Below are 54,848 nucleotides of genomic sequence, written 5' to 3'. Positions count from 1 at the left end.
CCTTAGTATCTCGGCATGAGCGATGCGCCGGAACCCCACACCGTGGGCAGTCCCGTCGGTCACCACGGCCTCGGTCCCCACGTCGTCGGCCAGCGGGTCGTGGTGCGCCACCTCCTGCCCGACGGCCGCGCCACCGACGTGCTCGGGGTGTGTACGGCGTGGGGCGACGGCGTCACGTCGATCGACTCGCTCCGCGGGCCCGTCACCATCGCCATCGCCGACATCGTGTCGGGCAAGCCGGTGCCGCCGCGGGCGTCGGTGCGCCACCGCGTCTCCGCGCACGACGTGGAGCTGCACGTCGCGTCGCTGTGGCCCACCATGACCGCCGAGCCGCTCGGCACCTGGCTGCTGCGCGCGTCCCCGCCCCTGGGTGGTCGACTGCGGCGCCGGGGCAACTCGGCCCTGGCGATGGCCGATCCGGACCTCCCCCTGGCCGACGCCGTCGACCGCGTCCGCTCGTTCTACGACGCCCTCGGCCAGGACCCGCTGATCCAGGTCCGGGCGGACTCACCCCTCGAGGCAGCCCTCGCTCCGTTCGGGTTCACACCGCTCGGCGACGGCGACGCACACTGCCAGCTCGCGCCCGTGTCCCGCGCCCTGCGAGCCGCCGGGCGCGGACGCGACGACGCGCGCCTGACGGAATCCGGGGCCACCTGCGTCGTCGAGTACGGCGACCAGCCGGTCGTCGCACGCGGCGAGGCGGTCCTCGACGGCGACTGGCTGGGCCTGCACGACCTCGAGGTCGACCCCTCCCACCGACGTCAGGGCCTCGGCACCCGGGTCCTGGCCGAGCTCCTCGACTGGGGCGCGTCCCAGGGCGCGACCACCGCGTGGTTGCACGTCGAGACCGACAACCACGCCGGCCTGGCGACGTACGAACGACTTGGGTTCGTCACCCACCACACCAACCGCTATCTGTCCGGTTGAGGCTGCCGCGTGGAGGTCAGGCGCCGACGCGCACGACCGGGAGCCGGGCTGAGGCGAGCCGGTCCATCAACGGCCCCTCCTCGAAGGCGAGCAGCAGCTCCTGCTCCGCCGCAGGCACGTCGTCGAGCGTCGCCCGGGCGAAGTCGGGCGGTGCCGGGAAGTACTCGATGCCGAGCTGCACCAGGCGCGCCACGTCCTCGCCCGCGATGAGCGCGGCCAGGAAGAGGCCTGCGTCGATGCTGGCGGAGACGCCCGCGCCGGTCACGATCGACCCGTCGCGGTGGACCCGCTCGGGGACGACCTCGACGCCGTAGGACGCCACCCGGTCGCGCCAGCCCCAGTTCGTCGTGACGCTGACCCCGTCGAGCACGCCGGCCGCTGCCAGGAGCGCGACGCCGTTGCAGACACCGAGCGTCCAGGTCGCGGTCGCCTGGACCCGGGCGATCCAGCCGAGCAGCCTCGCGTCCGCGATCCCGGCCACCACCCCCGGACCACCCGGGACGTAGAGGACGTCGGTCGAGGTCACGTCGTCCAGCCCTCGATGGGCCAGCATCCCGAGGCGACGAGTGTCCGCCGCGACCACACCGGGTGCGTGCGAGACGAACTCGACCTCGACTCCCGGCACGTTGGCCAGCACCTCATAGCCACCGACCGCGTCGAGGGCGGTGAAGCCGTCAATGAGCAGGATCGTCACGCGCATCTGGATCTCCTTGGTTTCGACCAGCCGATGCTGGCCCTCCCATGCTCGGCGACGGAGAAGCCGACGGGGAGTGGCGCGATTGCCACGTTGCGGGCTATTTTCGCCACATGGTGCAGACGGTGACCAAGGTGGGGGTCCTGCTCTACGACGACTGCCTCGCCTCCGAGGCCCTCGGGCTCGTCGACGTGCTGGCGGTCGCCAACAGGGTCGCGGCCTTCACGGGGCATCCCGCACCCTTCCGACCGACCATCCACGCCGCTCGTCCGGGCGTGGTGTGCGCCGCCAACGGTGTCGAGGTCAGGGCCCGCCGGATCGACCACACCATCGACCTGCTCGTGGTCCCGGGCTTCGACCTGAGCCCGGAGCAGGACATCGAACGGCGACTGCCGAAGCTGTCCGCCGAGGTCGCCCTCCTGCGCCGGTCGGCCGCCCGGGGCATCCCCACCGCGAGCATCTGCGGCGGCGCGTTCCTCCTCGGCGCGGCGGGACTGCTGGACGGCCGGCGCGCGACCACTGCCTGGCTCTTCGCCGACGAGCTCGCCCGGCGTCATCCGTCGTCGTCGATCGATCCCCGGGCCCTGCTCGTCGAGGACGGCCCGATCACGACGACCGGTGCCTTCAGCGCATCGCTGGACCTGGCGATGCACCTGGTCCGGGTGCACGCCGGCGAGTCGATCGCCCGGACCACCTCGAACATCACCCTCACCCGGCTCGGCCGCTCGTCACAGTCGCCGTTCGTCGACGACACCCTTCGACAGCGGGTCAGGCAGGCCTTCTCCACCGGTGTACGGCGCCACCTCCTCGACCACCTGGACCAGCCCTACGACCTGACGGCGCTGGCGCTTGCGCACCACACGAGCACACGCACCCTGTTGAGACGGTTCCGCGCCGAGACCGGCCAGACGCCCCTGGACTTCCTGCAGGGCGCCCGTGTCGCACGAGCCAGGCACCTGCTCGAGACCACCAACCTGAGCGTGGCCGAGATCGCCCGGAGCGTGGGCTACGAGGACACCAGCAGCTTCCGTCGACTGTTCTCCGGCGTCGTCTCGATGACGCCGTCGCACTACCGGCGCACGTTCGTGGGCTGACCACGCCCGGAGAGCGCCCTGCGTCCTTGGACCTGAGTCCTCTCGAGACTCAGGTCCAAGGAACGGGTCAGTGCGCGCCCTCGAGCTGGCCTCGGACGGCGCCGCCGGGGAACTCGCCGTTGTGGACGTTGACGTAGAACGACGACGGGTTGGCGAGGATCTCCTGCACCTCGCCCGGGTCGAGGCCCTTGCCGGCCTCGCCCTCGGTGAGGCAGTCGGCGGCCTGGCCGTCCTGCGGCCAGGCGAGGGTGACCTCGACGGGACCGTTGGCGCCCGCCGCTCCCTCGTGGATGTGCGCCGCGCGGGGAGCGCCGGGGGCGAGCTCGAGCTCGGCGATCTTGGAGACCTCGAGGACGTAGCAGAGCGTGGTGGGGTCGCCGTCGATGCCGAAGACGTAGACGCTGCCGCGACCGTTCGGGTCGCCGGCGATGGCGCGCGAGCCGTCGGGGGCGACCTCCTGGCGACCGTCGAGGTCACCTTCCAGGAGCGCGTTGGTGTGCCCTGCCTGGGCGGCAAGGGGCGCCAGAACCGTGCCGATGCCGATGCCCGCCGCGGCTGCGATCGCGACCGCGACGGTGTTCATGGACCTGTTCTTCATCTGGATTCTCCTGATGACGTCGGGTGACAGGGAGTCCTGCCGCCTGCAGTTCGACGCCGCGGGGACATCCGGATTGGCCGACAACCGACTTGCCTCGCGGGCATGCCTGACCCCACCATGGGAACCGACGACCCCGGGGACTGACAACCCCCGCTTGAGGGGTCTTCCGCGCGTCCGGCGTCATCGACGAGAGGCCGGGTGGATCTCACCCGGCGAAGGTGTGGTGGCACCGCGACCTTGCCCCCGCCCACACCTCCAGGGCCACGCCAACTGGAGGTACTCATGAGATCGCTCTGTTCATCGCTGCCCACGGCCGAGCCCGGTTCCACCGTCACCCTCGAGGGCTGGGTGCATCGCCGTCGCGAGCTCGCCCGCGTCACCTTCCTCGTCGTGCGCGACCGCAGCGGCCTGGCCCAGGTCGTGCTGCCCGCCGGCACCGCGGTGCCGCCGGAGGAGACGACCGTCCGGGTGGTGGGTACGGCGACCGCCAACCCGCAGGCACCGGGTGGCGTCGAGGTCACCGACGCCACCATCGAGGCGCTCACCGAACCCGCCGCGACACCGCCTGCCGAGCTGTGGCGACCCGCGCTCGACGTGTCGCTGCCGACGCTGCTCGACAACGCACCGGTGCTGTGGCGCCACCCCGCGCAGCGCGCGAAGTGGGAGATCGCCGCGGCCTCGCTGCGCGGCTTCCGGGCCACGCTCGACGAGCTGGGGTTCACCGAGATCGCGACGCCGAAGTTCGTCGAGTCGGCCACCGAGTCGGGCGCCAACGTGTTCGCCGTGGACTACTTCGGGCGACCGGCCTATCTCGCCCAGAGCCCGCAGTTCTACAAGCAGCAGCTGGTCGGGGTCTTCGAGCGGGTCTACGAGGTCGGCCCGGTGTTCCGGGCCGAGCCGCACGACACGGTCCGCCATCTCGCGGAATACCGCTCGCTCGACGTCGAGCTCGGCTTCATCCGCGACCACCGCGACGTGCTCGCGGTGCTGCGCGAGGTGCTCGCGGGCATGGTGTCCGCCGTGCACGAGCTCGCCGGCGGGGCGGTGCAGCGCACCCTCGCTGCGGTCGCGGTCGTGCCCGACGAGATCCCGGTGATCCACTTCGCGGACGCGCTGGCCCTGGTCGGCGCGCCTGCTGACGAGCCCGACCTGGCGCCCGAGCACGAGCGCGCGCTCGGCGCCTGGGCCCTGGCCGAGCACGGCTCGGACTTCCTCGCCGTCGAGGGCTACCCGATGCGGAAGCGGCCGTTCTACACGCACCCTTGGTCTCGTGACGGCGCTGGCGCCCCTCCTCGACCACCGGGGTCTGCGGAGGGGTCGAACAGCTTCGACCTGCTCTTCCGCGGGCTCGAGCTGGTCACCGGCGGGCAGCGGCTGCACCGGCCCAGCGACTACGACGCAGCGATCCGCGCCCGCGGCGAGGACCCGGCCGACTACGCGGCGTACCTCCAGGCGTTCGAGCACGGCATGCCGCCGCACGGCGGCTTCGCCATCGGGCTCGAGCGCTGGGTGGCCCGGCTGGTCGAGGCAGCGAACGTCCGTGAGGTCACGCTGTTCCCGCGCGACCTGCACCGCCTGACGCCGTAGCGATCCTCGGTTTCGACACGGCGCTGGCGCGCCTGCTCAACCAGCGGCCATGTCCCGCTGGTTGAGCAGCGAGGCCGCCCGCGGCCGAGCGTGTCGAAACCGAGGACCTCGGTTTCGACACGGCGCTGGCGCGCCTGCTCAACCAGCGGTCCGGGATCAGCTGACGTTGTCCTCGGCGTTCGGGTGGGTGCAGATGACCGTGTCGGAGGGCGTGTAGGTCGTGTGGAACGTCTCGGGTGAGCGGGTCTCGTTGTTCGCACCGACCGGCTCGAAGTAGCGCATGACGTCGATGTCGAAGCCGCCGTAGCCCTCGTTGGCGTGGCACTTCTTGGTGTCGACCTTGCGCTCCTTCGCCTTGGTGATGTTGTAGCGCTCGGACTCCGAGGTGGTGATGTTCCAGTGCTTCGTGGAGTACATCGAGACCGTCACGACGCCGCTCGTCGACGGCGTCGACGGGGTGACGTTGGCGCTGACCAGCACGCCGTAGGGGGTGTCGTTGCGGAACTTCAGGTCGATCGCGCCCCAGGCGACGGTGGCCTCGCGACCGATCGGGTAGCGGTCGATGTAGAACGAGTGCGGCTTGTGCTCGACGTCCTCGAGGCCGGCGAAGAACATCGCGTTGAAGGTCGTGGTCGCCATCTGCGAGACGCCGCCGCCGAGGTCGGTCACGAGGATGCCGTCCTGGATGATGTAGCCCTCGGTGAAGCCGTTGGCGACGGTCCGCTCGCCGACCGTGTCGTTGAGGCTGAAGGTCTCGCCCGGCTTGAGCACCGTGCCGTCGACCAGCTCGGCGGCCCGCCCGATGTTGATGTTGCGGTACTCGGCGTACGGGTAGTAGGTCGTGAAGGTCGAGACGCGTTCCTTGATGCCCAGCGCACGGGCGTCCTTCGTCGTGAACTCGGGCTTGGCGACCTTGGCGTCGACGCTCAGCGTCCGTTCACCGTCGGGCGCGGCGACGAGGGCGAGGAAGCCGGCGTCGATCTGCTGCTGGTCGTAGGTGACGCCCGGCTTGGCCGGGATCACCTGGGGGACGCCGCCCACGAGCGCGACGGTGGCATCGACCGGGGCGCCGTCGGCGACCACGTTGGCGGCGACGACCTCGGCCAGCTTGGCGGTGTCGAGCTGGGGCACGAGCTTGCCGTCGACCGGCTTCAGGCTCAGCGCGGTGGTGTAGTCCTCGGGGAAGATCTTGATGGTCGCCTGGTCGAAGCTCAGCGTCACCGAGCCCGACACGGCACGGTTGGCGAAGGCCTGGCGGGCCTCGGCGAGGTCGGCCTCGTCGATGGTCGGCTCGGCCTGCGCCAGCTCGAGTGCGGGCTTGTCGGCCTCCTCGCTGAGGTAGGCCGACACGAGGGTGTCGCGAGTGGAGACGGGGTCGAGCGCCTGCCCGACGCGCGGCTTGACCGTCGTGATCGACGCGCCGTCGAAGCCGAGCGCGCCCTCGCGCGGGGCGGTGCCGTGCTGCTCGTCCAGGCCGGCCACCGTCTGGGCGAAGGCGGCCTCGTCGACGGTCACCTCGGCCTCGAAGTCCTCGCCGCCGGTGAAGTAGTTCCACAGCCGGACCGGGTCCCAGCTGCGCTCGCCGCCTGCCTCGGCCACGGAGGCGTCGTAGTCCACGGAGATGCCGGCAGCGGCCGGGTCGATGCTGACCGGCTTGCCCTCGATGGTGACCTCGATCGGGCCGGAGACCCGCTCGGCCAGGCCGGCCTGCAACCGCTCGGCGGCCTCGGCCTGCGGGTGTCCACCGATGCTGACACCGGAGACCGTGGTGCCGCGCGCGACCTTGTCGGCAGCGGCGTAGTGGGCCGCGACGTAGGCGCCGCCGATCAGCAGTCCGAGGCCGAGCAGCAGCCACAGGACGACACGGCCGCCGGACTTGTCGGCGGCCGGGCCATCGGTGAGCTCATCGCTTTGAGGAAGGATCGACACGGTCCGATCCTAGGTTCACCCCGGCGAAACGCCCGGATCGTCGTTCCCACGGCGCTGTCGTCCCCGGGCCGCGGTCCCGGGTCGTGGCGACGTCGCGAGGGCGACGAGCAGGAGCAGGAACGAGCCGCCCAGCACCGTATATCCGGCTGCGCTGCCGGGGAGGAGGTAGTCGCCCTCGGACCGCGGCAGCACGGCGTAGACGATCGCGCCGAACCAGCCCACGACGAACGCGAGACGCCACCCGCCGGCGGGCAGAGCGAGCGTGGTCAGCGCTCCCGCGGCCAGGCCGAGGACCAGGCCCCACCACCACGCGTGCACCAGGACTGCGGCGAGTCCCCCTGCGAGGCCGACGCCGAGCAGCGCAAGCGCCGCCAGCGCCCGGACCAGCAGCACGGTGGGCTCAGAGACCCGCGAAGAGGTCGGCCTCGAAGCCGTTGTCGGCGACCGGCCCGCGCACGCCCTTGGCCAGGACGTAGAACTCCTCGCCCCAGAACGCGTGCCCCGACTCGGCGCCGGAGAAGAACGGTCCGTCCGGGTCGACCTGGGTGCGGTGCAGCTTGAGCGCCTCCATCTTCGTGTGCACGAAGTCGGTGCCGTCGACGCACGCCGAGATCAGCTCGTCCGGCGTCACGAACGGGCCCATCTCGCCGTCGGGGTCCATCCCCTCGAAGCTCTGCGTGTCGCCCGCCTCGCGCAGCGCCCGCAGGCTCGCGCGCATCTTGGACTCGCTCATCGCGCACCAGTAGATCTTCGCGATGTCGTGCGGGGTCCCCAGCTGCAGCTTGTACGTCGGTGCGGCGGCCAGCACAGCGGCGTACATCGCGACACGGTGTGCCTGGATGTGGTCGGGGTGGCCGTAGCCCCCGAACTGGTCGTAGGTGACCAGGACCTGCGGCTGGAGGTCGCGGATGACCTCGACGAGCTGGTCGGCCGCGTCGGTGAGGTCGGCGTTCCAGAAGGCGTTGTCGGGGACGAACTCGCCCGCGACGGCGTGGCCGTCCGCGTGCCAGGCCATGCCCGAGTCGTGGAAGCGGCCGAAGCCGCCGAGCCACCGCTGGTCAGTGACGCCGAGCCGGGCCATCGCCGCCGCGATCTCCTGCTTGCGGCGCTCGCCGAGGCGCCCCTCCTTGTCGAAGGCGAGGTGGCCCAGGTCGGGGACGAGCACCTCGCCCATCTCGCCGGCGGTGCAGGTCACGACCGTGACGCCGCGCCCCTCGGCGACATACTTCGCCATCGTCGCGCCGTTGTTGATCGTCTCGTCGTCCGGGTGGGCGTGCACGAAGAGGGCGCGCAGGTCGGCAGTCATGACACCAGCCTAGGGGCGGCACTGCGCGTGCCGAGAGCGACGCCGACGACCGCGACCACCAGCCCGAGGAGCTCGAGCGGGCCGAGGGTCTCGCCGAGCACCAGCCATGCCAGCACCGCCGTCACGGGCGGCGACAGGAAGAACAGGCTGGAGCCTGCGCCGGCACCCCCGCGCCGTACGAGCGCACCGAGCAGGAGCAGGCCGACGATCGAGTTGACGATCGCGAGGAAGGCGACCGCGACGCCCCCGCGGACGGGGTCCGTGATGGCGTGCGTGCCCTCCAGGGTCAGGGCGAGCACGGCGAGCGGCGGGGCCGACACGGCGAACTGGATCGCCGCCGACCAGATGGGGTCGGGACCGTGCCCGATCCAGCGCTGGCCGAGCGTGCCCAGGCTGAGGGTGACCGCGCTGAACACCGCGAGCCCGATGCCCAACGGACCGCCGGCCGACTCGATGTCGGGGCCGAGCACGATCAGCACCCCGGCGACCCCGATGACGAGGCCGAGCAGCTGGCGTCGCGACAACGCCTCCCGGAGGAAGACCGCGGCCAGCACCGCGGTCAGGACCGGCGTGAGGGCGTGCAGCAACGAGGCCAGGGTCGCGCCGAGCCCGGCGTCGAAGGCGAGGTACATCGCGCCGAACTGCACCGCGTTCATCACGACGCCGGTCAGCGCGACCCGCCCGGCGGTCCGGCGATCGATCCGCAGCGGTCCGCGCAGCAGGCGGGCCAGCAGCAGCGCGAGCACCGCCGCCACGCCGAAGCGCAGCGCCAGCAAGGTGAACGGCGCGACGTGCTGCACCCCGTAGGGACCGGAGATGTAGCCCGAGGACCAGACCAGCACGAACGCGGCCGCCGGGACGAGTGGCATGGCGCCGACCGCACTGACCGGCCGCGCCCGGACGTCAGTCAAGGGGCTTCTTGATCCGCTTCGGCGCCGTCGGCAGCACGAGCGGCGGGCCGCTCGGGGCCGCTGTCTCGGGGTCCAGCCAGCCGTCGAAGTCCTCGACCAGCACCTCGACCATGAAGTCGGGCGCGTCGGTGACGACCGCCCAGGGGTGGCCCTCGTCGTCGTCCTCGCCGGCCAGTCGCTCACGCTCGGCGCTCGCCTCGAAGCCGTTGGCGACCAGGCGACGGACGACCTGTCGCGCGTCGTCCTCCTCGAAGAAGATGGCTCTCACGTGCCCATCCTCTCCCGCAGGGCAGTGAGGAACGGACGGTCGGGGTCGAGCCAGTCGACGTCGTTGAGCTCGTCGGCGGTGACCCAGCGGACCAGGTCGTGCTCGGTCGGCGTCGGCTCGCCGTCGGTGAGCACGCCGCAGGCGACCCGCAGCTCGTGGGTGGCACCGATCAGGGCAGTGCCCGGGAGCCAGCCGGTCAGCTCGATCCGGCAGCCGAGCTCCTCGCCGATCTCGCGCACGAGGGCGTCCTCGGGCGACTCCCCCGGCTCCACCTTGCCGCCGGGGAACTCCCACCTGCCGGCGGCCTCGACCGGCGCGGTCCGGCGGGCGGCGAGGACGGTGCCGTCACGCAGGATCGCCGCACCGACGACGGCAGTGCGCAGCGGTGGGGTCACGCAGCGAGATTACGGTGTGGTCATGCTTGTCCAAGGTGTCCACCTGCAGCGGACCGACGAGAACGTCCGCGAGATCGCCGCCCTGGCGGCGGTCCTGGGCGAACCGGCCGGGCTCGACGGGCTGCTCGACGACCTGAAGTACCAGGCCCGTCGCAGCCGGGTCCCCGCCCGTCTGCTGGGCCGCGCGGTCAGCGACGCCTACACGTGGGACGCCCACGACCGGAAGGACCCGCTCTGGTACCCGCAGGGCATCTCCACCAGCGCCGACGCCTCGGACACCGAGGACATCGCGGGTCGCAAGGTGCTCGTGACGACGTGGTACTCCACCGGCCGGGACGGCGTGAAGCGCGGCTCGCGCGTCACCTTCATCGACCTCGAGACGCTGAAGTACCGCCACGTCCTGCTCGTCAACCCGGTCTTCGACCAGGAGGGCGCCCTCCAGCTGCGGCCGATGAACATCCACGCCGGCGGCGTCGTCTGGGCCGGCGGCTACCTCCACATCGCGGCCACGCGCCGCGGCTTCGTCACCGCTCGGGTCGACGACATCATGCGGGTCCTCGGCGACGACGACCACCCGGACGAGCTCGGCTTCGACGGCGAGCGCGTGTCGTCGTACGGGCATCGCTACGTGCTGCCGGTCCGCTTCACCTACAAGGCCTTCACCGACGACGGGCACGAGAAGCTGCGCTACTCCTTCCTCTCCCTCGACCGGCGATCGGACCCGCCGGCTCTGCTGGCGGGCGAGTACAACCTCGGGACCGCTCCCAACCGGCTCGCGCGCTACCAGCTCGACGCGGACACCTGGCAGCTCCGGACCGGTGACGACGGCTTCTCCCGCCCGCTGGAGGTGGACGAGGGCGGCGTCGTGCAGATGCAGGGTGCTGTGCTCGCCGGCGGGCGCTACCACGTGAGCGTCTCGCACGGCCCGTGGATGCCCGGCACGATCTATGCCGGCCTGTCCGGGCAGCTGAAGCCGAAGCGGTTCGCGCTGCCGATGGGCCCCGAGGACCTGACCTACTGGCCGTCGACCGACCGGCTGTGGTCGCTCACCGAGCACCCACGACGCCGGTGGATCGTGTCGATGAAGCGGTCGGCCTTCGACTGACGCCCACCGACGGCTCGACAGGTCTGACGTTCGTACGTCGAAATGCTTGACGTGTGTCACGTCGGTGACGTTGTCTGTGCGCAGCCTCCGCGATCACCACCCAGCGACGCGCGAGGAAACAGCGTTCTCCATCCAGGCACGCCATCAAGGAGTCTCCTTTGTCAGTCATCTCTCGGGGTCCGGGAGCGCGCAGTCGCTCCGTGGCCCTGCTCTCTGCCGGACTGCTCGTCGCAGGCGTCACGGCCAGCGCCGCCGCCACGGCGGCCACCGCCGAGCCGGGCGCCACGACGACCACCACGGCCCCCGAGCAGGCGCTCGGCGCCGGTCGCTACATCGTGATGCTCCGCCAGCCCGGCGCGACCCGCTACGAGGGCGGCATCGACGGCCTCGCAGCCACCCAGGCCCGCTCGGGCAACAAGTTCAACGCCCGCACCGACAAGGTCGCGCAGTACTCGCGCTTCCTCGAGCGCGAGCAGAGCCGGATCGCCGACGCCGTGGGGGCCGACGTGTTCTCGCAGACCACGATCGCGTCCAACTCCTTCACCGCACAGCTCACCGCGAAGCAGGCGGCGGAGCTCGCCGGCAAGCGCGAGGTGCTGACCCTGGTCGAGGACACCGCCTTCGAGCTCGACACCTGGAACACCCCGCGCTTCCTCGGCCTCGAGTCCCGGTCGGGCACCGGCACGGGCGGCCAGTGGGCCGCCCAGGGCGGCGTGGCCAACGCCGGGAAGGGCGTCGTCGTCGGCATCCTCGACAGCGGCATCTGGCCGGAGTCGGCGTCGTTCGCCGGTCCCAAGCTGAAGAGCAAGGCGGAGGGGCAGTTCACCCCCTACCGCTCGGGCCGCACGACCTTCATGAACAAGGCCGACGGCAGCCAGTTCCGCGGCGAGTGCGAGACCGGCGAGGACTGGGAGGTCAACGACTGCAACCAGAAGCTGATCGGTGCCCGCTACTACGCCGATGCGTTCGTTGCCAGCGTCCCGGTCGACAAGCGCGACGCCAACGAGTTCATCTCCACCCGTGACGGCGACGGCCACGGCAGCCACACCGCCAGCACCGCCGCCGGCAACTTCGGCGTCTCGGCCTCGGTCGAGGGACGTGACTTCGGCACCGTGAGCGGCATGGCTCCCGCGGCCAAGATCGCCGCCTACAAGGTGTGCTTCAACGACACCGACCCCAACACCGGTGGCTGCTACACCTCCTCGACGCTTGCCGCCGTCGACGACGCCGTGACCGACGGCGTCGACGTCATCAACTACTCGATCTCCGGCGCGACCACCACGGTCGTCGACGCGGTCGAGTTCGCCTTCCTGGGTGCTGCGGCAGCGGGCGTCTTCGTCGCCGCCTCGGCCGGCAACAGCGGGCCGACGGCCTCCACGGTCGCGCACAACAGCCCGTGGATCACCACGGTCGCCGCGGCGACCCACGCCGTGTTCGAGAACACGGCTGTGCTCGGCAACGGTGCGAAGCACAAGGGCGCCTCGATCAACGGCACGCCGTTGGCCAGCACCCCGCTCGTCAACTCGACCGCCGCCGGTCTCGCCCCGGCCACCGCCGACGAGGTCCGCCTGTGCGCGCCCGGCAGCCTCGACCCGGCCCAGGTCACGGGCAAGGTCGTCGTCTGCGACCGCGGCGTCTACGACCGGGTCGCCAAGAGCTCCGCGGTCAAGCAGGCCGGCGGTGTGGGGATGATCCTCGTCAACATCACGCCCGGCAGCCTCGACGCCGACTTCCACGCCGTACCGACAGTCCACCTCGACCACGTGGCGGCCCCCGCGATCAAGGCCTACGCCGCGACCGCCGGCGCCACCGCCTCCTTCGAGTCGGGCGACACCACCGGCGGCTCGCCGACCGTGGTGCCGCAGATCGCCGGCTTCTCCTCGCGTGGCCCCGCCAAGGCGAGCGACTCCGACGTCATCAAGCCCGACATCGCGGCTCCCGGTGCCAGCGTGCTGGCCGCGGTCGCCCCGCCGTCGGGACAGGGTCGTGACTTCGACCTCTACTCCGGCACGTCGATGTCGAGCCCGCACGTCGCCGGTCTCGCGGCCTTCATCTTCGGGGTCAACCCGCAGTGGACGCCGATGACCGTCAAATCGGCCATGATGACGACTTCATACGACCTCAAGAAGGCCGACGGCAGCGCCCACCAGGACCCGTTCGCCCAGGGCGCCGGCCACGTCGACCCGACCAGGTTCTTCGACCCGGGTCTCGTCGTCACCTCCAACGAGGACGAGTGGCTGAGCTTCGTCGAGGGTCAGGGCTTCCCGATCGACGGCGTCGAGCCGATCGCGGCCAACGCCCTCAACGTGCCCTCGATCGCCCAGGGCCAGGTGGCCGCCAGCACCAGCATCACGCGCACGTTCACCGGTCTGCGTGCCGGCACGTGGAGCGTCGAGGCCACCGTGCCCGGCTTCTCGGTCACGACGGACAAGCCGTCGGTGACCATCGGGTCCGCCGGCGAGCAGGTCGCGGTCACCTTCACCTTCACCCGCACCGACGCCCCGCTCGCCAAGTTCGCGACGGGCTTCGTCACCCTGACCGGTCCCACCACGGTCCGGATGCCCGTGGCACTGCGTCCCGTCTCGGTCAAGGCACCCGCCACGGTGGCGGGCACCGGAACCGACGGCCGTGCCACCGTCGACATCACCGCCGGCTACACCGGTGAGCTCGACGTCCGCCCGACCGGTCTGGCCAAGGCCACGACGGTGGAGCGCAGCACCGCCGTCGGCGAGGACTACGAGCGCACGGTCGTCGTGCCGGGCGGCACCAAGGCCGCCCGCTTCGTGGCCGACGCAGCCAACGACGCGGCCGACCTCGACCTGTTCGTCTACCGCCTCAACGCCGCCGGCACGCCGGTGGCACTGGCGGGCCAGTCGGCCACAGGTTCAGCGGACGAGACGGTGACCTTGCTCAACCCGGTCGCCGCGTCCTACCTCGTCGTCGTCAACGGCTACGCCGCGGCCCCGGGCGAGACCAGCATCGCGACCACCTACGACGAGTACGTCGTCGGTGGCACCGGTCTCGGCACCTTCCACGCCGAGCCCGACCCGGTCGCGGTCACCCAGGGCGAGGCGACGTCGTTCGACGCCGTCTGGTCCGGCCTGGAGGCCGGTCGCTACCTCGGTGTCCTGGAGTACGACGGGGCCCTGGCGCCGACCTACGTGACGGTCTCCGCGCCGTGACCTGATCAGCACGATCGCCGGACGGGCGTGGCTCCCTCGGGGGCCACGCCCGTTCGGCATTCCCGGGAGTGACCTGCCTGGCTGGTGACCGCGGTCAGGGGCGCGGCTGACGCGCGAGCTGCCGGCTCTGCGCGACGAGGCGGTCTGCGGAGTCCCACACCTCGCAGTCCTCCTCGAACATCCCGCCCGCCATGTTGCGGGTGCGGTGCGTGACGCGCAGCCACCCCGGCGCGGGCTTCGCGCGCACGTGGGCGGTCAGCTCGAGCGTCGGCGCCCAGCCGGGCATGCCGAGGTCGAAGGTCACCGGCGGCAGGGCGTCGAGCACCATCAGCAGCTCGATGGGGTCCGGGTCGCGCTCGCCGTTGAGGCGGAACCAGGCCGAGATCACGCCGTCGCCGGACGGCTTGCCGACGGCCCACCCGATGCACGAGGGGTCGAAGCGCATGTCGAAGCGCCCGAGCAGCTTGGCGTTGGCGAGCACCTCCGGCGGTGCCATCGAGCTGGGCACGCACTCCTCGAGCGGGGCCATCACCGGCGGCTTCGCGGTGGTGCGGATGTCGTCGGGGACACGGTCGAGGTCGCCGTACGTCGCCAGCGCGGTGATGCGAGCGTCGCCTCCCTGCGTCAGCTCGGCCGCGAGGGTGGCGATGCTGCCACCGTCGCGCACGACCCGGGTCGACACGGTCGCCGGACCGGGGCGCGACGCGGAGAGGTAGTAGGCGCTGACGGAGATCGGGTCGGGCTTGCCGGGCGCCACCCGGCTCAGGGCGTTTCCGATGGTGGCCAGGAGGTAGCCGCCGTTGACGCCCGCGCCGACGACCCAGCCGTCGTGGAGCTCTGCGGCGAACTCACCGTCGCCCCGGTCGGTGACGGCGATGTGGTCGTCCCACTCGATCTGGTTCATGGCGCGAGCCTAGTGATCGACTCCCGAAGTCGCTCGGCGGCGGGCGGCAGCTGCCGGTCGGTGCGCCAGGTGAGGCCGATCGCGCGACGTGCGCCTGGCGACCCGACGATCTGGACACCGTGGGTGCCGGACTGCCCCACGATCGCCTCGGGCACGATCGCCACCCCGAGCCCGGCCGCCACGAGCCCCTCGATGGTCGCGAGGTCCTGGCTCTCGAAGGACACCTCGAGCGCCACGCCCGCCTCCCGGAGCAGCCCGTCGACGAGCGTGCGGAAGCCGTAGCCCGGCGGGGTCGTGACCAGGTCCTCCCCCGCGAGGTCGACCAGTCGGAGACGCGAGCGTCCGGCCAGCCGGTGCGTGGGGGGTACGGCGACGACCAGCCGCTCCTCCTGGAGCAGGTGCCAGCCGTGGCCGGCCGGGCGGACCGACGTGATGGCGAGGTCGACGGCGCCGCGGGCGAGGTCCGCCTCGAGCTCGTGGGCGGGCTCCTGGCTCAGCAGCACCCGCACCCTCGGGGCGACGGCGTGGAACTCACGCAGGAGCTGCGGGACCAGCGAGGTCGCCATCGAGTCGAGGAAGGCCAGCCGGGCGACGCCCGACTCCGGGTCGAGCTCACCGCGCACGTCCGCCAGGAGCTGGTCGTGCCGGGCGACGACCTCCCGTGCGCCGCGCGCGACGGTCTGGCCGATCGGCGTGAGGTGCACACCGTCGGCGGCGCGTTCGAACAGCCTGGCCCCGAGCTCGTGCTCGACCCTCGCCAGCGCGCGCGACAAGGTGGGCTGGGTGATCCCGAGGATTGCGGCGGTGTCGGTGACGTGCTCCTGCTCGGCCACGGCGAGCAGCCATTCCAGGTCGCGGATCTGCATGCTGAGGATCATACGCATTTCGCATGACTCTAAGCCGTTCCTGACATTGGACGCATGACGCTTGCCGGCGCACACTCGTGTGGTCATGTCTGCTCCCGCCATCACCCCAGCTCCCGTCCTGGACCTCGGCCACCTCCCCGGCTCGGACGGCTACCGCCGCGTCGTTCTCGCGCTCTTCGCCGCGGGACTCGCGACCTTCGAGCTGCTCTACAGCACCCAGGCGATCCTGCCGGAGCTCGCGACCCGCTTCGAGGTCTCGTCCACGCAGACGACCCTGACGCTCTCGCTGGCGACCCTCTCCCTCGGTGTGGCCCTGCTCGTCGTCGGCCCGCTCTCCGACGTGATCGGCCGGACCCGGCTGATCCACCTGTCGATGGCGCTCTCGGTCGTCTGCGCCGTGGGCTGCGCCCTCGCCCCGACCTGGACCTCGCTGCTGGTCATGCGCTGCCTGATGGGCGTCGCGCTCGCCGGGCTGCCGGCGGTGGCGACGGCCTACCTCCGCGAGGAGCTGCACCGCTCCACCCACGCGCGCGCGGCTGGGCTCTACATCGGCGGCACCGCGCTCGGTGGCATGGCCGGCCGGCTGGTCACGGGCTACACCGCCGAGCTCGCCGGCTGGCGCTGGTCTCTCGGCGCGGCAGCACTGCTCGCGCTCGTCTGCGCCGTCGCCGTACGCCGCCTGCTCCCCGACTCCCGCCACTTCTCCCCTGCCCCCACCGGCGCCCGGACGATGCTCGCCATGGCGCGACGCGCGGTCGCCGACCGGGCCCTCGTCGGGCTCTACGTCATCGGCGGCTGCTCGGTCGGAGCGATGGTGTCGATGCTCAACGTGGTCGGCTTCCGGCTGGAGGCAGCGCCGTTCAACCTCGGTCTCGGCGCCGCCAGCCTGGTGTTCCTCGTCTATCCGCTCGGTACGGTCAGCGCCGCGACCTTCGGGCGACTGGCCGACCGGATCGGGCGCCGGGCCGTGCTGCCGATCGGGTCCGTCGTCGCGGTCGCGGGCGCCGTACTCACCTTGTCGTCGTCGTTGCCGGTGCTGGTCGCCGGGCTCTCGCTGCTCGTCATCGGCTTCTTCGCCGTGCACGGCGTGGCGAGCGGCTGGGTGCCTGCGCGGGCGCACGCGGGCGGGGTGAGCGCCGGGCAGGCGGCGTCGCTCTACACGTTCACCTACTACCTCGGCGCGTCCGTCTTCGGCAGCCTCGGCGCCACCGTGTGGAGCAGCGTCGGCTGGCCGGGCGTGGTCGCCCTGACCGTCTCGCTGCTCGCCGTCACCGGCGCCCTCGCCCTGCGACTTCGGGTGACCCGCCCCCTCGTCGCGTGACGGATCACTAGGGTGCTGGTCGTGACGAATGACATCCGCCCCCTGCTCGAGCAGAGCGTCGAGATCTCCGCTCCCGTCGCCCACGTCTGGCCCCTGGTCAGCGACGTCTGCCGCATGCCCGACTGGAGCCCGCAGGTCACCTCGACCCGGCTGCGCAGCGGCTTCGAGACCGTGGAGCAGGGCACGCAGTTCACCAACCGCAACATCCACGGCGAGCTGGAGTGGACCACGCACGCGGAGGTCGTGAAGTTCTCGCCGGAGTCAGAGGTGGCGTTCCGGGTCGAGGAGAACTGGGCGATCTGGTCGTTCCTGCTCTCCGCGACCGACGCCGGCACCCTCCTGACCCAGCGCCGCGAGCTGCCCGACGGTCTCTCGGAGCTGTCGCGCGAGCTCACCGACGGCTTCATGGGTGGGCAGGACGCGTTCACCGAGAGCCAGCTCGCCGGCATGCGCGAGACGCTCGAGGCAATCAAGGCTGCGGCAGAGGCCTGAGGGTCTGCCGTCCCATCCATCTGCCCGTCGAGATCGCTGGGACCTGGCGACACAGGACCTCGACGCTGACCATCAACGCGTGATCGGGGACGATCGTGGAGACCAACCAGCCGAGCCGTGCCGTGACTGCGGCTGCGCGACAACTGTCTCGTGCCTGGGTCGTGTCGTTGGCGACTGCAGTGCTGATGCCCTTCGTCACTCTCGGACTCACGATCGCGGTGCTGGTCTGGGGCGATGAACTGCGTTGGTACGCATTGCTCGGAGCTGCGGCCACCGTCTCGCTCGTCTACAACGCGAGTCGGTTCGTGCCTCGGTCCAAGGGGGTCGACAGATCCACGATCCCACTCAGTCCCGTCGATGCCGAGCGCTTCGCCCGGTGGATGGAGTCGGTGGCGCCCGGATACCGCCCCGAGGTGCGTCTGGCCCCACATGCCGGAGTCGGCGTAGCGGACGGGACGCTGACCATCGGCCTTCCCTTCCTCATGTTCCTGCAGCGCGACGAGCTGGCCGCTCTGGTGACCGACGCGAAGGTCTTCGCAGAACTCGATGCGCACCCGTCGACGCGACGGGCGCGATGGCTCCTGGCCTCGGGGCTTGGCGGCGCCCTGCGCTATCGCGATGGCAAGGATTCACGGGCGAGCAGAATGCTTCTGCATCGCATCGATGTTGCCGCCGCCGACTTCCAGGAGGCGACCCACGCGTGGGTCGACAGCTTGCGCGGTCAGCGTGGATCGACGTGGCGGCAGACCGCGCAGGTGCTCGATGCGGTTGAGGAATCGTGGCAACACGTCTGCGGACTGTGGCTGGCTCCAGCGATGGCTGCTCGATTCTGGCACCCGGAGCCGTTCACCGGACTGCGCTCCTTCCTCACCGCTTGCGAGAGTCATGCCCTCGTGACCTTTGACGCACGCCCGGGTGGCGATCCGTCCATCACCCTGCTCCAGGACGTGCGCCGCTATGAGGCCGATCTCGCATCGACGCTCGTCGACGCGGACGAGCTGGCGCTCGAGCCGACGAACTGGGAGGAGCACCCTGCTTCCGTCTCCGTTCCACGATGGCGTCAAACCCTGGCAGCTGCTTTGGTCGCAGCCGACCGTGCGACCGGACACACTCATCCGGCGACCCTGGAGACGATCCTGGGTCTGGTCGAGGACGGGTGGGCCGACACCTTGGCGGCCGTGCTCACCAGCACGCCGACAGAAGCAGGCGAAGAGCCGACGCCTGTGAAGCCCGTCCTCGACGAGGTCCTGACAGCTGCCACCTCGGTCGCGCTCCTCGATGGAGGGGCAGGTCAAACCATCTGGCAGTGGCCGTTCGGGACATGCCTGATCGACGAACAAGGCCGGGTCCTGGCCGTCGAAGGGGTGGTGCAACACGCCTTGGCGGAGTTCGGTGCCGGCAGGGGGCTCGGCGCCCTCCGCGATTGGCTCCATGCCCAAGGTGTGGGCCTTGAAGACCCGCTGTGGCTCGGGGAGGGAGTCGCGCCCGACGGAGAGCAGTCCATCCTTGCCTTCCATGCCTACCAAGGCCTTCGAACCGCCGAGGCAGTGCTCTCCACCCAGGCTCTGCGACTGTTCCCCGTGACCTACGCGCAAGGAGTCAGGACCGACGTGCGCCACGCGATGGATGGCACGGCCTTCCAGGAGCGCATGTCCGCTGTCAACGCCGGTGACCTGGAGGGACAGTCGACGGAGGTGCCTCTCGACGATGTCGTGGCCGCAACCTTCGGACCCATGATCGGTGGGCACTGGTGGCGTCTGCGGATCACGACCTCTCAGGGAAGCACAACGATTCGCGGCAACGGACCGGGCCTCGACATTGCTGAGGAATTCGCCGCTCGGTTGGGCGACAGGTTGCATCGACCGTGGTTGCGCAGACCGGGCTGGTTGCTCAGGGTTCGCAACGTGATCGGGTTTGCCGGCCTCGGGTTCGGGATGCTCGCATTGATCATGCTGGTCTGGGCGCTGGTCGCTCCCGCGTCACACATGCGGCGCTCAGACGCGCCGGTGTTCCTCGTGGTGGCGGCTGTCTGCCTCTTGATCGGCATGCTTCCGGACCTGGTGGCCAACGTGTTGGAACGCCTCGACCCGAGACAGCGGGCCAGACGAGAGCCCTGGCCGCCCACCAGTCTCTAGGCCTGGCGGGACAACGCCGCGACGACGAGCCTCGGAGCCGGGTTGGTGTGCGGCTCACCGTCGATCACGACTGTCGGGACGGTCTCGTTGCCGTCGTTGACGCTCCTGACGTACGCCGCTGCGTCGGCGTCCGCCCAGATGTCGACCCACACGGCGGCGGCTCCGCGCTTGCCCAGGACGAGCCGCAGTCGCTTGGTGAAGGGGCAGCCCTTGCGCCAGTAGATGACGACCTGGCCCTCCGCGCCAGCCCGCGCACCCTCGGCGGCGGAGACGGAGGTGGGGCGGTGACCGAACACCTCAGTGGCCGACGTCGTAGGCCATGGCGTGCCGCGGCTGGTAGAGCAGCATGTCGTCGGCGCCGGGGACCCGCAGGCCGACGCCCCGGTGGAGCGCGGTGATCATGAGCGCCACGCTAGCGCCGTACGCCTCATGAAGGTCCACGCAGACGCGTGGAGTTTCAGGGGTCCAACCGGCTCAGGCGCTGAATCTCCACGCCTGTGCGTGGAGTTTCATCCGGAGGGCCGAAACCCTCAGACGTTGAAGCGGAACTCCACGACGTCGCCGTCGACCATCACGTAGTCCTTGCCCTCGATGCGCACCTTGCCGGCTTCCTTGGCCTTCTGCATGGTGCCGACGGCCATCAGGTCGTCGAAGGACACGATCTCGGCCTTGATGAAGCCCTTCTGGAAGTCGGTGTGGATGACACCGGCCGCCTCGGGCGCGGTGGCGCCCTTCCTGATCGTCCAGGCCCGCGTCTCCTTGGGGCCGGCGGTCAGGTAGGTCTGCAGGCCGAGGGTGTCGAAGCCGACGCGCGCGAGCTGGTCGAGCCCCGACTCGGTGATCCCCATCTCGGCGAGCATCTCGTGCGCCTCCTCGTCGGAGCCGAGCTCCACGAGCTCGGACTCGAACTTCGCGTCGAGGAAGATCGCCTCGGCGGGTGCCACGAGAGCCTGCATCTTCGCGAGGAGGTCGGAATCCGACAGCTCGTCGGCGTCGCAGTTGAAGACGAAGATGAACGGCTTGGCCGTCAGCAGCGACAGCTCGCGGAGGAGCTCGCGGTCGATCTTCGTGTCGATGATCGGCGTCCCACCCTCGAGCGCGGTCAACGCCTCGCGCGCGGCGTCGAGCACGGCGCCCTTCGACTTGTCGCCGCGCACCTCCTTCTCCAGCCGCGGGATCGACTTCTCCACGGTCTGGATGTCGGCCAGGATCAGCTCGGTCTGGATGGTGCCGATGTCGGAGGCCGGGTTGACCTCACCGTCGACGTGGGTGACGTCCTCGTCGCGGAAGACACGCGTGACCTGGCAGATCGCCGAGGACTCGCGGATGTGCGAGAGGAACTTGTTGCCCAAGCCCTCGCCCTGCGAGGCGCCGGCGACGATGCCGGCGATGTCGACGAACTCGACGGTCGCGGGCAGCAGCTTGGCCGACCCGAAGACCTCGGCGAGCTTCGCGAGCCGCTCGTCGGGGACACCGACGACGCCGACGTTGGGCTCGATCGTGGCGAACGGGTAGTTCGCCGCAAGCACGTCGTTCTTGGTCAGGGCGTTGAAGAGGGTCGACTTGCCCGCATTGGGGAGTCCGACGATACCGATGGTGAGAGCCACGGGCCGGGAGTCTACGGCCGCGCGGGAGGCCGCAGCGATTCGACGCCTTTGGCCCGGCCTTGTTCAATCGTGGTGTCCCTTCCGCGCCGTGACCTCCCAAGGACCCATGCCTTCCTGGCTCCAAGAGCTGCTCGTGCTCGTCTCCATGCTGCCCTCGACGGCCACCGGTGTCCCGGCCCTCGAGGTCCCGGCTGTGCCCGTGACCAGCGACGTCGCGGTCACGGCGCCGAGCCAGGTCTTCGCCGACGGGTTCGACGCGCCGTACGCCGATCGCTGGACGCACGTCTCGTCGTCGACCGCCGACAAGGTGACCCAGGCCAGCGTGGACGGGCGCACGGTCGTCGAGCTGCGCCCCGAGGCGCACCTCGAGTACGCCACCGAGGTGCCCTTCGAGCCCGGGACGACCTACCGCGTCAGCGCCACCTTGAAGATGCCGCGCGAGACCGGGGTGCACACCTCCTTCTGGCTGCGCACCAACGACCTCCAGCGCGCCGGCGAGATCGACGTCGTCGAGAGCTGGGGTGACCAGAAGCAGTGCAGCCGGGTCCAGGTGGCCTACTACTGGCGCTACGCCCCGCCGATCGGTGAGGTCGAGTGCGCCGGTGATCGCTATCCGCGCGACATGGACGCCTGGCACACCTACGCCGTCGAGTTCACCTACCAGCCGCCCGGCCAGGACCCGGCAGCCGAGGCGCCAGCGCCGACGCGCTACTTCGTCGACGGTGTCGAGACCTGGTCGACCCCGCACGCGCCCGTGTCCGCCGAGCACCTGCGCCTGCAGAACAAGCGCAATTGTCCCGACGAGCAGCAGCCCACCTGTGGCGAGACGTCGACCACGCCCTCGATGTACGTCGATGCGGTGACCGTCGAGGTCGTCGGGCGCGTGCCCTCGGGGGTCCCGGCCGACCTGACCGCGATCCGGGAGACCGAGGCCGGGGCCGAGGCCCACGTGCTCAGCGCGGCTTCGGGCTATGCGATCTACTCCAACCAGACCCCGCTGCCGATCGAAGGACGCGGGTGGCGCTTCACCGGCGGCGACTACGACGGCGACCTCGCCACGGACGTCTACGCGATCCGGATGGCGGGACGCGACACGGCGCAGGTGCAGGTGCTCGACGGTGGCAACTACCTGCACACCTCCCTCAACCACGCGACCATCGTCGAGCGACGCGGTGGGCTGGGGCGGACCCGGTTCCTCGCGGGTGACGCCGACGGCGACGGCCGTGACGACCTCTACCTCCTCTCGAACAGGAACGGCGACACCGCCCACCTGACCGTGCTGGACGCCGACACCGACTTCCAGACCCGGCTCATCGACGTCGACCTGCCGGTGCCCCCCCTGCCCCGCGACCGCTGGCGCATGGCTGCCGGGGACTACAACTTCGACGGCCGTGACGACCTCTACCTCGTCGACACCCAGGCCGGCGCCAACACCGCGGTGCACGTGCTCGACGCCCGGACGCAGTTCACGTCCTGGCTGGCGCAGACGACGACCGCCGCCCCCGCGCTCGACTCGTCCTGGGTCGCCACCGCCGCGGACGACAACGGTGACGGCCGGGCCGACCTGGTCCTCATCGACCGGGACGCCGGCGGTGCCACGGAGACGCACTCGCTCGACGCGGCGAGCGGCTTCGCGACGTACACCCGAGAGCTGCGCACCGTCCTGGGACCGACGACCGACACGACCTGGACGATCGCGGACTGACGCCGCGTGCCACCGCGCGGGCCGACCGGCCTCGTAGGCTCACCGCATGAGCCAGCGGACCAGCCAGCGCAGTGCCCCTCGTGCCTCGTGTGCGCCCGAAGCCACGCGAGTGGGCGCATGAGTGCGGTGAGCGGTTCCGTGGACCTGCGCGAGCCCGCCCACCAGGTCTCCCCCCGCGCCGTGACCTACTGGCGGGTGAGCGCGCTGATCGGCGCCGTGGTCGAGTGGATCATCGCGATCTCGCTGTTCGCCTTCGCCGTGCCCGCGGTGTCCGAAGGGCCCGGGCGGCCGTGGTGGGCCGTCCCGGCCCTGGTGCTCGCGCTCGTGCTGCCACTGGCCCACGTGGCGGTGATGCCCCAGCTGAGGTTCCGCATCCACCGCTGGGAGATCACCCCGACCGCGATCCACACCCGCGCCGGCTGGCTGCGCATCGACAGCAGGATCGCCCCCCTGAGCCGCGTGCAGACGGTCGACTCGACCCAGGGCGCTCTGATGCGGATGTTCCGGCTCGCGTCGCTGACCGTCACCACCGCGTCGGCGGCGGGCCCGATCACCATCGACTGCCTCGACCGCGACGTCGCCCGCCGGCTCGTGCACGAGCTCACCGAGATCACGGGCGCGAGCGAGGGCGACGCGACATGAGCGAGCCCGACTGGCAGCGGTTGTCGGCGCGCAACCTGCTGATCGACCCCGTCAAGGTGCTCGGCCAGTTCGCCTTCCCCGCTGCGATCGCGCTCGTCGGGATCAGCTCGGGGGATCGCGCGATGCCGTGGTGGGCCGTGCCGGTCGTCGCCCTCGGCGCCGTGGTCTTCGGTGTGCTCCCATGGCTCACCACCTTCTACCGGACCACCGACACCCAGTTCCAGACCCGCAGCGGGCTGCTGAACAAGAAGTCCAAGACCGCCCCGCTCGACCGCGTCCGCAGCGTCGACCTCGAGGCCTCGCTGCTCCACCGGCTCGTCGGCCTGACCAAGGTCCAGATCGGCACCGGCGTCGACGACGACCGGATCACGCTCGACTCGCTCACCGTCCGCGAGGCCGCCGACCTGCGCGCTTTCCTGCTCTCGAGGAGAGCTCCCGTGACGGTGCCCGCGGACGCCGACACACTGCCGGCCGGCGCCGACGAGGTCGCGACGCCCGGCGGCGTACGCACCGGCGAACCCGCGCGCGTGCTCGCCGAGATCGACTGGGCATGGCTCAGGTTCGCGCCGTTCAGCCTGGCCCGGCTCGTCGTCGTCGCCGCGGCCGTGGGTGCCCTGTCGCAGTTCGGCGACCAGCTGCCAGTGGCGGACACGGCCGAGTCGGCGTGGCACTGGGTCGCCCAGTTCGCGCTCTCGCTCGTGATCGCCGGGCTGGTCATCGGCGCACTCGTGAGCTGGATCATGGTCGCCGTGACCGGCTATGTCGTGCAGTGGTGGAACATGCGGCTCACGCGCGAGGCCGGCTCGCTGCAGCTCACCGCCGGCCTGTTCACGACCCGCTCGATCACCGTCGAGGAGAAGCGCGTGCGCGGCGTCGAGATGAAGGAGCCGGTGCTGCTGCGACTCGTCGGCGGCGCCGAGCTGGCCACGCTGGCCACCGGCGTCGGCTCCGGCGGGGTGACCGCGATCCTGCCGCCCTGCCCCCGGTCGGTGGCCACGTCCGTGGGCGCCGACGTCCTCGAGACCCACGAGCCGATGTCGGTCGCGCTCACACAGCACGGTCCGGCCGCCCGCCGGCGCGCGTGGATCCGGCAGCTGTGGGGAGCACTCCTGGTCACCGCGATCCCGCTGGTCGCATCACTGTGGCTCGCTGTCCCGACGTGGCTGCCCGTGGTCGTGGGCGTGGTGGCGCTCGCCTTCGCTGCGGTGAGCGGCGAGTCGGCGTACAGGCATCTCGGCCACGCGACGACGCCCGAGCACCTGGTCGTCGGCAGCGGCGAGCTGACTCGGGTGCGCACCGTGCTCGAGCACGACGGCATCATCGGCTGGGTGGTGCAGCAGTCGTGGTTCCAGCGACGCCTCGCCCTGGCCACCCTCGTCGCGACCACCGCGGCCGGCGCCGAGCGGGTCGTCGCGCGCGACATCCCGCTCACCGCGGCGATCCGCCTGGCCGATGCGTCGACGCCGGGAGTGCTCTCCCCCTGGCTGTCCTGAGCACGAAAACCCCTCCTGCTCGGGACAGGAGGGGCTCTCGTGGGTCTGGGTGGATCAGGCGCCGTAGAGAGCTGCGGCTCCCTGGCGGTCGGCCGCCGTCATGCTCAGGTCGTCGCTCGACCCGTTGCACTGCGGGTAGTGCATGATCGACGCCGAGTCGTAGGGCGTCAGCGGGCGCCAGTTGTTGTCCTCGAAGCAGGTGCCGGACTCCGGGCGCGTGTGCTCGTGGCGGAAGCCCAGGGTGTGGCCGAGCTCGTGACCGATGATGTTGGTCGGCGTCCACGAACCCGACGTCCAGATGGAGTCGTCGATCAGGACGTTGCGCGAGCGCTTGGGCGTGCTCGGGAAGAACGCGCGGGCGATGTACTGCGTCGTCGCGACGGGCTCGACCGAGAAGACCACGGACTTGTTGCGCGTGTTGCAGCTGGAGTCCTGCGACGACACGTGGACGTAGTCGGCCGCGGAGGCCGCTTCCCACAGGGCGGCACCGCTGGTCATCGCGTTGACGACGTCGGTGTAGCGCGAGCCGAACTTGGTGCTCACGCAGTAGGTCAGGTTGCGGACCTGCGCGTCGGACCACTTGTCGTCGACGCCGCCGACGGTGTTCACGACCAGGCCGTCCTCGTGGGTGCTCTCCGGTCCGACCAGCCGGTCGTAGAACGACTTGAGGTCGCCCGTGGTCTGGACGGGCTCGTCGCCGTTGACGATGTACTGCTGGTCGGTGTCGCGGTAGGTCTGCGACTGGAACTGCGAGAACGACGGGATGTCGCTCTCGGTCGCCGCGATGGCCGGAGCCGCTGCGGTGAGGGCCATGAGGGCGGCTGACGCGAGAGCGAGCTGCCCGAGACGGGTGCGCTGCATGTGGATCTCCTGTGGGGGTGGTCGTGATGAGAGCACACTCCGCCCGGGGATCCTGCTGCTGCACTTCCTCCCGAGAACAGTGCGTGAAGTGAACCTGCCCTAACAGGATCGCCCGTGTAAAGGGCTTCGGCCGCAAAATCTTCTGGCCACTTCCAGCCCCGGGGCCGAAGCCTCCTAGGGTGGGCCGGTGCGCATCGCGACCTGGAACGTCAACTCCCTCCGCTCCCGCATCGATCGCGTCGAGGCCTTCCTGGACCGGCACGGCATCGACGTACTCGCTCTCCAGGAGACGAAGGCGCGCGAGGACCAGCTCCCGCTGATGGGCCTCCAGGCGCGCGGCTACGACGTCGCCGTCGCCGGCCTCAACCAGTGGAACGGGGTCGCCCTCATCTCGCGCGTCGGGCTCGAGGACGTCACGGTCGGCTTCGACGCCATGCCCGGGTACGGCGACCCGCTGGCCGCCGAGGCCCGCGCGATCGGCGCCACGTGCGGCGGAGTGCGGATCTGGTCGCTCTACGTCCCCAACGGCCGCAAGCCCGACGACCCCCACTACGTCTACAAGCTCGACTGGCTGTCCCGGCTGCGTGACGCCTCCCGCGAGTGGCTGGATGCCGAGACCGTCCTGGTCGGCGACTGGAACATCTGCCCCACCGACGCGGACGTCTTCGACCCCGCCCAGTTCCGCAAGTCGACGCACGTGACGCCGCCGGAGCGGGCGGCGTTCCAGGGCTTCCTCGACGACGGCTACGTCGAGGTGACCCGCGAGCACGCGCCCGGCTACACCTACTGGGACTACTACCGCCAGCGCTTCGAGCGCGACCGCGGGCTGAAGATCGACTTCGCGCTCGCCTCCCCCGCCCTCGCAGGGCGCGTCACCGGCGCGTTCATCGACCGCGACGAGCGGGACCCCGCCCAGGGCACCGGGAGCCCGTCGGACCACGCGCCGGTGGTCGTCGACCTCGCTTGAGCGTCCACATGGACGCTCAAGCCAGGCAATGCCGCGGAATAGTGGACGCCGAGCGTCCACATGGCCGCTCGAGCCGAGTTGGTCAGCAGGTTGCTGAAGCGCCGCATCCCCATCGTTGTCGGTGGTCTCGTCCATGATCGGACGCATGGAGATCCTGACGATCCTGGTGATGCTCGCGGTGGGCCTGCTGCTCGGCTTCGGCCTGGGCTGGCTGGCCTCCCGCGCCCGCCCGCGCGACGAGGGCGTGCTCGCGGCGCTGGAGCAGCGCGGCGCCGACCAGGCCGTCGTGCGCGAGGGCATGGACCGGCTCCAGGACCAGCTGCGCGACCTCGAGCACGCGCGGGCGACCTGGCAGGGGCAGTTCAGCCAGCAGGTCTCCGACATGCGCCTGACGACCGAGTCACTGCGCCGCGAGACCGGCGCCCTGTCGTCCGCGCTGCGCAAGCCGCAGGTGCGCGGGCGGTGGGGCGAGCTCCACCTCCGGCGCACCGTCGAGCTGGCCGGCCTGGTCGCGCGCTGCGACTTCACCGAGCAGGCCCAGCTCAACGACGGGGTCCTGCGACCCGACGTGATCGTGCACCTCGCCGGCGGCAAGTCGATCGTGGTGGACTCCAAGGTCCCGCTCGACGCCTTCCTCGACGCGGCCAGCAGCGAGGACGACGACGAGCGCGACGCCCACCTCCAGCGCCACGTGCGTCAGCTCCGCACCCACGTCGACCAGCTCGGCAGCAAGGCCTACTGGCGCGCGCTCGACGAGACCCCCGAGTTCGTGGTCATGTTCGTGCCCGCCGAGGCGTTCCTCTCCGCGGCGCTGGAGACCCAGGGCGACCTGCTCGAGCACGCCGCGACCAAGCACGTCATCCTCGCCACCCCGACCACCCTGATCGCGCTGCTCCGCACGGTCGCGCACGGCTGGTCCCACGAGACGCTCGCTGCGCAGGCAGCCGAGGTACGCCGCCTCGGCACCGAGCTCCACCAGCGGCTCGGCTCCCTGGGCAGTCACCTCGACCGGGTCGGCAGGTCCCTGGGCGCCGCGGTGGCGGCCTACAACGCAGGAGTCGGCTCGCTCGAGGGCCGGGTGCTGGTGTCGGCGCGCAAGTTCAGCGACCTCGGGGTGACCGACGACGAGCTCCCGGCCCCCCGGCAGGTGGAGGACGCACCACGGAGCCTCAGCGCGCCGGAGTTCGAGGCGCTGGGAGATGTCGCGACCCCGGGTCCGGGCGAGGCGACGCTCTTCGACGACACCCGGACCCGCCCGGACGAGCCGCGGATCCGCCGCGCCTAGGCGCGGACGTCCGACAGATCGACATCCGGCGCGCCGCCGAGGAGCCGCCGATCCCCCGTTCTACGTTGGGAGGCGTGAGCCAGACCGGATCCGTGTGGACCGACGGACTCGAGCCCGGCCGCCAGGCGGTCGCGCTGGGGATCGCTGCCGTGCTCACGATCGTGGCCATCGACGTGGTGCTCGTCGGCGAGCTCAGCTTCTTCTTCGACCTGTGCTTCATCGTGCTGTGCCTCGGGCTGGCCCTGGTCGTCCGGCCCCACGACTTCTTCACGATCGGTGTGCTGCCGCCGTTGATGATGCTGGCCGTCTTCGCCCTGCTGGGCGCGGTCGCCCCCGAGACCGTCGCGGACCGGGGCGACGGCATCGTGCAGGCCGTCGTGTCCGGGCTCGCCCACCACAGCGGCGCGCTCGTGGCCGGCTACGTCGTCTGCCTGGGCACCCTCGCGCTGCGCCAGCGCAGCCAGAGCCGGGCCGACGCCTGACCCTGTGTCAGGCCTCGAAGCGCTCGACGTCGCCCGCCCCGCGGCGTACGACCTCAGGTTCTGCGCCCGACCAGTCGATCACCGAGGTGGGCTGGGCCGGCGTCTCGCCGGCCTCGATCACGATGTCGACGACGTGGTCGAGCTCTTCCTTGATCTCCCAGCCCATGGTGCGGGCCTCGTCCTCGCCGGGGAGGATCAGGGTGCTGGTCAGGATCGGCTCGCCCAGCTCCTCGAGGATCGCGCAGACGAGCGCATGGTCGGGGATGCGGACACCGACCGTGCGCTTCTTGGGGTGCATGAGCCGCTTCGGCACCTCACCGGTGGCGGGCAGGATGAAGGTGTAGGGACCCGGCGTGGCCGCCTTGATCGCGCGGAACGCGGCGTTGTCGACGTGCACGAACTGCCCCAGCTGGGAGAAGTCCTTGCACATCAGCGTGAAGTGGTGGCGGTCGTCGAGGCCACGGATCGCCAGGATGCGGTCGCGGCCGTCGCGGTTGCCGAGCTGCGCGCCGAGCGCGTAGCCGGAGTCGGTCGGATAGGCGATCAGCGCGTCGTCACGCAGGGCCTCGACGACCTGCGTGATGAACCGCGGCTGCGGGTTCTCCGGGTGGATGTCGAGGTAGCGGGCCATCGTGGGCTCAGGCCTGCTGGGCGGCGCGCATGTCGCGACGCAGCTCGGGTGGCAGCGCGAAGATCAGCGACTCCTCGGCCGAGTGGACGGCCCGGGCCTCGGGATAGCCGCGGTCGGCGAGGAAGGACAGCACGCCGTCGACGAGGTCCTCGGGCACCGAGGCACCGGACGTGACGCTGACGTTAGCGACGCCGTCGAACCAGGCCTCGTCGATCTCGGTGTGGTCGTCGACGAGGTAGGACGCCTTGGCACCGGCCTCGAGGGCCACCTCGACGAGCCGCACGGAGTTGGAGGAGTTACGCGAGCCGACCACGATCACGAGGTCGGCGTTGGGCGAGATCTCCTTCACCGCGAGCTGACGGTTCTGGGTGGCGTAGCAGATGTCGTCGCTGGGCGGGTCGAGCAGCAGCGGGAACTTCTCGCGGATCGCGGCGACGGTCTCGAGCGTCTCGTCGACCGACAGCGTCGTCTGCGACAGCCAGGCGACCTTGGCGGGATCGCGCACCACGATGTTGGCCACGTCGTCGGGGCTCTGCACGAGCTGGATGTGGTCGGGCGCCTCACCCGCGGTGCCCTCGACCTCCTCGTGACCCTCGTGGCCGATGAGCAGGATGTCGTAGTCGTCGCCCGCGAAGCGCTTGGCCTCGTGGTGCACCTTCGTCACCAGCGGGCAGGTGGCGTCGATGGTCTTCAGGCCCCGCACCTCGGCCTCAGCGTGCACCGCCGGCGAGACGCCGTGGGCGGAGAACACGACGGTCTGGCCCTCGGGCACCTCGTCGAGCTCCTCGACGAAGATCGCGCCGCGCGACTCGAGGTTGGCCACGACGTGCTTGTTGTGGACGATCTGCTTGCGCACGTAGACCGGGGAGCCGTAGAGGTCGAGGGCCTTCTCGACGGTGATGACGGCCCGGTCCACACCGGCGCAGTATCCGCGCGGTGCCGCGAGCAGCACTTCACGCGCCGAGTCCGGGTCGAGGACGGGCGGCAGGCCGAGGTCGGTCGTCATGCCCCGAGTCTAGGTGGGTGTCGCAGACTGGCGAACTCGCGACGCCCACCACGGCGTACGGCGCGGTGTCGGTGCGCTCCCCTAGAGTCACCGCCGTGCCCACCCTCCGCGATGCGACCCAGGAAGCGCCCGCGCCGGTGCGCGCCGTGGCCAACGCGGTCAGCCAGTGGATCGACCAGCTCGGCGGCGTCTGGGTGGAGGGCCAGCTGGCCCAGATCAGCCGGCGACCGGGCCTCAACACCGTCTTCATGACCCTGCGGGACACGGTCGCCGACATCTCGGTCCCGCTCACCTGCCAGCGCACCCTCTTCGACTCGCTCAACCCGCCGCTGGTGGAGGGCGCGAGCGTCGTCGTGCACGCCCGTCCTTCGTTCTACGCCAACCGCGGCAGCTTCTCCCTCTATGCCCGACAGATCAGCATGGTCGGCCTCGGCGAGCTGCTCGCGCGCATCGAGCGACGTCGCCAGCTGTTGGCCGCGGAGGGCCTGTTCGCGCCCGAGCTCAAGCGCCAGCTGCCGTTCCTGCCGCGCCGGGTCGGCCTGATCACCGCTCCCAACAGCGCGGCCGAGCGCGACGTCCTGGACAACGCGCGTCGCCGCTGGCCGGGCGTGGAGTTCGAGGTCGCCCATGCCTCGATGCAGGGCACGCGATCGGCGGCCGAGGTGATGGCGGCGTTGGAGCGCCTGGATCGCAACGCCGCCGTCGACGTGATCGTGATCGCCCGCGGCGGTGGCTCCGTGGAGGACCTGTTGCCGTTCTCCGACGAGGCGCTGATCCGCGCCGTCCACCAGGCCCGCACGCCGGTCGTCTCCGCGATCGGCCATGAGCCCGACTCCCCGCTCCTCGACCTCGTCGCCGACGTCAGGGCCTCGACCCCGACCGACGCCGCCAAGCTGATCGTCCCGGACATGGCCGACGAGGTGCGTGGGGTCACCTGGGCCCGGGACCGCGTGCGCCAGCTGGTCGACCAGCTCGTGCAGCGCGAGCAGGTCCGCCTCGACGACCTGCGTGCGCGGCCGGTGATGCGCGACCCGCGCACGATCCTCGACGTCCGTTCCGACGAGGTGACCGAGCTGCGCGAGCGCGCGCGCCGCCACCTCTCCCATCGCCTCGACCGGGCCGCCGACGACATCGGCCACCACCGCGCCCGGGCACAGTCGCTCTCGCCGCTGGCGGTGCTGCAGCGCGGCTATGCCGTCGTGCAGGACGCCGAGGGGCACGTCGTGACCAGCGTCGAGTCGATCGAGGCGACGCAGCAGCTCAGCATCCGGGTTGCGGACGGCCGGATCGCCGCCACCACGACCAGCACCGAAGCCATCACCACGACTGAAGGAGACGCCGATGAGTGACGAGAACCCGTCCTACGAGGTGGCCCGCGAGGAGCTCATCGAGGTCGTCCGCACGCTCGAGGCCGGCGGCACCAGCCTCGAGGAGTCGCTCGCCCTGTGGGAGCGCGGCGAGAAGCTTGCCAAGATCTGCCAGACCTGGCTCGACGGTGCGCGAGAGCGCCTCGACGCCGCCGTGGCCGAGGACGACTGACCGCTCACGTCACCAGGAGGCTCCGCCGTGCACGTCTTCGTCAGACCGACACAGAAGTTCCTCGCCTGCCAGGTCTGCAGTGGCCTGACGTTCGCGCGTCGCGAGATCAAGATGACCACCACCGGCATGACGTTCATCGACCTCGACTGGCTCAACCGGTCCGCCGACGGCGTGATCTGTGTGCGGTGCGGATTCGTGCACACCTTCATGGGCGACGCGCACCAGTGGGTGGATCCCGCGGCGGTGGACCCGAAGGACCTGCCGCCCGACCCGCTGGGGCCGGGATCCGCAGACGAGCGCAGGACGTCGGACTGACAACTAGAGTCACCGCATGCCCGATTTCACGTGGCGCCCGGCCAACGAAGCAGCGGCTGAGGACGTCGAGGCGGTTTTCGCCACGGGTGGCGCTCACAAGTGCCGGTGCCAGGCCCTGAAGGTGCCGGGCTGGATCTGGCGCGACACCACCCAGGAGCAGCGGGACGTCGCGCTGCTGGAGCAGACCGCCTGCGGCGCCGCCGGACCGACGTCCGGGCTGATCGGCTACGTCGACGGCGTGGCCGCCGGCTGGGTCGCGGTCGAGCCGCGGGAGAACTACCCCAGGCTGTGGAGCCGGAAGCAGCCGTGGATGCGGATGGACCCCGAGCTCGAGGGCGTCTGGTCCGTCACCTGCTTCGTCGTGCGCAAGGGCCAGCGTCAGTCGGGACTGACCTACGAGCTCGCCTACGCCACGGTCGAGTACGGCGAGCAGGTCGGCGCTCGCGTCCTGGAGGGATATCCGATCGAGCCGCCGCCGGGCAAGTCCGTGATCTGGGACGAGGCCTCGGTCGGACTGGTGCAGGTCTTCCTCGAGGCAGGCTACGAGGTGGTGGCCTCCCCCACCCTCCGGCGGCGTGTGGTCCGGCGACAGGTCGGTGCCAGTTCCTAGGTGGTCCGGCTGAGCGCCTCAGCGCTCCAGCAGGGTGATGAGCTCCTGCAGGTCGGCGGCGGGCGCGGAGCCGTAGACGAGCACGGTCTGGTCGTCGTACTCGATGGAATAGCCGGTGTCGCCGCCCTCGTCGGTCCAGGTCTGCCACGTCGACCCGACGGCGCTGTCGAGGGTGAGCGGCTCGCCCTCCACGGCGTCCTCGTCGATCGTGGACTCGACGAGGTCCTTGACCGACTCGTCCTCCTGGCGCAGCCCGACGAACAGGTCGTCATCGGTGAGCAGCCCCATCCCCCACAGCGGCGGGTCCGTCTGGGACAGGTCGATCGCCGTGGCGATCCAGCCGGCGGGCAGCTCGGACGGCGCGACGACGTCGAAGCCGGCGCCGCGCGCAGCCTCGGCAGCCGCGACGTAGTCGACCGGCTCGCGCTCCACCTCGACCTGGTCGCGGGTCAGCGACCGCAGGAGCACGAACGCCCCGATGGCCAGCAGCGTCACGATCATCGCCCCGATCAGGCCGTTGGACGATCGCTGGTAGCGGCCTGGCTTCTCACTCACGCCGGTCATTCTCACAGGTGCGCCCGGCCGCGCCTGCCTGCGGGCAGGCAGGCGGGCGGACAGGCGGCCGACGCATGTCGCGAGCAGCGGCCACAATGACCTCATGACAACGGAGGCGACGACCTACCGGCTGGCCGAGGCCGCCGACATCCTGGGCGTCAGCGACGACACCGTACGGCGCTGGGTGGACGCGGGCAGGCTGACGACGAGCGGCACCAGTCCCGCCGTGATCGCCGGCACCGAGCTCGCCGCGCTGGCCGAGTCGCTGCTCGACGAACCCGACCGCGACCGGACCCGGGCAAGCTCGGTCAGCGCCCGCAACCGGCTGCCGGGCATCATCACCCGGGTCAGGAAGGACACCGTGATGGCCCAGGTCGAGATGGTCTGCGGCAGCAGCCGCATGGTCTCGCTGATGAGCGCCGACGCGGCCGACGAGCTCGGCCTCGCGCCCGGAGTGCGCGCCATCGCCTCGGTGAAGTCGACCAACGTGGTGATCGAGACCCCCTGATCCCACAGTCGACCGCAGATGCGGTCGGAACGCCCGCGAGCAACCGCAGATGCGGCACACTGGCCGCATGAGGAGTCCTCGGACCGCGCTCACGGCGATCAGCCTGGCGCTGCTGGTCGCCACCGCCGGCTGCGGATCCGACGACAAGCAGACGCTCACGGTCCTGGCCGCGGCTTCGCTGACCGACGTCTTCGAGGACCTGGCCGCGGAGTTCGAGGCGTCGCACGACGGCACCACGATCGAGTTCTCCTTCGGGTCGAGCACGGCGCTGGCCGAGCAGGTCGCCGACGGTGCCCCCGGCGACGTGCTCGCCACGGCCGACGCCGCCTCGATGCAGCTGGTCGAGGACGCAGGCGTGACCGAGGAGGTCACGGTCTTCGCGACCAACGTCCTCACCATCGTCACGCCGGCCGGCAACCCGGCCGGGATCGAAACGCTCGACGACCTCGACGACACGACCTGGGTGCGCTGCACCGACGAGGCGCCCTGCGGACGGATCGCCACGGCGGTGCTCGACTCCAACGACATCACCGCCGAGCCGGCCAGCCTCGAGGAGGACGTCCGCGCCACCCTCGACAAGGTCGTCGCCGGGGAGGCCGACGCCGGACTCGTCTATGCCACCGACGCCGTGGCGGCCGGGGACGCCGTGACTGCCGTTCCCATTCCGGGCGCCGAGTCGGTGCCGACGTCCTACGTCACGGCCGCGCTGGCGCAGTCCGCCGACGCCGAGCTCGCGCAGGACTGGATCGACTTCCTGGTCTCGCCGGAGGGCCGGGCAGTTCTCGAGCGAGCCGGGTTCGGCGCACCATGAGTCCGCGCACCCAGAGCCAGCGATCGCACCGGACCGATCCGCTGGGCCGGCCGCCACTGCTGCTGCTGGTGCCGGCGGTGCTGGCCGTCGCGCTGCTCGTGGTCCCGCTCCTCGCGATGCTCGCGGCGATCGACTGGCGGACCCTGCCCACCTCGCTCAGCTCGGCTCCGCTGCGCACCGCCCTGTGGCTCAGCCTGTCGACGTCGACGGCCGCGATGCTCGTCTGCCTCGTGCTGGGCCTGCCGGTCGCGTGGCTGCTGGCCCGCGTCGACTTCCGCGGCCGGAGCCTCGTGCGCGTGCTGGTGACCGTGCCGATGGTGCTGCCGCCCGTCGTCGCCGGCGTCGCCCTGCGCACGGCCTTCGGGCGCACGGGCCTGGTCGGCGAGCCGCTGCTCGCGGCCACCGGCTTCGCGTTCCCGTTCACGGCCTGGGGCGTGGTGCTGGCGCACACGTTCGTCTCGATGCCGTTCGTGGTGCTCGCGATCGAGGGCGCGCTGCGCTCGGCCGACCCCGACTACGACGCGGCCGCCGCCACCCTGGGCGCGACCCGGTGGACGACGTTCCGACGCGTCACGATCCCGCTGGCCCTGCCCGGCATCGTCGCGGGAATGGTGCTCGGCTGGGCCCGCTCGCTCGGAGAGTTCGGCGCGACCATCACCTTCAACGGCAACTATCCCGGCACGACCCAGACCATGCCGACCCTCATCTACGTCACCCGACAGAGCGACCAGGACGCAGCGCTCGCGCTGAGCCTCGTGATGCTCGTCGTCTCCGTCGCGGTGCTGCTGCTCCTGCGCGACCGCTGGCTGGGGACGCCGTGACCTCGCCGTACAGCCCTGGCCTGCAGGTCGACCTGACCGTGCCGGGCCGCGCGCGCGTGGAGCTGGACGCCGAGCCGGGGGCGGTGATCGCCGTGATCGGTCCCAACGGTGCCGGCAAGTCCTCCTTCGTCCGTGCCCTCGCCGGCTTGGTGGCGGCCGACGGGACGGCCCTGCTGGACGGCACCGACCTGCTGACGCTCTCCGCACGTGACCGGGAGGTGGGGCTGGTCTTCCAGGGCCAGCTCCTCTTCCCCCACCTGAGCGCGCTGGACAACGTCGCCTTCGGCCCGCGCTCGCGCGGGCGGTCGCGACGAGACGCGGACCGCACGGCGCAGGACCTCCTCGACACCTTCGGCATCGGGCACCTGGCTGGCCGCCGCCCGCGTGAGCTGTCGGGCGGGCAGGCGCAGCGCGTCGCGATCGCCCGCGCCCTCGCCACCGAACCGAGGCTCCTGCTGCTCGACGAGCCGTTCACCGGGCTCGACGTCACCGCGGCGATGGCGCTGCGGATCGAGCTCGCCCAGCACCTCGCGTCCTTCGACGGCGTCACCGTCCTGGTCACCCACGAGGCCATCGACGCGCTGACCCTCGCCGACCAGGTGCTGGTCCTGGACCGGGGGCGGGTCGCGCAGCATGGCACGCCCCAGCACGTCGCCGCCCGGCCCGCGACCGACCACGTCGCCAGGCTGGTGGGGGTCAACCTGGTGCGCGAGACCGACGCCACCGGGGTCGAGGCGCTCACGACGTTCTCCCCACGCGACGTGACGGTCAGCCTGCGCCGACCGGAGGGCTCGGCGCGCCTGCAGTGGCAGGGCTCGGTCGCCAGCGCGCAGCAGCACGGCGACGCCGTACGCCTGCTCGTCGACTGCGAGCCGCCGCTGCTGGCGGACGTCACTCCGCAGGCTGCGGCCGAGCTCGGACTCGCCCCCGGCCGCGACGTCTGGCTCTCGGTGAAGGCGACCGCCGTGAGACGGTACGGATCCGCGGACGAGGACCAGCGCGGCGACCGATAACATGCGGCCCATGAGCCCGACCACGCAGCAGCCCGACCGTAACCTCGCTCTCGAGCTCGTTCGCGTGACCGAGGCGGCCGCCATGGCCGCCGGTCGCTGGGTCGGGCGCGGCGACAAGAACGACGCCGACGGCGTCGCCGTCAACGCGATGCGCGTGATGATCTCCAGCATCGGCATGAACGGCACCGTCGTCATCGGCGAGGGCGAGAAGGACAACGCGCCGATGCTCTACAACGGCGAGCAGGTCGGCGACGGCACCGGTCCGCTGTGCGACGTCGCGGTCGACCCGATCGACGGCACGACGCTGACCGCGAAGGGCATGAACAACGCGATCTCCGTGCTGGCCGTCGCCCCCCGCGGCACGATGTACGACCCCTCCGCGGTCTTCTACATGGAGAAGCTCGTCACCGGCCCCGAGGCCGCCGACGTCGTGGACATCCGACTGCCCGTCGCCGAGAACATCCACCTCGTCGCGAAGGCCAAGAACAGCTCCGCCTCCGACGTGACCGTCGTGCTGCTCGACCGGCCGCGCCACGCGCAGCTGGTCGAGGAGATCCGCGCGACCGGCGCCCGGATCAAGTTCATCGCGGACGGCGACGTCGCCGGCGCGATCATGGCTGCTCGCCCCGACACCGGCGTCGACCTGCTCCTGGGCGTCGGCGGCACGCCGGAGGGCATCATCACGGCCTGCGCCATGAAGTGCACCGGCGGCGTCATCCAGGGCCGCCTGTGGCCGCAGGACGACGAGGAGCGCCAGCGCGCCCTCGACGCCGGCCACAACCTCGACCAGGACTTCGTGCTCGGCACCGACGACCTCGTCACCGGCGACGACTGCTTCTTCGTCGCCACCGGCATCACCGACGGCGAGCTGATGCGCGGTGTCCGCTACCGCGCCAACGGTGCGACCACCGACTCGCTGGTCATGCGCTCGCGCAGTGGCACGATCCGCCGGATCACCAGCGAGCACCAGCTCTCGAAGCTACGCGATTTCTCCGCGATCGACTTCGACCGCTGACACGGAGGGCCGCAGGGCCCCCGTGACCGCAGCGATCACGCGCGGGTCCAGCGCCATGCCCACGTGCGAGGCGCGCACCTCGAGCGGGATCGCGCGGGGGTCGATGCAGGCGCGCCAGTCGACGATGCCGTCGCGCCGGGAGTAGATCGCGGTGAAGTCGACCGAGTCGGCCAGCGGCGCCAGCCCCTGGTCGAAGCTCTGCCGCGCGCAGGCGCCGGCCACGCAGTCCTCGGACATCATCCCGGGTAAGCCGGCGCGGCTCAGGCGCACCAGCGTGGCGACGCTCGCCGACAGGCTGATGTGGTGAGCACCCGGCGCGAGCATCGGGCTGCCCATCGTCACCAGGCCGGAGACGAGGTCGGGGCGCCTGGCCGCCACCCCGCGCGCGAGCATGCCGCCGAGGCTGTGGCCGACGATGCGGACCTTGCTGCCGCGCCGCTGCGCGATCGACTCGAGGCGCATCTCCATCTGGGCGGAGACGTCAAGCGTGCAGCCGACGTTGGCGCGGATGTGGGACCGGTAGGTGCGCAGCCCCTGCTGCTGCAGCGCCCGGCGCATCAGCGCGAGGGTGCCGTCGCCAGCCATGAACCCCGGCACCAGCAGCACGGGCTCCTCGTCGCGCACGGGTGCGCGAGTGGCGTACGGCGTGTGGCGGCGCTCGCCGCGCTGGCTCATCGCCTCCCATGCGTAGCGACCGGCCTCACCGATCACGCGCCCCTCGTTGATGACCGCGTGGACGCGCGGACGCGCGAAGCCGTCCGGCAGCAGGAAGTCCGCGAGAGTGGTGGGAGTCACAAGAGGCGAACCTAGCCCCACGACGACCGATATACCGGTATTTGGCCGGTCAGGGCCGGATCTGACGCTCGACACGACGACGGTCGTGTTGACTGGACACATGACCAGTTCTTCCCCTTCTCCCTCCCAGCACCCGTCCGCCGTGGCGGTCTCGGAGGAGCTGTTCGCCCCGGTCAGCCCCGAGGTGGAGATCTGCTACCAGACCTTCGGCTCCGTCGACGGCGATCCGCTGCTCCTGGTGATGGGACTGGGCGGGCCGATGATCTGGTGGGACGACGACTTCTGCACGCGCCTGGCCGCAGCCGGCTTCCACGTCATCCGCTACGACAACCGCGACACCGGACGCTCCTCCCGGATGCCCCAGCGCGTCACGCGCGCCCAGCTCATCAGGGCCTTCTCGACCGGGCGGGGCAAGGCGCCGTACTCCATCAGCGAGCTGGCCTCCGACGGCCTCGCCCTGCTCGACCACCTCGGCCTCCCGGCCGCTCACGTCGCCGGCATCTCGATGGGCGGCATGATCGCGCAGACGATGGCCATCGAGGCTCCGGCGCGCGTGCTCTCGCTGACCAGCATCATGTCCACGACCGGGCGCCGGACCGTGGGCTGGCAGAGCCCCGACCTGCTGCCGACCCTGATCGCTCCCCGGCGCGGCGGCAAGGAGGCCTATGTCGCCACCAACGCGCTGGTGTGGGGCCTCATCGGGTCGCCCGACTTCCCCGTGGACGCCGACGTCCTGCGCACGCGGGCCGAGGACACCTTCGACCGCGGCGTGTCGGCCAGCGGTGTGCTCCGCCAGATGTGCGCCGTCCTCACCCAGCCCAACCGCACCCTGCGGCTGCGCACGCTGCACATGCCCACCCTGGTCATCCACGGAATGGCCGACAAGATGGTGCACGTCAGCGGTGGCCGGGCCACCGCGTCGGCCATCCCGGGTGCCGAGCTCATCCTCATCGACGGCATGGGCCACGACCTGCCGACCGATCTCTACGACACCTTCGTCGAGGGCATCCGGCGCACGGCCGATCGCGTGTCCGCACCCGACTGAGCGTCCCACCCCGGGTGTGCACGCACCGTCCGCCGGAGTTTGAACTTTCACTCGTCCCACCCTCACGCGTGTTGCCAAGGTGGGTCACAGGGGACTAGACCTGTGACCTGAGCCACACATGAATGGAGGGGCGGATGACAGCACGATCTTCGCGGCATCCACGCACGAGGCAGCTACGACGCTGGGCGGCTCCTGCGGGAGCCCTGACCCTCGCCTGCGGCATCCTGGCCGGTTGCTCCGGCGACGGATCCGGCACGCCCGAGCTCGTCTGGTACACCAACCCGGACGCCGGCGGCCAGGCCGCGGTGGCCGAGGCGTGCTCGACCGACGACTACACGATCACCACCCAGGTCCTCCCCCAGGACGCCGGCCAGCAGCGCATCCAGCTGGCCCGCCGGCTGGCCGCGGGCGACACCGGCATCGACCTCATGAGCCTCGACCCGCCGTACACCGCGGAGTTCGCCGACGCCGGCTATCTCGCCGACATCCCCGACGACCTGCAGCAGAAGTTCTCCGAGCAGGGCTTCGAGAGCGCCGTGCAGTCCGCGACCTGGGAGGACGAGCTGGTCGTCGCGCCGTTCTGGTCCAACGTGCAGGTCCTCTGGTACCGCAAGGCCTTCGTGGAGAAGGCCGGGCTCGACATGAGCCAGCCGGTCACCTGGGAGCAGATCATCACGGCCGCCTCCGAGAACGACGGCAAGATCGGCGTCCAGGCCAACAAGTACGAGGGCTACTCCGTGTGGGTCAACGCGCTGATCTCCGGTGCCGGCGGCCAGATCGCCACCGGCACCGACGCCGGCGCCGAAGCGGAGATCACCATCGACTCCGACGCCGGGCGCGCCGCGGCCGACGTCATCGAGACCCTGGCCGACTCCGAGGCCGCCCCCGACGACCTCTCGGTCTCCAACGAGGGCACGGCCGGAGCGACCTTCGGGTCCGACGCCGGGGCCTTCCTGGTCAACTGGACCTACATCTGGGGCAACTACGGCGACGACCAGCTGGGTGGCGACATCGGCTTCGCCCGCTATCCGCAGACCGTCGAGGGCGAGGAGTCGCGACCGCCGTACGGCGGGATCGGGATCGGCGTCAGTTCGTCGTCCGAGCACCAGGACCTGGCGGTGGGGGCACTCGAGTGCCTGACCAGCCCGGAGAACCAGGCGCTCAACGCCGAGCTGACCGGCAACATGCCCTCCTCCGAGGCGGGCTACGCGCAGCCGGCGGTCCAGGAGCTCTTCCCGGCCGAGCTGATCGCCCTGTTCCAGGAGAGCCTGGAGAGCGCGGCTCCGCGCACGCCGTCGCCCTACTGGAGCGACATCTCCGGTGCCATCCAGAGCATCTGGCACCCGCCGAGCAGCGTCGACGAGGACACGCCTGGCGAGTCGTCGGACTTCATCGGTGAAGTGCTGCAGGGAAGGAGCCTGTTGTGAGCACCGTAGTCGCCACACCCGGCGCGAAGGACACGAAGAAGAAGTCAGGCGCCGGCGCCATGACCGACCGGTCACGCTCCGAGGACCGCCTGGGCATGAAGCTGGTCGCCCCCGCAGTGGTGCTGATGCTGCTGGTGACGGCCTGGCCGATGCTGCAGGCGCTCTACCTCTCGATGTTCCGCTACCGGCTCACCGCACCCGACGACCGTGAGTTCATCTGGTTCTCCAACTACGCCACCGTGCTCAGCGACGGCCTGTTCTGGCAGGACATGTTCAACACGGTGCTGATCATGGTGGTCACGGTCGCCGTCGAGCTCGTCATCGGCTTCGCCTTCGCGATGGTGATGCACAAGGTGATCTTCGCCCGCGGCGTGATCAGGACCTCGATCCTGATCCCCTACGGCATCATCACCGTCGTCTCGGCCTTCGCCTGGCAGTTCGCATTCAGCCTCAACAACGGCTTCGTGAACTCGTGGCTGCCCTTCGTCGAGGACAACTTCAACTGGTTCGGCGGTCACTGGTCGGCCATGTTCGCGATCATGGTCTCCGAGATCTGGAAGACCACGCCGTTCATGGCGCTGCTGCTGCTCGCTGGCCTGTCCCAGGTGTCCGAGGACATGATCGAGGCCGCGCAGGTCGACGGTGCCACGTGGTGGCAGCGGCTGTGGAAGGTGATCCTGCCCAACATGCGGGCCGCGATCATGGTCGCGGTGCTCTTCCGGGCCCTCGACGCCTACCGCATCTTCGACAACATCTTCGTGATGACCCGAGGCGCCCAGGAGACCGAGTCCGTGTCCTTCCTGACCTACCGCCAGGTCATCGAGCAGGTGCAGCTGGGTCTCGGCTCGGCGCTGTCGGTGCTGCTGTTCCTCAGCGTGCTGCTGCTGGCCTATCTGATCGTCAAGCTGTTCAACGTCGATCTCGCCGCTGCGAGAGGGGAGGGCTGATGAAGAACAAGACATCCATCGGCACCTGGATCGGGTTCGTGCTGATCATGATCTGGTGCCTGTTGCCGGTCGTGTGGATCATCTCGCTGTCGTTCAAGCCGGTCGAGGAGACGGCCGCCGGCAGTCCGCAGTTCCTGCCCAAGGACGCGACCCTGCAGAACTACAAGGACATCCTGGCCAACGACGACTTCACCCGGGCGCTGCTCAACTCGTTCGGGATCGCGATGATCTCGACGGTGCTCGCGGTCATCTTCGCCACGCTCGCGGCCTACGCGATCGCGCGCCTGGAGTTCCGCGGGAAGCGCTTCGTGCTGTCGCTGGCCCTGGCGATCGCGATGTTCCCGGTCGTCTCGCTGGTGGGCCCGCTGTTCGACATGTGGCGCACCTTCGGCCTGTTCAACACCTGGCCGGGGCTGATCATCCCCTACATGTCCTTCACGCTGCCGCTGGCGATCTGGACGCTCTCGGCCTTCTTCCGCGAGATCCCGTGGGAGATGGAGCAGGCCGCGCAGGTGGACGGCGCGACCTCGTGGCAGGCCTTCCGCAAGGTGATCGTCCCGCTCGCCGCGCCGGGTGTCTTCACGGCCGCGATCTTGACGTTCTTCTTCGCCTGGAACGAGTTCGTGCTCGCGATCTCGCTCACCTCGACCACCGCCTCACGCACGGTACCGGCCCAGCTGTCCTACTTCGTCGGGCCAGACCCGTTCAATCCGCCCTACGGGCAGCTGGCGACGGCCTCGGTCGTGGTCACGGTGCCGATCATCATCATCGTCCTGCTTTTCCAGCGCAAGATCGTTGCCGGCCTGACCTCCGGCGCAGTGAAGGGTTGAGTTCATGGCTGCCATCGACATGAGAAACATCGTCAAGAAGTACGGCGACGGCTTCCCCGCGGTCAACGACGTGAGCATCGACGTGCAGGACGGGGAGTTCATGATCCTCGTCGGCCCGTCGGGCTGCGGGAAGTCCACCCTGCTGCGGATGGTCGTGGGGCTGGAGGACATCACCTCCGGCGACATGATGATCGGGGACCGCAAGGTCAACGACCTCGCTCCCCGCGACCGCAACCTCGCCATGGTCTTCCAGAACTACGCGCTCTACCCGCACCTGACCGTCTACGAGAACATCGCCTTCCCGTTGCGGCTGGCGGGTGCGCCCGAGAGCGAGATCGACCAGAAGGTGCGAGACGCGTCCAAGACGCTCGAGCTCGACGAGCACCTCGACCGCAAGCCCGGCAACCTCTCGGGCGGCCAGCGCCAGCGGGTGGCGATGGGCCGGGCGATCGTGCGCGACGCCGATGCGTTCCTCTTCGACGAGCCGCTGTCCAACCTGGACGCCAAGCTGCGTGGGCAGATGCGCACCGAGATCGCCCGGTTGCAGAAGCGCCTCGGCATCACCACGGTCTACGTCACCCACGACCAGACCGAGGCGATGACCCTCGGCGACCGGGTCGCGGTCCTCAAGCGCGGCGTCCTCCAACAGCTGGCCACGCCGCGCGAGCTCTACGAGAACCCCGGCAACCTGTTCGTGGCCGGCTTCATCGGCTCCCCGCCGATGAACTTCGTGCCGGCCGAGGTGGAGGGCAACACCGTCAAGCTGCCGTTCGGCTCGGTGGAGATCCCCGCCGAGAAGGCCGAGCGGGCCAAGGGGCGGGGGCTGCTCATCGCCGGCATCCGGCCCGAGCACTTCGAGGACGCGTCGGTGGTCACCTCCGACACGACGGGCAAGACCTTCCGCACGAAGGTCGACGTCGTGGAGTGGCTGGGCAACGAGGCCTACGCCTACATCCCGTTCGAAGCGCCGCCCGAGGTCCAGGCACAGCTGGCCCAGCTCGAGCGCGACCTCGACGGTGAGTCGCTGCGCACCCAGCTGGTGGTCTCGCTCGACGGCACCAGCCAGATCGCCGCGGGCGACGAGGCCGAGATCTACGTCGACGCCTCCAAGATGCACCTCTTCGACCCCTCGACGGGTGAGAACCTCACCGTCGACGAGTCGCGGGCCGGGCGCATCCCCGAGCGGGAGGACCCGCGCGCCGCGCAGGAGGCGGAGCAGATGGCCGACCAGGGCGAGGAGGTCCACTCGGCCGACTCCGAGCCCCGCGCCTGACCTGCACGACGAACGGCGCCGGCCCCCCGACGGGGACCGGCGCCGTTGTCACGTGTGACCGGGCGGGTGGGTCAGGAACGCATCGCCGCGCCGGTCGGGCGCAGCATGAAGAGCCCGTCGTAGCCGTGCACGATCACGAGCCCGTTGTCGAAGAACGGGTAGTTGCTCCACGTGCCGTGGCTGAACGCCGTGTCGTCGTCCTCCGGCCAGGTGTCGAAGAAGCCGACCTCGCTCAGGTTGCCGTTCGCCACGTCTGCGGCCGAGAGGACGCGCAGCCCCGACCGGTAGTTGGACTGGAACACGTGCGACCCCTTGACGTAGAGGTTGTGGTCGATCGAGGTCGTGTCGTTGACGAAGCGGGAGAACTGGCGGGGCGCCTCGAGGTCGGCGACGTCCCACACCAGGGTGGTCGTGCCGACACCGCTGCGCAGCTCGTCGAGCTCGTCGCCCATCAGGAAGTGACGTCCGTCCTCGGTCAACCAGCCTTGGTGGCTGTAGGCCGCGGTGCTGTAGCCGACGCGCGAGAGCTGGCGGGGCGCCGCCTTGTCGGTGACGTCGACGATGGTGAGGGTGTCCTCGTTGGAGTTGAAGCAGATCTCCCGGCCGGTGTAGCGGGTGTCCGGCCCGTCGTAGACCACGCACTGCGCGTCGTGGACGTAGCCGTCCTCGCCGACGCAGCCGGCGAACACCGGCGCGGTCGGCGTACGCACGTCGATCATGTGCAGGCCACCTGCGCACCCTCGGGTGTCCTCGCGGGCGCCGACGGCATAGGCGAAGCCGGTCTCCTCGTTCATCACGATGTTGTGGGCCCGGAGGAAGCCGGAGTAGTGCGCGGTCTCGTTGAACGTGACCGGTGCGGCGGCCGGGTCGACCGAGCGCAGCTGGCGCAGGTCGAAGACCTGCATGCCGTGCTCGCGCGCCTCGGCGACGATGAACGCGTGGTTGCCGTGCACCTTGATGTCGCGCCAGATCACGTTGTTGATGCCCGAGGTGGGCAGGTTGCCGAGGTAGACGGGCCGACGCTCGTTGGTCACGTCGACGAAGGCGGTGCCGTTGTCACGCCCCGCGATGACGTAGCGCCGCTCGGTCGCCGGATCGGTCCAGCCCCAGACGTCCGAGCCGCGACCGCCACCGATGTCGGCCATCGGCAGGTAGCTCGACAGGTTGACGTTCTCGCAGGGGAAGTAGCCGGCTCGCCCGTCGACGCAGGCTGCGCCCGGTCCTCGCTGGTCGCCCGTCAGTGCTGTGGTCGGGAAGTCGGGGTCGACCTCGCCGACCTCGTCCTTGCCCTCCCCCTCGTGGTCCCCGTCGTGGGCCAGGACGGGGATCGATCCGAGCAGCAGCGCCAACAGCGCCGCAGCCAGTGCGAGGAGCAGCCTCGCGGTCCCGAGATTCTTCGACATGCGTCACTCCTTGTGGGATGAATGTGTCGTGGGTCACCCCAGCACAGGAAGCCATCCACCGCAACAGGCGCGTGACGGGAGGATCTCGGGTCGTTCGGGTCAGTAGGTGCCGATGATCTTCTTCGGTGTCCCGGGCGGTGGCAGCCGGGTGACGCTGACGCTGCCCATCAACGAGATGCCCTTGAGCCGGATCGTCGGGGACTCCGGGCCGATGTCGGCCGGCACCTTGTCGCGGCCGTGGCCGTAGTCGCCCATGATCGGCGTGCCGTCCATGACCACGTTGAAGTGGGCCGGGACGACCACCTTCACCTCGCCCATGACCGCGCTGGCGTTGATGGTCGTGTCATGGCTCGACAGCGTCGCCTGCCGCAGGTCGATGAGGACGCTGCCCATCAGCGCGAAGGCCGAGTGGTGGGCCGGCACCTGCCACGCGCCGCGCCGCTTGCAGTCGCCCATGATGGCCAGCGAGCTGGCGTGGCCCGGCGCCGCCGGGAGGCCGGCCGCCGGTCGCGGCACCGGTGCGTGGGCCCCGGGGGCCGGCTGGTGCAGGTCGATCGTGATCGGCACCAGGTCGGCATCGGTCTTGGCAGCGAAGGTCTGCTCGAGCCGTTCGTCGAGCTCGTCGAGATCGAGGCGCCCCTCCCCCGCAGCGCGGCGCAGCACCTCGGCCACGCGGTGTCGATCGGCGTCCGAGATTCGCAGCTGGGCCGGATCCGGCCTCTCCATCTCCCCCATGGCCTCACCCTAGGCGAGGGCTGCCAACCGCGGGAGGATCATGCGGAGAGGTCGTCGTCGGTCGCGAGCAGCCAGCGCCGTACGGCGATCGCGGCCGCCCGCCCTGCCCGGTTGGCGCCGATCGTGCTGGCCGAGGGGCCGTAGCCGACGAGCTGGACGCGGGGGTCGCGCACAGCCGTGACGGCGTTCTGCACCGCCCCGCCGACCTCGAGCTGGATGCCGCCCTGGCGCGAGCGCAGCCGCAGCGGCGCGAGGTGGCCGACGGCCGGGCGGAACCCGGTGGCCCACAGGATCACGTCGACGGGCTCGAACGACCCGTCGGCCCAGCGCACCCCCTCGCGCTCGATCCGGGAGAACATCGGGCGGCGCTGGTAGGCACCGAGCGCCTCCGCGACCCGCTCCTGCGGGCGCAGCGCCAAGCCGGTCACGCTGACGACGCTGGCCGGGGGCAGGCCCCGACGGACGCGATCGGCGACCGCGGTCACCGCCTCGAGCCCGGCCTCGGGGTCGAAGTCGTCGGAGCGCCAGACCGGCTCGCGCCTGGTGACCCACAGGGTCTGCGCGAGCGGCGCGAGCTCGCCGAGGAACTGCACGGCGCTCGCGCCCCCGCCCACGACGAGCACCCGCTTGCCGGTGAAGTGGGCGGGGCCCGGGTAGTCGGCGGTGTGGAGCTGCTCGCCGGCGAACAGGTCGATCCCGGGGTAGTGCGGGACGAAGGGCTTCGTCCACGTGCCCGTCGCGTTGACCAGGGTGCGCGAGCGCCACGTGCGCTCGCCCGCGTGCACGACCAGCAGGTCGTCCTCGCTGGTGACGGCCTCGACGCTCACCGGCCGCACGACCGGGAGCGCGAAGCGGCGCTCGTAGTCGGCGAAGTAGGCCGGCACGATGGCGTTGGCGGCCTCGGCCGATCGCCCGGGCGCCTCGGCGTCGGGCAGGTCGGCCACGCCGTGCACGTCGTCCATCCCCAGCGAGTCCCAGCGGTGCTGCCACGCGCCGCCGGGTGCCTCGTTGGCGTCGAGCACGAGGTGCTCGATCCCCCTCAGCTTGAGGTGGCGCGACGCCGACAGCCCGGCCTGGCCGGCGCCGATCACCAGGGCGTCATGCACCAGGGAGTCGTGGACGGGAGCGGCGTGGACGGGCACACCCGGTCAACGCCGCGCCCGCCTCCGCTATGCCCGCGGCTGCGGCTCCACGTAGACAGTGCCGCCCAGCTCGACGAACTCCGCCGACTTCTCCTTCATCCCGACCTCGGGCGTCAGGGTCGAGCCGAAGCGCTCGCGCACGTCCTGGCTGATCTTCATCGAGCAGAACTTCGGCCCGCACATCGAGCAGAAGTGCGCCGTCTTGGCGTTGTCGGCCGGCAGCGTCTCGTCGTGGAACGCCTCCGCGGTGTGCGGGTCGAGCGAGAGCGCGAACTGGTCGCGCCAGCGGAACTCGAAGCGTGCCTTCGACAAGGCGTCGTCCCAGTCCCGGGCACGCGGGTGGCCCTTGGCGATGTCGGCAGCGTGCGCGGAGAGCTTGTAGGTGATCACCCCGGTCTTGACGTCGTCGCGGTCGGGCAGGCCGAGGTGCTCCTTGGGCGTGACGTAGCAGAGCATCGCGGTGCCGTGCATGGCGATCGTGGCAGCGCCGATGGCGCTGGTGATGTGGTCGTAGCCGGGCGCGATGTCGGTCGCGAGCGGGCCGAGCGTGTAGAACGGCGCGCCGTGGCACCAGTCCTGCTGCAGGACGACGTTCTCCTCGACCAGGTTGAGCGGCACGTGCCCGGGACCCTCGACCATCACCTGCACGTCGTGCTCCCAGGCCCGTGCGGTCAGCTCGGCCAGCGTGCGCAGCTCGGAGAACTGCGCCTCGTCGTTGGCGTCCGCGGTGCAGCCGGGTCGCAGCCCGTCGCCGAGGCTGAAGCTGACGTCGTACTGCTTGAAGATCTCGCACAGCTCGTCGAAGTGCGTGTAGAGGAAGTTCTCCTCGTGGTGGGCCAGGCACCAGCCGGCCATGATCGAGCCGCCGCGCGACACGATGCCGGTGATCCGGTCGGCGGTCATCGGGACGTAGCGCAGCAGCACGCCGGCGTGGATCGTCATGTAGTCGACGCCCTGCTCGCACTGCTCGATGACGGTGTCGCGGAAGATCTCCCACGTGAGCCGGTCGGCCTCGCCGTTGACCTTCTCGAGGGCCTGGTAGATCGGCACCGTGCCGATCGGGACCGGGGAGTTGCGCATGATCCACTCGCGCGTGGTGTGGATGTCCTCGCCCGTCGACAGGTCCATCACCGTGTCGGCGCCCCAGGTCACCGCCCACGTCAGCTTGTCGACCTCCTCGGCGATGGAGCTGGTGACCGCGCTGTTGCCGATGTTGGCGTTGACCTTCACCAGGAAGCGCTTGCCGATGATCATCGGCTCCGCCTCCGGGTGGTTGACGTTGGCGGGGATGATCGCGCGGCCGGCGGCGACCTCGCTGCGCACGAGCTCGACGTCGCAACCCTCCCGCACGGCGACGTACTCCATCTCCCGGGTGATCACGCCCGCACGGGCGTAGTGCATCTGGGTGATGTTGGTGCCCTTGCGCGGGCGGCGCGCGATGCCGCGCCACTGGTCGGCAGCCGCGCCGCGGCGCAGCGCCGAGCGGCCGTCGTCGAGCAGCTGGGTCTCGCGGCCGTCGTAGTCCTCGGTGTCGTCGCGGGCGATGATCCACTCCTCGCGCAGCGGCGCCAGCCCGACCTCCGGGTCAGAGCCGGGGCCCTCGGTGCAGTAGCGGTCGAACGTCTCGCCGTTGGTCAGCGCGACGCGGGTGAACGGCACGCCGAGCTCGCCGGTGGTCATGCGGGTGTGGGCGTCGTGGACGGTCATCTTGTTTCTCCTTCGGGGTGGGCTTGCGTGTGGGCGATCGGGCCGCGTCCGCGGCCGAGCTGCCAGGTGCTGCTGGTGGTGAGCTGGGTGGTGACGTAGGCCGCGGCGCGGAGACACGCGGACACCAGTACGTCGGCGGTGAGGTCCACAGGCGGGGAGCCTGCGTCCGGGTGGGGGCAATGTCCGCGTGTCTCCGCGAGCAGGGCTGCCAGAGCGCTTGCGAAGGTGCACCCCGTGCCGTGGTCGGCGGTCGTCGGGACGGCGGGATGGGCGAGCGCCTCCGGCCGTCCGCCGGGCAGGCACACCCAGTCGGTGCAGGTCGCCGCCGTCTGGCCCGGCCGCCACTCGGGCCCACCTGTCAGCACGACCGCGCAGCCGAGGTCGGCCAGCCGGGCGGCGAGGTCGGACGGCGGGTCGTCGCGGCCGGTGAGGGCGCGGGCCTCGTCGAGGTTGGGGGTCGCCACCAGGGCGCGCGGCAACAGCCGGTCGACGTAGGCCTCCACCACGGACCGGTCGCCGAGGACCGCCCCGCTGGTCGCGACCAGCACCGGGTCGACGACCAGCGGCAGATGGCCGAGCCGGTCCGCGACGAGCGCGACCACGGCCGGCGTGCCGAGCATGCCCGTCTTCACGGCCGTCACCGGAAGGTCGTCGAGCACGGCGCTGATCTGGGCGTCGACCACCTGGATCGGCACCCTGTGCACGGCGTGCACCCCACCGGTGTTCTGCGCGGTGACGGCCGTGACGACGCAGGCGCCGTGACACCCGAGGTGTCCGATCGTGGCAAGGTCGGCCGCGATGCCGGCCGCTCCCCCGGAGTCGGTGCCGGCGATCGTGAGGACCACGGGCGGCGTCGTCATCGCAGCACCGCCCGCAGGTCGGCGACGACGGCGGCAGGCTCGGCGGCGCGCATCACCGCACCCATCACCGCGACACCGTGGGCGCCGGCCGCGACGGCGGCAGCCGCGTTGTGCGGGCCGATCCCGCTCAGGGCCAGCACCGGGACCGGGTGGTCGACGAGGTCGCCGGCCGCGAGGAGGGTCCGCGACCCGGGCTTGCTCCCGCTGGCGGCGTACGGCGACAGCGTGGCCCACGAGGCACCCTGGTCCGCCGCGCGGCTGACTTCGTCGTGGCTGTGGCAGGACCTTCCCCACAGGCTCTCGCGCGGCACCGGCTGGTCGGCGGCGAGGTGGAGGCCGTGTGCGGAGTCGTCGGCGATCCGCGACGAGATCACCGTGAGGCCCTCGATGGTCGCCAGCTCGGCGACGAGAGCGGCGCGGGCCGGCGGTGGCAGGTCGTGCTCGCGGACCACGACCCACTCGAGCCCGGCCGCGGCGCACTCGCGGACGGTCCGGATCAGGCCCCGCCCGAGCGTGAGCTGGGAGCGGTCGGTCAGCAGCACCAGGCGCGGGATCACGAGACCCTCCCCACCAGCGGGCTCGCCGACCTCGCGGCCGCTCGGCGCGGGATGCGGCCGGCCCGACGGGCAGCCGTGCCGGCCTCGACGGCGAGGCGCAGCGCGAGCGCCATCGCGACGGGGTCCTCGGCGCGGGTGACGGCGCTCGCGGCGAGGACGGCCGCGCAGCCGAGCTCCATGGCGAGGGCTGCATCGGAGGCGGTGCCGATGCCGGCGTCGAGCACGACCGGCACGTCGACAGCGGCCACCACGGCCTCGATCGCGTGCGGATCGAGCACTCCGAGGCCGGAGCCGATCGGCGAGCCCAGCGGCATCACCGCGGCGCACCCGACGTCGACGAGGCGCCGCGCCAGGACCGGGTCGGCAGGCGCGTAGGGCAGCACGACGAAGCCCTCGGCCACGAGCGTCGTCGCCGCCTCGAGCAGCTCGAGCCCGTCGGGCATCAGGGTGCGCTCGTCGCCGATCACCTCGAGCTTGACCCAGGTGGTGCCGAGCGCCTCGCGCGCCAGCCGGGCGGTGTGGACCGCCTCCCCGGCCGACAGGCAGCCGGCGGTGTTGGGCAGCACGCGGGCGCCGACGTCGCGCAGGATGCCCAGCAGTCCGCCCGGTGCGCTGGTCGAGGTCCGCCGCATGCTGACGGTGACCAACGACGGTCGCGCAGCCTCGAGCACGGGACGCACGAGGTCGGGCCGCGGTAGCCCGCCGGTGCCGAGGAAGAGCCGGGACGCCAGCGTCTCCCCCGCGATCACGAGGTCGCTCATCCGCCGGCCACCGCCTCGACGACCTCGACCCGGTCGCCCTCGGTGACGGGATGGGTGAGGTGCGCCGAGCGCGGCACGACCTCGTCGTTCACGGCAACCGCGTGGCCGGGCGGCAGGTCGCCCAGCAGCAGGGCGACGGTGTGGGCGGCGGTCTCGACGGCCGACCCGTTGACGGTGATCAGCATCTGTCCTCCAGGAGTGAGAAGCGGCGGGGGTCGAGCAGGGGGTCGGGCGCGGCGCCCTCGACCGCGTCGGCGAGCAGCCGCGCAGTCAGCGGCGCGAGCAGCACGCCGTGGCGGAAGTGGCCGGCCGCCAGGAAGATCCCGTCGTCGCCCGTCGGGCCGACGAGCGGCCGGTTGTCCGGTGTCCCCGGCCGGTCGCGGGCGAGCGCCTCGCACAGCTCGGCCCGGTCGAGGCCCGGCACCAGCTCCGTCGCGGCATCCAGCAGGCGCCGTACGCCACCGGCGGTGACCACCGGCGGACCGTCGTGCTCCTCGGACGTGGCGCCGACGACCAACTCCCCGTCGGCGCGCGGCACGAGATAGACCGGCTCGCCGCGCACCCAGCCGCGCAGCACGCGCGTCAGGCCGACGTCGCCGCGCAGCCGCAGGATCTCACCGCGCACGCCCCGCACCAGGTGCGCGTACGGCGCCGGCAACCGCGCGCCGGTGGCGATCACCGTCGCATCGGGGCCGACGATGGGGCGCTGCGCGACCACCCGCGGCCCGAGCGCGGCGAGCAGCGCCGCGACGACGGCGCGGGGGTCGACCGCGCGGTCGTGCGCCAGCACCGCGGCGGCAGTGACGCGACCGAGGGACGGCTCGAGGGCCCGGGCCGCGCGGCCGTCGAGCACCTCGACCTGCTCGCCGTGGGTGGCGAGGAGCTCGGCCTGGCGCTCGACCTCCTGGCGGTCACCGGCGTCGATGCCGACCAGCAGCGTGCCGGAGTCGTGCAGGGGCACGCCCAGCCCAGCGGCGTACGGCGACCACAACCCCGCGGAGGCGACGGCCAGGGCGTGCAGGGCGGACTCGCCGTGCCAAGCCTCGCCCGCCGGCGAGAGCATGCCAGCCGCGGCGTGGCTGGCGCCCGAGCCGGGGGCCCGGTCGACGACCGTGACGTCGTGGCCGCGCTCGACGAGCTCGACGGCGCAGGCGAGCCCGACGATGCCGGCCCCCAGGACGTGCACACGCATCAGCCGACCGCCGTCACGAGCTCCTTCGCGGCTGCCAAGGGATCGTGATGTCGCCAGATCGAGCCGATCACGGCGACGCCGTGGGCACCCGCTGCTCGCGCAGCCCGGGCACCCACGGCGTCGACCCCACCGATCGCGACCAGTGGAAGTGCCCCCGTGACACTCCTGATCGCGTCGGGACCCAGGGGGGCCGGCAGTCCGGCCTTCGAGGTGGTGGCGAAGACCGGGCCGAAGCCGGCATAGCTGGCGCCGTCGGCGGCGGCCCGCTCGACGGCGCCGCGGTCGCGACAGGTCGCCCCGATCAGGAGATCGGGCGCGAGTCGGCGGGCGTCGGCGACGGCCAGGTCGTCGGCCCCGAGGTGCACGCCGTCGGCGCCGGTGGCGAGCGCGACGTCGAGCCGGTCGTCGACGACGACCGTCGCGCCGGCCGGACGCACGGCGGCGAGCACCAGCCGGGTCAGCTCGACCAGCTCGCGCGTGGTGGCGTCCTTGTCGCGGACCTGGAAGCCAGTGACACCAGCGGCGGCGAGGCCCTCGAGCAGGTCGAGGTCGTCGGCTGCAGAGACCAGCGCGAAAATGCGGGGCAGGGAGGAACGGGACAGCATCGGATCGCTTCCTTCGCCGGCATTACCCGGATCAGGTGTAACGGTCGGAGCGGAATTCAGCTCCCTCTCAGCCCGCTGCCGCGAGCTCCCGTGGGGACGTGTCCGACGCTAGCAGAGTCGACTGCTCGCCGATCGGGCTGCGTGCCGCCTCGACCTCGGGGCGGCGTAGTCTCAGTGCCCGTGAGCGACGCTGAAACCCCCTACGCCGACCTGCTGCCGACCCACGGATCGAACGGCACCGACGAGACGCCGTACAGGCTGGTCACGACCGAGGGCGTGTCCACGTTCGAGGCCGAAGGACAGACGTTCCTCAAGGTCGACCCGGAGGCGATCCGGCGGCTCACCGCCGAGGCGATGCACGACATCAGCCACTACCTGCGCCCCGCGCACCTCGCGCAGCTCCGCAAGATCATCGACGACCCGGAGTCCAGCGGCAACGACCGCTTCGTCGCGCTCGACCTGCTCAAGAACGTCAACATCTCCGCCGGCGGCGTGCTGCCGATGTGCCAGGACACCGGCACCGCGATCGTGATGGGCAAGAAGTCCGAGGGCGTGCTCACCGGCATCAACGACGCCGAGGCGATCAGCGCCGGCGTCAAGGACGCCTACACGAAGCTCAACCTGCGCTACTCCCAGCTGTCGCCGCTGACGACCTACGAGGAGAAGAACACCGGCACCAACCTGCCGGCGCAGGTCGAGCTCTACTCGATGGAGCAGGGTCCGAAGGGGCCGGAGTACAAGTTCCTCTTCATGGCCAAGGGCGGCGGCTCGGCCAACAAGTCGTTCCTCTTCCAGGAGACCAAGGCGATCCTCAACCCCGAGCGGATGCTGGCCTTCCTCGACGAGAAGATCCGCTCCCTCGGCACGGCCGCGTGCCCGCCGTACCACCTCGCCGTCGTCATCGGCGGCACGAGCGCGGAATATGCGCTGAAGACCGCGAAGTACGCCTCGGCGCACTACCTCGACGACCTGCCCACCGCGGGCTCGATGGCGGCTCATGGCTTCAGGGACCTCGAGCTCGAGGAGGAGGTCTTCAAGCTGACTCAGTCCTTCGGCATCGGCGCGCAGTTCGGCGGGAAGTACTTCTGCCACGACGTGCGCGTCGTCCGCCTCCCCCGCCACGGCGCCTCGCTGCCCGTCGCGATCGCCGTCTCCTGCTCGGCCGACCGGCAGGCGCTCGGCAAGATCACGGCGGAGGGCGTCTTCCTCGAGCAGCTCGAGACCGACCCCGCCCACTACATGCCTTCCGCGGGAGTCTCGGAGGAGATCGCCTCCGGCGAGGTCGTGAAGATCGACCTGAACCAGCCGATGGACGAGATCCTGGCCGAGCTCAGCAAGCACCCCGTCAAGACGCGGCTCTCGCTGACCGGCCCGCTCGTCGTCGCGCGCGACATCGCGCACGCCAAGATCAAGGAGCGCCTCGACGCGGGCGAGGAGATGCCGTCCTACCTGCGCGACCACCCGGTCTACTACGCCGGCCCGGCCAAGACGCCGACCGGCATGGCGTCGGGGTCGTTCGGCCCGACCACGGCCGGACGGATGGATTCGTACGTCGAGCAGTTCCAGGCCGCGGGTGGCTCGAAGGTGATGCTCGCCAAGGGCAACCGCTCGAAGCAGGTCACCGAGGCGTGCGGCTCGCACGGCGGGTTCTACCTCGGCTCCATCGGCGGCCCCGCCGCCCGCCTCGCCCAGGACTGCATCACCTCGGTGTCGGTGCTGGAGTACGAGGAGCTCGGCATGGAGGCCGTCTGGAAGATCGAGGTCGAGGACTTCCCGGCCTTCATCGTCGTCGACGACAAGGGCAACGACTTCTTCACCGACCCGTCCGGTGCGGTCAACGTGCCGATCTCGGGGATCCGCGTCCGCTCCGCGGAGTAGGACGAGGACCCCCGAGACATCGATCAGCGGGAGACGGTCTCCGCCTCGGCCCGCTCCGTCACGCCACCGCGCGTCAGCAGCGCGTCCAGGGCGTAGCGCCCGGGACCGACC

Annotated in this window: 57 protein-coding genes and 1 riboswitch (1 of these 58 cut by a window edge); of the genes, 29 read left to right on the top strand and 28 right to left on the bottom strand. The window is 71.1% G+C overall.

Going from position 1 to position 54,848, the window contains the following annotated elements:
• Positions 1-15: 15 nt before the first annotated feature.
• Entirely contained in the window at positions 16-927 is a 912-nt protein-coding gene (locus tag C9J87_RS03030) for a GNAT family N-acetyltransferase (protein ID WP_010831868.1), read from the top strand.
• A gap of 16 nt (positions 928-943) precedes the next feature.
• On the opposite strand, the gene C9J87_RS03025 is transcribed toward C9J87_RS03030, so the two are convergent.
• Entirely contained in the window at positions 944-1,627 is a 684-nt protein-coding gene (locus C9J87_RS03025; protein ID WP_010831867.1) for a DJ-1/PfpI family protein, read from the bottom strand.
• A gap of 107 nt (positions 1,628-1,734) precedes the next feature.
• On the opposite strand from C9J87_RS03025, the gene C9J87_RS03020 reads away from it, so the two are divergent.
• Complete coding sequence (locus C9J87_RS03020; protein ID WP_010831866.1) at positions 1,735-2,715, top strand: GlxA family transcriptional regulator; 981 nt, start codon at positions 1,735-1,737, stop codon at positions 2,713-2,715.
• Positions 2,716-2,782: 67 nt separating this feature from the next.
• Here the strand turns inward: C9J87_RS03020 and C9J87_RS03015 are convergent, their stop codons facing one another.
• The gene (locus C9J87_RS03015) at positions 2,783-3,313 is read right to left on the bottom strand and encodes a CHRD domain-containing protein (protein WP_010831865.1); all 531 of its coding nucleotides are present in this window, start codon (positions 3,311-3,313) and stop codon (positions 2,783-2,785) included.
• Between the two features lie 282 nt (positions 3,314-3,595).
• Between C9J87_RS03015 and aspS the strand changes: the two genes are divergently transcribed.
• Complete coding sequence (gene aspS, locus C9J87_RS03010) at positions 3,596-4,900, top strand: aspartate--tRNA(Asn) ligase (RefSeq protein ID WP_107704678.1); 1,305 nt, start codon at positions 3,596-3,598, stop codon at positions 4,898-4,900.
• A 156-nt stretch (positions 4,901-5,056) separates the two neighbouring features.
• Here aspS and C9J87_RS03005 read toward each other — a convergent pair whose 3' ends face one another.
• Genes C9J87_RS03005 through C9J87_RS02980 form a run of 6 tightly spaced genes read right to left on the bottom strand, consistent with a single transcriptional unit; the run spans position 5,057 to position 9,709 of the window.
• Positions 5,057-6,829 (bottom strand): VanW family protein, encoded by a 1,773-nt coding sequence (locus C9J87_RS03005; protein ID WP_107704677.1) that lies wholly within the window; start codon positions 6,827-6,829, stop codon positions 5,057-5,059.
• Between the two features lie 15 nt (positions 6,830-6,844).
• Positions 6,845-7,222: a hypothetical protein gene (locus C9J87_RS03000; RefSeq protein WP_107704676.1), complete on the bottom strand. Its 378-nt coding sequence runs from the start codon at positions 7,220-7,222 to the stop codon at positions 6,845-6,847.
• Positions 7,223-7,229: 7 nt separating this feature from the next.
• On the bottom strand, positions 7,230-8,135 hold the full coding sequence (gene mshB / locus C9J87_RS02995; RefSeq protein WP_107704675.1) for an N-acetyl-1-D-myo-inositol-2-amino-2-deoxy-alpha-D-glucopyranoside deacetylase: 906 nt from the start codon (positions 8,133-8,135) through the stop codon (positions 7,230-7,232).
• Positions 8,132-9,046, bottom strand: a complete 915-nt coding sequence (locus tag C9J87_RS02990; protein WP_156887141.1) for a DMT family transporter — start codon at positions 9,044-9,046, stop codon at positions 8,132-8,134. The genes mshB and C9J87_RS02990 overlap by 4 nt, the downstream gene beginning before the upstream one ends.
• Entirely contained in the window at positions 9,039-9,314 is a 276-nt protein-coding gene (locus C9J87_RS02985) for a hypothetical protein (RefSeq protein WP_010831859.1), read from the bottom strand. Before C9J87_RS02985 ends, C9J87_RS02990 begins: the two co-directional genes overlap by 8 nt.
• On the bottom strand, positions 9,311-9,709 hold the full coding sequence (locus C9J87_RS02980; RefSeq protein WP_107704674.1) for a (deoxy)nucleoside triphosphate pyrophosphohydrolase: 399 nt from the start codon (positions 9,707-9,709) through the stop codon (positions 9,311-9,313). Before C9J87_RS02980 ends, C9J87_RS02985 begins: the two co-directional genes overlap by 4 nt.
• 22 nt (positions 9,710-9,731) lie before the next feature.
• Here C9J87_RS02980 and C9J87_RS02975 point away from each other — a divergent pair, with 22 nt between their 5' ends.
• Entirely contained in the window at positions 9,732-10,814 is a 1,083-nt protein-coding gene (locus C9J87_RS02975) for a hypothetical protein (RefSeq protein ID WP_157953102.1), read from the top strand.
• A 200-nt stretch (positions 10,815-11,014) separates the two neighbouring features.
• Positions 11,015-13,996 (top strand): S8 family serine peptidase, encoded by a 2,982-nt coding sequence (locus C9J87_RS02970; RefSeq protein ID WP_107704672.1) that lies wholly within the window; start codon positions 11,015-11,017, stop codon positions 13,994-13,996.
• A 94-nt stretch (positions 13,997-14,090) separates the two neighbouring features.
• Here C9J87_RS02970 and C9J87_RS02965 read toward each other — a convergent pair whose 3' ends face one another.
• A complete protein-coding gene (locus C9J87_RS02965) occupies positions 14,091-14,900 on the bottom strand; it encodes an acyl-CoA thioesterase (RefSeq protein ID WP_010831855.1) in 810 nt (269 codons plus the stop codon).
• A complete protein-coding gene (locus C9J87_RS02960) occupies positions 14,897-15,766 on the bottom strand; it encodes a LysR family transcriptional regulator (protein WP_107704744.1) in 870 nt (289 codons plus the stop codon). Before C9J87_RS02960 ends, C9J87_RS02965 begins: the two co-directional genes overlap by 4 nt.
• Positions 15,767-15,851: 85 nt before the next feature.
• On the opposite strand from C9J87_RS02960, the gene C9J87_RS02955 reads away from it, so the two are divergent.
• The 3 genes from C9J87_RS02955 (at position 15,852) to C9J87_RS02945 (ending at position 19,714) form a co-directional block, all read left to right on the top strand.
• Positions 15,852-17,087, top strand: coding sequence for an MFS transporter (locus C9J87_RS02955; protein ID WP_107704743.1), 1,236 nt, complete (start codon positions 15,852-15,854; stop codon positions 17,085-17,087).
• 21 nt (positions 17,088-17,108) lie between these two features.
• Entirely contained in the window at positions 17,109-17,579 is a 471-nt protein-coding gene (locus tag C9J87_RS02950; RefSeq protein ID WP_051204371.1) for an SRPBCC family protein, read from the top strand.
• 95 nt (positions 17,580-17,674) lie between these two features.
• Positions 17,675-19,714 carry a hypothetical protein gene (locus C9J87_RS02945; RefSeq protein ID WP_010831851.1) on the top strand — a complete coding sequence of 680 codons (2,040 nt, stop codon included), beginning with the start codon at positions 17,675-17,677 and terminating at the stop codon, positions 19,712-19,714.
• On the opposite strand, the gene C9J87_RS02940 is transcribed toward C9J87_RS02945, so the two are convergent.
• Together C9J87_RS02940 and ychF are read right to left on the bottom strand one after the other, a co-directional pair.
• Complete coding sequence (locus tag C9J87_RS02940) at positions 19,711-20,010, bottom strand: glutaredoxin domain-containing protein (protein WP_107704671.1); 300 nt, start codon at positions 20,008-20,010, stop codon at positions 19,711-19,713. The two genes, C9J87_RS02945 and C9J87_RS02940, sit on opposite strands and share 4 nt — an antisense overlap.
• Before the next feature lie 234 nt (positions 20,011-20,244).
• Positions 20,245-21,321: a redox-regulated ATPase YchF gene (gene ychF, locus C9J87_RS02935; protein ID WP_010831849.1), complete on the bottom strand. Its 1,077-nt coding sequence runs from the start codon at positions 21,319-21,321 to the stop codon at positions 20,245-20,247.
• A gap of 106 nt (positions 21,322-21,427) precedes the next feature.
• On the opposite strand from ychF, the gene C9J87_RS02930 reads away from it, so the two are divergent.
• The 3 genes from C9J87_RS02930 (at position 21,428) to C9J87_RS02920 (ending at position 25,161) form a co-directional block, all read left to right on the top strand.
• Positions 21,428-23,026: a family 16 glycosylhydrolase gene (locus C9J87_RS02930; protein ID WP_010831848.1), complete on the top strand. Its 1,599-nt coding sequence runs from the start codon at positions 21,428-21,430 to the stop codon at positions 23,024-23,026.
• A 117-nt stretch (positions 23,027-23,143) separates the two neighbouring features.
• The gene (locus C9J87_RS02925; protein ID WP_036490168.1) at positions 23,144-23,668 is read left to right on the top strand and encodes a PH domain-containing protein; all 525 of its coding nucleotides are present in this window, start codon (positions 23,144-23,146) and stop codon (positions 23,666-23,668) included.
• Positions 23,665-25,161 (top strand): PH domain-containing protein, encoded by a 1,497-nt coding sequence (locus C9J87_RS02920; protein ID WP_010831846.1) that lies wholly within the window; start codon positions 23,665-23,667, stop codon positions 25,159-25,161. Before C9J87_RS02925 ends, C9J87_RS02920 begins: the two co-directional genes overlap by 4 nt.
• A gap of 54 nt (positions 25,162-25,215) precedes the next feature.
• Here the strand turns inward: C9J87_RS02920 and C9J87_RS02915 are convergent, their stop codons facing one another.
• Positions 25,216-26,022 (bottom strand): M57 family metalloprotease, encoded by an 807-nt coding sequence (locus C9J87_RS02915; RefSeq protein ID WP_010831845.1) that lies wholly within the window; start codon positions 26,020-26,022, stop codon positions 25,216-25,218.
• Positions 26,023-26,209: 187 nt separating this feature from the next.
• Between C9J87_RS02915 and C9J87_RS02910 the strand changes: the two genes are divergently transcribed.
• From C9J87_RS02910 to C9J87_RS02900, 3 genes are all read left to right on the top strand, one after another.
• Positions 26,210-26,989 (top strand): exodeoxyribonuclease III, encoded by a 780-nt coding sequence (locus C9J87_RS02910; protein WP_107704670.1) that lies wholly within the window; start codon positions 26,210-26,212, stop codon positions 26,987-26,989.
• Positions 26,990-27,134: 145 nt separating this feature from the next.
• Positions 27,135-28,274, top strand: coding sequence for a DNA recombination protein RmuC (locus C9J87_RS02905; protein ID WP_010831843.1), 1,140 nt, complete (start codon positions 27,135-27,137; stop codon positions 28,272-28,274).
• Positions 28,275-28,348: 74 nt separating this feature from the next.
• A complete protein-coding gene (locus C9J87_RS02900; protein ID WP_036490165.1) occupies positions 28,349-28,756 on the top strand; it encodes a DUF6542 domain-containing protein in 408 nt (135 codons plus the stop codon).
• A 7-nt stretch (positions 28,757-28,763) separates the two neighbouring features.
• Here the strand turns inward: C9J87_RS02900 and C9J87_RS02895 are convergent, their stop codons facing one another.
• The gene (locus C9J87_RS02895) at positions 28,764-29,387 is read right to left on the bottom strand and encodes an L-threonylcarbamoyladenylate synthase (RefSeq protein WP_010831841.1); all 624 of its coding nucleotides are present in this window, start codon (positions 29,385-29,387) and stop codon (positions 28,764-28,766) included.
• Between the two features lie 7 nt (positions 29,388-29,394).
• A complete protein-coding gene (locus tag C9J87_RS02890; protein ID WP_010831840.1) occupies positions 29,395-30,393 on the bottom strand; it encodes a 4-hydroxy-3-methylbut-2-enyl diphosphate reductase in 999 nt (332 codons plus the stop codon).
• Positions 30,394-30,488: 95 nt separating this feature from the next.
• Between C9J87_RS02890 and xseA the strand changes: the two genes are divergently transcribed.
• Genes xseA through C9J87_RS02870 form a run of 4 tightly spaced genes read left to right on the top strand, consistent with a single transcriptional unit; the run spans position 30,489 to position 32,857 of the window.
• A complete protein-coding gene (gene xseA, locus C9J87_RS02885; protein ID WP_036490163.1) occupies positions 30,489-31,742 on the top strand; it encodes an exodeoxyribonuclease VII large subunit in 1,254 nt (417 codons plus the stop codon).
• Positions 31,735-31,932 carry an exodeoxyribonuclease VII small subunit gene (locus C9J87_RS02880; RefSeq protein ID WP_036490161.1) on the top strand — a complete coding sequence of 66 codons (198 nt, stop codon included), beginning with the start codon at positions 31,735-31,737 and terminating at the stop codon, positions 31,930-31,932. The genes xseA and C9J87_RS02880 overlap by 8 nt, the downstream gene beginning before the upstream one ends.
• A 27-nt stretch (positions 31,933-31,959) precedes the next feature.
• Positions 31,960-32,247, top strand: a complete 288-nt coding sequence (locus C9J87_RS02875) for a hypothetical protein (protein ID WP_010831838.1) — start codon at positions 31,960-31,962, stop codon at positions 32,245-32,247.
• Between the two features lie 16 nt (positions 32,248-32,263).
• Positions 32,264-32,857: a hypothetical protein gene (locus C9J87_RS02870; RefSeq protein WP_036490159.1), complete on the top strand. Its 594-nt coding sequence runs from the start codon at positions 32,264-32,266 to the stop codon at positions 32,855-32,857.
• An 18-nt stretch (positions 32,858-32,875) separates the two neighbouring features.
• Here C9J87_RS02870 and C9J87_RS02865 read toward each other — a convergent pair whose 3' ends face one another.
• Entirely contained in the window at positions 32,876-33,412 is a 537-nt protein-coding gene (locus tag C9J87_RS02865) for a DUF4245 domain-containing protein (protein ID WP_036490156.1), read from the bottom strand.
• 103 nt (positions 33,413-33,515) lie between these two features.
• On the opposite strand from C9J87_RS02865, the gene C9J87_RS02860 reads away from it, so the two are divergent.
• The 5 genes from C9J87_RS02860 to glpX all read left to right on the top strand — a co-directional run bounded on the left by C9J87_RS02860 (position 33,516) and on the right by glpX (position 37,580).
• The gene (locus C9J87_RS02860; RefSeq protein WP_010831835.1) at positions 33,516-33,920 is read left to right on the top strand and encodes a TOBE domain-containing protein; all 405 of its coding nucleotides are present in this window, start codon (positions 33,516-33,518) and stop codon (positions 33,918-33,920) included.
• A 67-nt stretch (positions 33,921-33,987) separates the two neighbouring features.
• Complete coding sequence (modA, locus tag C9J87_RS02855; RefSeq protein WP_036490153.1) at positions 33,988-34,731, top strand: molybdate ABC transporter substrate-binding protein; 744 nt, start codon at positions 33,988-33,990, stop codon at positions 34,729-34,731.
• Complete coding sequence (locus C9J87_RS02850) at positions 34,728-35,552, top strand: ABC transporter permease (protein WP_010831833.1); 825 nt, start codon at positions 34,728-34,730, stop codon at positions 35,550-35,552. Before modA ends, C9J87_RS02850 begins: the two co-directional genes overlap by 4 nt.
• Positions 35,549-36,565, top strand: coding sequence for a sulfate/molybdate ABC transporter ATP-binding protein (locus C9J87_RS02845; RefSeq protein WP_198652236.1), 1,017 nt, complete (start codon positions 35,549-35,551; stop codon positions 36,563-36,565). Before C9J87_RS02850 ends, C9J87_RS02845 begins: the two co-directional genes overlap by 4 nt.
• A 1-nt stretch (position 36,566) precedes the next feature.
• The gene (gene glpX / locus C9J87_RS02840; protein WP_036490149.1) at positions 36,567-37,580 is read left to right on the top strand and encodes a class II fructose-bisphosphatase; all 1,014 of its coding nucleotides are present in this window, start codon (positions 36,567-36,569) and stop codon (positions 37,578-37,580) included.
• On the opposite strand, the gene C9J87_RS02835 is transcribed toward glpX, so the two are convergent.
• Positions 37,545-38,375: an esterase/lipase family protein gene (locus C9J87_RS02835; RefSeq protein ID WP_010831830.1), complete on the bottom strand. Its 831-nt coding sequence runs from the start codon at positions 38,373-38,375 to the stop codon at positions 37,545-37,547. The two genes, glpX and C9J87_RS02835, sit on opposite strands and share 36 nt — an antisense overlap.
• A 100-nt stretch (positions 38,376-38,475) precedes the next feature.
• Between C9J87_RS02835 and C9J87_RS02830 the strand changes: the two genes are divergently transcribed.
• The 5 genes from C9J87_RS02830 (at position 38,476) to C9J87_RS02810 (ending at position 43,897) form a co-directional block, all read left to right on the top strand.
• Complete coding sequence (locus C9J87_RS02830; protein WP_232819809.1) at positions 38,476-39,420, top strand: alpha/beta fold hydrolase; 945 nt, start codon at positions 38,476-38,478, stop codon at positions 39,418-39,420.
• Positions 39,421-39,554: 134 nt separating this feature from the next.
• On the top strand, positions 39,555-40,847 hold the full coding sequence (locus tag C9J87_RS02825; protein ID WP_036490146.1) for an extracellular solute-binding protein: 1,293 nt from the start codon (positions 39,555-39,557) through the stop codon (positions 40,845-40,847).
• The gene (locus tag C9J87_RS02820) at positions 40,844-41,794 is read left to right on the top strand and encodes a carbohydrate ABC transporter permease (protein ID WP_010831827.1); all 951 of its coding nucleotides are present in this window, start codon (positions 40,844-40,846) and stop codon (positions 41,792-41,794) included. Before C9J87_RS02825 ends, C9J87_RS02820 begins: the two co-directional genes overlap by 4 nt.
• Complete coding sequence (locus C9J87_RS02815) at positions 41,794-42,624, top strand: carbohydrate ABC transporter permease (protein ID WP_010831826.1); 831 nt, start codon at positions 41,794-41,796, stop codon at positions 42,622-42,624. The genes C9J87_RS02820 and C9J87_RS02815 overlap by 1 nt, the downstream gene beginning before the upstream one ends.
• A 4-nt stretch (positions 42,625-42,628) precedes the next feature.
• Entirely contained in the window at positions 42,629-43,897 is a 1,269-nt protein-coding gene (locus C9J87_RS02810) for an ABC transporter ATP-binding protein (protein ID WP_107704668.1), read from the top strand.
• A gap of 71 nt (positions 43,898-43,968) precedes the next feature.
• On the opposite strand, the gene C9J87_RS02805 is transcribed toward C9J87_RS02810, so the two are convergent.
• From C9J87_RS02805 to thiE, 10 genes are all read right to left on the bottom strand, one after another.
• Positions 43,969-45,300: a choice-of-anchor B family protein gene (locus tag C9J87_RS02805; protein WP_010831824.1), complete on the bottom strand. Its 1,332-nt coding sequence runs from the start codon at positions 45,298-45,300 to the stop codon at positions 43,969-43,971.
• A 99-nt stretch (positions 45,301-45,399) separates the two neighbouring features.
• A complete protein-coding gene (locus C9J87_RS02800) occupies positions 45,400-46,035 on the bottom strand; it encodes a DUF1707 SHOCT-like domain-containing protein (RefSeq protein WP_010831823.1) in 636 nt (211 codons plus the stop codon).
• Between the two features lie 38 nt (positions 46,036-46,073).
• Positions 46,074-47,141, bottom strand: a complete 1,068-nt coding sequence (locus C9J87_RS02795) for an NAD(P)-binding domain-containing protein (RefSeq protein ID WP_010831822.1) — start codon at positions 47,139-47,141, stop codon at positions 46,074-46,076.
• A 63-nt stretch (positions 47,142-47,204) separates the two neighbouring features.
• Positions 47,205-48,884 (bottom strand): phosphomethylpyrimidine synthase ThiC, encoded by a 1,680-nt coding sequence (thiC, locus tag C9J87_RS02790; RefSeq protein WP_010831821.1) that lies wholly within the window; start codon positions 48,882-48,884, stop codon positions 47,205-47,207.
• Positions 48,881-49,744: a bifunctional hydroxymethylpyrimidine kinase/phosphomethylpyrimidine kinase gene (gene thiD / locus C9J87_RS02785; protein WP_010831820.1), complete on the bottom strand. Its 864-nt coding sequence runs from the start codon at positions 49,742-49,744 to the stop codon at positions 48,881-48,883. The genes thiC and thiD overlap by 4 nt, the downstream gene beginning before the upstream one ends.
• Positions 49,741-50,301, bottom strand: coding sequence for a thiamine phosphate synthase (locus C9J87_RS02780; protein ID WP_010831819.1), 561 nt, complete (start codon positions 50,299-50,301; stop codon positions 49,741-49,743). Before C9J87_RS02780 ends, thiD begins: the two co-directional genes overlap by 4 nt.
• Positions 50,298-51,062 (bottom strand): thiazole synthase, encoded by a 765-nt coding sequence (locus tag C9J87_RS02775; protein WP_010831818.1) that lies wholly within the window; start codon positions 51,060-51,062, stop codon positions 50,298-50,300. The genes C9J87_RS02780 and C9J87_RS02775 overlap by 4 nt, the downstream gene beginning before the upstream one ends.
• Positions 51,059-51,247, bottom strand: a complete 189-nt coding sequence (gene thiS, locus C9J87_RS02770; RefSeq protein WP_036490128.1) for a sulfur carrier protein ThiS — start codon at positions 51,245-51,247, stop codon at positions 51,059-51,061. The genes C9J87_RS02775 and thiS overlap by 4 nt, the downstream gene beginning before the upstream one ends.
• Positions 51,241-52,254 carry an FAD-dependent oxidoreductase gene (locus tag C9J87_RS02765; RefSeq protein WP_010831817.1) on the bottom strand — a complete coding sequence of 338 codons (1,014 nt, stop codon included), beginning with the start codon at positions 52,252-52,254 and terminating at the stop codon, positions 51,241-51,243. Before C9J87_RS02765 ends, thiS begins: the two co-directional genes overlap by 7 nt.
• Positions 52,254-52,859, bottom strand: a complete 606-nt coding sequence (thiE, locus tag C9J87_RS02760; RefSeq protein WP_107704741.1) for a thiamine phosphate synthase — start codon at positions 52,857-52,859, stop codon at positions 52,254-52,256. Before thiE ends, C9J87_RS02765 begins: the two co-directional genes overlap by 1 nt.
• A riboswitch (TPP riboswitch) is annotated at positions 52,851-52,961 on the bottom strand. (Overlaps the previous gene by 9 nt.)
• 72 nt (positions 52,962-53,033) lie before the next feature.
• On the opposite strand from thiE, the gene C9J87_RS02755 reads away from it, so the two are divergent.
• Positions 53,034-54,737, top strand: a complete 1,704-nt coding sequence (locus C9J87_RS02755; RefSeq protein WP_036490125.1) for a fumarate hydratase — start codon at positions 53,034-53,036, stop codon at positions 54,735-54,737.
• A gap of 23 nt (positions 54,738-54,760) precedes the next feature.
• Here the strand turns inward: C9J87_RS02755 and C9J87_RS02750 are convergent, their stop codons facing one another.
• Positions 54,761-54,848 carry the 3' end of a DoxX family protein gene (locus tag C9J87_RS02750; protein ID WP_010831814.1) on the bottom strand. 374 nt of this gene lie beyond the right edge of the window, so 88 of the gene's 462 nt are visible here — the last part of the coding sequence; the start codon falls outside the window, past its right edge — the gene reads right to left on this strand; it ends in the stop codon at positions 54,761-54,763.

This window comes from Nocardioides allogilvus, from assembly GCF_003047285.1.
GTDB lineage: Bacteria > Actinomycetota > Actinomycetes > Propionibacteriales > Nocardioidaceae > Nocardioides > Nocardioides allogilvus.
Note: the sequence above shows the minus strand (reverse complement) of the source record. Positions and strands in the feature narration are given on the sequence as shown.

What these genes read in the sequence shown, in the direction of transcription:
- C9J87_RS03030 (WP_010831868.1), top strand. Translation starts at nt 16, where the DNA reads ATGAGCGATGCGCCGGAACCCCACACCGTGGGCAGTCCCGTCGGTCAC.
- C9J87_RS03025 (WP_010831867.1), bottom strand. Translation starts at nt 1,627, where the DNA reads ATGCGCGTGACGATCCTGCTCATTGACGGCTTCACCGCCCTCGACGCG.
- C9J87_RS03020 (WP_010831866.1), top strand. Translation starts at nt 1,735, where the DNA reads ATGGTGCAGACGGTGACCAAGGTGGGGGTCCTGCTCTACGACGACTGC.
- C9J87_RS03015 (WP_010831865.1), bottom strand. Translation starts at nt 3,313, where the DNA reads ATGAAGAACAGGTCCATGAACACCGTCGCGGTCGCGATCGCAGCCGCG.
- aspS (WP_107704678.1), top strand. Translation starts at nt 3,596, where the DNA reads ATGAGATCGCTCTGTTCATCGCTGCCCACGGCCGAGCCCGGTTCCACC.
- mshB (WP_107704675.1), bottom strand. Translation starts at nt 8,135, where the DNA reads ATGACTGCCGACCTGCGCGCCCTCTTCGTGCACGCCCACCCGGACGAC.
- C9J87_RS02975 (WP_157953102.1), top strand. Translation starts at nt 9,732, where the DNA reads ATGCTTGTCCAAGGTGTCCACCTGCAGCGGACCGACGAGAACGTCCGC.
- C9J87_RS02965 (WP_010831855.1), bottom strand. Translation starts at nt 14,900, where the DNA reads ATGAACCAGATCGAGTGGGACGACCACATCGCCGTCACCGACCGGGGC.
- C9J87_RS02960 (WP_107704744.1), bottom strand. Translation starts at nt 15,766, where the DNA reads ATGCAGATCCGCGACCTGGAATGGCTGCTCGCCGTGGCCGAGCAGGAG.
- C9J87_RS02955 (WP_107704743.1), top strand. Translation starts at nt 15,852, where the DNA reads ATGTCTGCTCCCGCCATCACCCCAGCTCCCGTCCTGGACCTCGGCCAC.
- C9J87_RS02930 (WP_010831848.1), top strand. Translation starts at nt 21,428, where the DNA reads ATGCCTTCCTGGCTCCAAGAGCTGCTCGTGCTCGTCTCCATGCTGCCC.
- C9J87_RS02925 (WP_036490168.1), top strand. Translation starts at nt 23,144, where the DNA reads ATGAGTGCGGTGAGCGGTTCCGTGGACCTGCGCGAGCCCGCCCACCAG.
- C9J87_RS02920 (WP_010831846.1), top strand. Translation starts at nt 23,665, where the DNA reads ATGAGCGAGCCCGACTGGCAGCGGTTGTCGGCGCGCAACCTGCTGATC.
- C9J87_RS02915 (WP_010831845.1), bottom strand. Translation starts at nt 26,022, where the DNA reads ATGCAGCGCACCCGTCTCGGGCAGCTCGCTCTCGCGTCAGCCGCCCTC.
- C9J87_RS02905 (WP_010831843.1), top strand. Translation starts at nt 27,135, where the DNA reads ATGGAGATCCTGACGATCCTGGTGATGCTCGCGGTGGGCCTGCTGCTC.
- C9J87_RS02895 (WP_010831841.1), bottom strand. Translation starts at nt 29,387, where the DNA reads ATGGCCCGCTACCTCGACATCCACCCGGAGAACCCGCAGCCGCGGTTC.
- C9J87_RS02890 (WP_010831840.1), bottom strand. Translation starts at nt 30,393, where the DNA reads ATGACGACCGACCTCGGCCTGCCGCCCGTCCTCGACCCGGACTCGGCG.
- C9J87_RS02880 (WP_036490161.1), top strand. Translation starts at nt 31,735, where the DNA reads ATGAGTGACGAGAACCCGTCCTACGAGGTGGCCCGCGAGGAGCTCATC.
- C9J87_RS02870 (WP_036490159.1), top strand. Translation starts at nt 32,264, where the DNA reads ATGCCCGATTTCACGTGGCGCCCGGCCAACGAAGCAGCGGCTGAGGAC.
- C9J87_RS02860 (WP_010831835.1), top strand. Translation starts at nt 33,516, where the DNA reads ATGACAACGGAGGCGACGACCTACCGGCTGGCCGAGGCCGCCGACATC.
- modA (WP_036490153.1), top strand. Translation starts at nt 33,988, where the DNA reads ATGAGGAGTCCTCGGACCGCGCTCACGGCGATCAGCCTGGCGCTGCTG.
- C9J87_RS02850 (WP_010831833.1), top strand. Translation starts at nt 34,728, where the DNA reads ATGAGTCCGCGCACCCAGAGCCAGCGATCGCACCGGACCGATCCGCTG.
- glpX (WP_036490149.1), top strand. Translation starts at nt 36,567, where the DNA reads ATGCGGCCCATGAGCCCGACCACGCAGCAGCCCGACCGTAACCTCGCT.
- C9J87_RS02830 (WP_232819809.1), top strand. Translation starts at nt 38,476, where the DNA reads ATGACCAGTTCTTCCCCTTCTCCCTCCCAGCACCCGTCCGCCGTGGCG.
- C9J87_RS02825 (WP_036490146.1), top strand. Translation starts at nt 39,555, where the DNA reads ATGACAGCACGATCTTCGCGGCATCCACGCACGAGGCAGCTACGACGC.
- C9J87_RS02815 (WP_010831826.1), top strand. Translation starts at nt 41,794, where the DNA reads ATGAAGAACAAGACATCCATCGGCACCTGGATCGGGTTCGTGCTGATC.
- C9J87_RS02810 (WP_107704668.1), top strand. Translation starts at nt 42,629, where the DNA reads ATGGCTGCCATCGACATGAGAAACATCGTCAAGAAGTACGGCGACGGC.
- C9J87_RS02805 (WP_010831824.1), bottom strand. Translation starts at nt 45,300, where the DNA reads ATGTCGAAGAATCTCGGGACCGCGAGGCTGCTCCTCGCACTGGCTGCG.
- C9J87_RS02800 (WP_010831823.1), bottom strand. Translation starts at nt 46,035, where the DNA reads ATGGGGGAGATGGAGAGGCCGGATCCGGCCCAGCTGCGAATCTCGGAC.
- thiC (WP_010831821.1), bottom strand. Translation starts at nt 48,884, where the DNA reads ATGACCGTCCACGACGCCCACACCCGCATGACCACCGGCGAGCTCGGC.
- thiD (WP_010831820.1), bottom strand. Translation starts at nt 49,744, where the DNA reads ATGACGACGCCGCCCGTGGTCCTCACGATCGCCGGCACCGACTCCGGG.
- C9J87_RS02775 (WP_010831818.1), bottom strand. Translation starts at nt 51,062, where the DNA reads ATGAGCGACCTCGTGATCGCGGGGGAGACGCTGGCGTCCCGGCTCTTC.
- thiS (WP_036490128.1), bottom strand. Translation starts at nt 51,247, where the DNA reads ATGCTGATCACCGTCAACGGGTCGGCCGTCGAGACCGCCGCCCACACC.
- C9J87_RS02765 (WP_010831817.1), bottom strand. Translation starts at nt 52,254, where the DNA reads ATGCGTGTGCACGTCCTGGGGGCCGGCATCGTCGGGCTCGCCTGCGCC.
- thiE (WP_107704741.1), bottom strand. Translation starts at nt 52,859, where the DNA reads ATGCTGTCCCGTTCCTCCCTGCCCCGCATTTTCGCGCTGGTCTCTGCA.